Raw genomic sequence first — 57,671 nt, forward strand, 5'->3', positions numbered from 1 at the left:
GGTTCGCGCTTGCCGCCGGGCAGGTAGTAGCGGTCTTTGCCCCGGCTACGGGTGCTCAGTATGCGCCCCTCATGCAGGTGGAGCCAGGCGATTTTGTCAATCAGCGGCATGGGGGCGGGTTATTGGCACCGCACCACGAAGTACGCGGCAACGGCCACCAGTGCCACCGAGCCGAAACGCAGCGCCAGAAACACCCAGGCGGGCAGTTCAGGTTTTTTGGGAGGGTAGGGCATGGGGGTAGGGGAGGGGTGGGGAACTGATGTTACGTGGTTGTTGCACGCTGTAGGGGCGGGGCTTGTCCCCGCCCGCCGTTGAACGATGGTCGTTGAAACGGTGCGAACGGCGGGCGGGGACAACCGCAGGACAGCGAAGCTAAGCCCCGCCCCTACAGCGTGCGATAGAAGGTGTTACTTGTCAGCATGACGGCCTTTCTGGCTTATACCGCCGCCGCTGCGGGCATGGTTTGTAGCAGCCACTGGTAGAGCCGGTCCACGTCGGCTTTGCGGAAGAGCTCGGTGCCGGGGTTCATGGTGGCGGCCGTGCCGCAGGCCACGCCCAGGCGGGCAGTTTCGCGCAGATTGCGGCCCTCGCTCAGGCCGTGCACGAGGCCGGCCACCATGCTGTCGCCGGCACCCACGGTGCTGCGCTTTTTCACGGAGGGCGCGGGCACGTAGTCGGCGCCCGCGGCCGATACGATGCAGGCACCCTGCGGCCCCATCGACACGACGACGATTTCGCACTTGCCCTCGGTTACCAGCTGGCCGGCAGCCCCGGCTACGGCCTGGCTGTCGAGCTCCTCTACGCCCACCATTTTGCTTAGCTCACCCACGTTGGGCTTGGCCAGGTACACGCCCGCGTCGAGTAGCGCCAGCAGGGCCGGGCCCGAGGTGTCGGCCACCACTTTCACGCCCAGTTCGCGGGCGGCGTGGGCAATGCGGACCAGCAGCTCGGGCTCGACGCCGGGCGGCAGGCTGCCGCTGATGACCAAAAACTCGGGCGGCTCGGGAAACTCCTGCAGCGCCTGTAGCATCTGCTGCTGCTCCTCGGGCCGGAGCGGCGTGCCGGGCATGCCGAAGCGGTACTGCTGGCTGGTGGAGGCATCGACCACGATGAAGTTCTCGCGCGTCCAGCCCTCTACCTCAATGGGCCGCTGCTCGATGTGCTCCTCGCTCAGCAGCTGGCGCAGCAACTGGCCGCTGGGGCCGCCCACCGGAAACACGGCCACCGAGTCGGAGCCCAGCCGCCGTAGCGCCCGGCTCACGTTGATGCCGCCCCCGCCGGGCTCGAACTTAGGCGCTTCGCAGCGCAGCTTGTGGTCGGGGATGATGTGGTCGGCGGTGGTGCTTTTGTCAACGGTAGGGTTGAGCGTGAGCGTGACGATGCGAGGCATAAGCGAAGGAATGAAAGAAAATGAAGAACGACGTAGGGGCGGGGCTTAGCTTCGCTGTCCTGCGGTTGTCCCCGCCCGCCGTTGAATGACTACCGTTGGAGCGGTGCGAACGACGTAGGGGCGGGGCTTGTCCCCGCCCGCCGTTGAACAACCACCGTTGAACGATTACTATTGAAGTGGCACGACGTAGGGGCGGGGACAACCGCAGGACAGCGAAGCTAAGCCCCGCCCCTACGTCGTGCTTGAAATGCGTAACTCGTACCAACGGCTAAACATAGCACGGGTTTTCGCGTCTAGCATAGAGCCACCACGTTGGCCACCCCCAAACGGCGGCGGTATCATCCCTTTTCCCTCCTATCCTTATGATGCTGATGCGTCCACTACTCCTCCTAACGGGCCTGCTGCTGACCCTCGCGCCCCGGGCCCAGGCCCAACGAACCATTACCGGCTCTATCCGCTTCGAGGGCACCGTGCGCGACTACCGCCTCTACGTGCCCAGGACCTACGATGGTACCAAACCTGTGCCGCTGCTACTCAACCTGCACGGTTTCGGCTCCAACAACGTGGAGCAGGAGCAGTACGGCGACTTTCGCGCCATTGCCGATACGGCTAACTTTCTCGTTGTGCATCCCAACGGTACGGTTGGCCCCAACAACCAGCGCTTCTGGAACACCTTTCTGCCCTACGCCGCCGGCGGCCCCGACGATGTGGGTTTTCTGAGCGCCCTCATCGACTCGATTAGCGACAAATACCGCGTTAATCCGCAGCGCCTGTACAGCACCGGCATGAGCAACGGCGGCTTTATGAGCTACGAGCTGGCCTGCCGGCTCAACAGCCGCATTGCCGCCATTGCTTCGGTTACGGGCAGCATGATAGCCAGCCACCTTGATGCTTGCACCCCCGTACGGGCCGTACCCGTTCTGGAAATCCACGGCACCGCCGACGGCACCGTACCCTACGAGGGCAACGGCCTGTTCGTGCCCATTCCGGAGCTGGTGGCGGCTTGGGCCCGGCGCAACGGCTGCAACCCCACGCCCGTCATCACCCAGGTGCCCAACACCAACACCACCGACGGCAGCACGGCCGAGCGGCAGGTGTTCAGCGGCGGCCGCAATGGCAGCGTAGTCGAGCACTACCGTATTATCGGGGGCGGCCACACCTGGCCCGGCGCGCCCGTCAACATCGGCGTAACCAATCGGGATATCGACGCCAGCAAGGTGGCTTGGCAGTTTCTGCGCCGCTACCAGCTCAGTGGGCTGGTAACGTCCACGACAGCGGTGGCGGCCCGTACCAATTCGGCCGAGCTGCTGCTGGCTCCCAATCCGGCGCGCAGTCAGGTAAGCGTCCGCTCGACGCTGGGGCCGCTGGAGGTTGGTCAGATGCGCGTTTCCGACGCGGCGGGGCGCACAATACCCGCCAGCTTCCGGCGCGGCCCCAACGGTGAGTTGTTGCTTTCCACCGCTGGTTGGGCCGCCGGCAGCTACTGGCTGCAGGCCGAAGTAAAAGGTCGCACCCTGTACCAGCAGCTGCTGAAAACGGCAGAGTAAAGCCGGGTACCGGTGACTGGGATGGCATCAGAACGTCATACTGAGCTTGCCGAAGCATCTCTCCCGCTTTGTTGGACTACTATTGCAACGAAGCGGGAGAGATGCTTCGGCAAGCTCAGCATGACGTTCTTTGTAGCAGTAAAAGAGGATTATCGGAGCCTTGCGCCAGCTAGGGCCCCGTCCGCAACTTTCTGACTATTCCCTTCCCAATTACTTATGCCCGACTTGTCCCTGCGTACCGTGGAGGTGACGCGCTATGTGATTCCGCTGCGTGAAGGCGGCTCGCTGCCCGCGCTGGTAGAAGCCGACGATAATTTCATGTACGTGCTCAAGTTTCGGGGAGCGGGGCAGGGGCTGAAGGCGCTGATTGCCGAGCTGGTGGTGGGCGAGCTGGCCCGGCAGCTGGGGTTGCGCATGCCCGAGTTGGTATTTGTCGAACTGAACGAAGCCTTTGGCCGCACCGAGCCTGACGAGGAAATTCAGGATTTGCTGCGCTTCAGCACCGGCCTCAACCTGGGCTTGCACTTTCTGGCCGGCGCCGGTACCTTCGACCCGCTGCTGCTCGATGTGGAGGCCCGGCTGGCCTCGCTCATTGTGTGGCTCGACTGCCTGACGCTGAACGTGGACCGTACTGCCCGCAACACCAACCTGCTCATGTGGCACCGCGAGCTGTGGCTCATCGACCACGGCGCGGCCCTGTACGTGCACCATGCCGGCGCCGGCTGGGCGGCACCCAAGCCGCGCCCGTTTTCGCAGGTGAAAGACCACGTGCTGCTGCCCCAGGCCACCGAGCTGCCCTGGGCCGATGCCGAAGGCCGCGCCCGTCTCACGCCCGCCGTTATCGGGGCCATTGTAGCCCTGGTGCCCGACGACTGGCTGCAGGAGCCCGACCTGAGCCCCGAGGAGCAGCGCGCCCAATACGTACAGTTCCTGACGGCCCGCCTGGCCGATTCTGCCACCTTCGTTGCCGAAGCTGAAGCCGCCCGCCATGCACTTGTTTGAGTATGCCGTGCTGCGGGTGGTGCCCCGCGTAGAGCGCGAAGAATTTATGAATGTGGGCGTGATTCTGTACTGCGCGTCGCAGGGTTTCCTCGAAACCCGCTGCCAGCTACCCGAGGCGCGCCTGCAGGCCTTTGCCGGCCCGACTCACGAACTCGATTTCGACGACCTGCGAGCCCGCCTGCGCGCTTTCGAGCGAATTTGCGCCGGCCGGCGCGAGGGCGGGCCCATCGGGCAATTCGCCGTGGCCTCGCGCTTCCGCTGGCTCACGGCCACCCGCAGTACCGTCGTCCAAACCTCGCCCGTACACCCCGGCCTCTGCCACGACCCAGCCGCCACGCTCGAACAGCTCTACCGGCAATTGGTGGGTTGATTCTCCACTCTCAAAAATGCCCCGTCCCCGCTGCTACCTACTATGGATAACGGCGGGGACGGGGCATTTTGAGAACAAACGCGTTCTATAGCTAACTCGAGTTGCGGGATACGGCTGTCGGCACGGTGTAGGGGCGGGGCTTGCCCCCGCCCGCCGTTGAACGGCACGAAAAAAAGGCAACCAGAGATACAAAAGTGCTTCGTTCTAGCGGCGGGCGGGGGCAAGCCCCGCCCCTACACCGTTCCTGTATCCTACCCTGCAACCTGAGCTAGCTAGACCGAAGTTTGTGGGGCCAGCTGCTGGAGCATGCGTAGCAACAGCCCGTACAGCTCCCGTAGCTGTTCCGGCTCTATTACGGCCCGCTCCAGGTGGAAGCTGAGCAGCAGCGGCGCATCCGCCGCATCCGAGTCGGGGGCCAGCGTGAAACGGGCCGCCGGGTGGCGCAGCAGCGTCTGGTGCACGGCCGGGTCGGCCAGCAGCCGGCGCAGGGTGTTGGCGTCGTTGGTGGTGATAATGAACGTCTGGTCCAGCTCGGCATAGCCCAGCTCCACGTCCTCCAGGCCCAGCAGCTTGCCGATTTCGTGTACCCAGTCCTGCTCGTGCAGGGCGAAGCGCAGGGCCGACTGGCCGGGTACCACGGCCCGAAGAGTGGTCAGCTCGTAGCCGCCCTCGAAGCCGCCGCCCAAATCTATGTCCAGCTCCAGCCGCACGCGATAGGGTGGCTGGCAGAGGTCGGCGCGGTAATCGAACAAATCGGGCTGGCGGGCCATATCGGCCGCTACCTGCGCCCAAAGGGCCGGCTCGGAGTCGGCGGTAAACGTGCGAACGGTTTCCATAAGCAGAAGTCAGGCAGAGAGTGGAAGAGGCCCGTTCTTCCTACTCCGGAGCCAGCGCAAGGGTTGTGCCCGGCCGCTGGCTACAGGTGCAGTCCCAGCCGAAAGCCCACCGGCAGGTAAGCGCCCGCGTGGCCGTAGTCGCTGCTCGTAGTGGCAAACTGCGGGCTTGGCGTGGTGGTTCGGGAAGTGGCCTGCCGCAGCCCCAGGCCCAGAAAAACATCCAGGAAGAAGGGGGAGCCGGGCGCTTCCAGTTGGTGGCCGAGCACCAGCGTGGCCCCGTACCGGTCAACGGTTTCGGTTTGGTTGCGGAGGCCGTACTGGTAGTAGTAAAGGCCATCCGCAGCCAGCTCCGGTTGCCAGCTCGGGGACTGAAAATCTAGGCGGAAATGCTGGTAAGCCAATCCGTAGGCCAGGTAGATGCCCGCCAGTGGGGTAGGGTGGGCACCAAGGTAGAAGCGGTGTTGCGCCGCCAGCCCAAAGCCCCGCACCCGGTCGGTATTCCCCTGGTGTCGGTCCGAAGTCAGCTCGCCGACTGGCCCCCGGTAAAGTTGCGGCGTGAGCACCACCGTCTGCCGGCCGCCGGATCTGTCCAGGCTTCTTTCCAAGCTGAAGTGGTAGCCGCTGGCCAGCAGCGGCACCCAATCGACGGACAGCCCCCAGGTGCGCCGGGGGGCATCGGAAATCGGTAGGCCCGGCTGCTGAGCCGTACCCGATTGGCCCCGCGCCTGCGCCAGCAGCCCCAGGCTCAGCAGCCCCATCCCGAGCAGTCGTTTCATTTGCTGGTCGGGCTGACGGCCAGCTTGCTCAGGGGCGTAAGCTGGCCGTTGCGGTAGCGGTATTGGTACAGCCCATCGGGACCAATGGCCAGCAGCAGCCCGCGGTGCGGAATCACATCGGACACATTAACCGGGAAAACCTTGGGGGCCGACAGCATGGGCGTGTTGCTGGTATCGAACACCTTGAGCTCGTTTCTGTCGCACACGAATAACAGCGTGCTATCAATGCCCAGGCCCATGGGGTGCGTCATGGGGTAGATATTAGCCAGGCGCGGGGCAGCCAGATTGGTCAGGTCTACTACCTGCAGCTGGTTGGCCCCGCCGCCGCAGCTACGGCCGTCGCGCAGCGTTACGTAAGCATAGCGCTCATCTACCACCACGGGGTCGCAGCTGGCCACGTGCTCGTAATAGGCCACCTGTTTGGGCTGCGCGGGCACGCTGGCATCGAAGATGAACATGCCGCGCTGGGTGCCCAGAAACAGGTAAGGGGCCCTCGGGTAAATCGTTTCGATACCCAGCCCCAGCGGCACCACCTGCCCGCGGGCCGGAGCCGCCGGGTTGGCAAGGCTGAACAGGCGGAGACTCTGGTTATCCACCACGAAGAGCGTGTTGTTGAGCACCGTGAAGCGGGCCAGCGAGCCGCCCTTTCCGTTGTCGGAGGCCAGGTTGGGGCTGGCGTCGTTGCTGGCAGTGCAGGCCGAAAGCAGCAGGCTCAGCAGCCCGGCGGCCAGCCCGAAAGAATAGGAAACGTGTTTCATCGGACCCGGGAATTAGAGTTTCTGCCAGCCGATTACCACGGCATCGGCGGGACGGTTGGCTGCTTGGTATTGCTCGGGCACGGTGCCGGTTTCGGGCATGGGCAGCTCCGGCACCGCCTCCCGCAGCCGGTGCACCAGGTTTGGCTGCTGCATGTCGCGCATGTCAAACGTCAGCAGGTCGGAACCGCTGTCGGCGTAAAGCAAAGAGCCCTGCATGGCCACATCCACATTGCCCGGAATGCGCAGAAAGGCCACCGGCCGGGGCTTGGTCGGGTCCTGGTTGTCGATGATGTGTACCCCCTCGTACCGCTCGTTAATGAGCAGATAGAGGTCGCGAAGGTAGATTTTGCCGGTGTTGTGCAGCTCACGGGGCGGCAGTACGGCCACGGCCTGCTCCAGCTGGCTGCGGGCCATCAGCTGGGGGCGGTAACTGGGCAGCACAATCGGCTCGCCGGGATTTACCATGGGGCAGGCCGTCAGGCCCATCAGCAGGCTGATGCCCAGCAATAAGGAGTAGCGTTGACGCATAGCTTCTTGGCGTGAAGTGGTATGCGCAGGAGTGCAGCCAAGAGCGAAAAGGTTGCAAGCATAGGCCGCTGAATTACTGCCAAGAGTCAATCAGAACGTCATGCTGAGCCTGCCGAAGCATCTCTACCGCTTCGTTGCAGACGCAATCCAATGAAGCGGTAGAGATGCTTCGGCAGGCTCAGCATGACGTTCTGATTGACTTTCCGAACAGCTTCTTATACAGAACGGCATGTATTAGAGGGAAGATCTTCTAGTAGCCGCGACGCAGCGTTACTTCGTTTTCCAACGGTTCGCCCCGCTGCCAATGGCTCAGGTTGCGCAGAAACACCTTGATGCGGTCGGTCTCTTCCTCTGGGTAGCCGCCGCCGCTGTGCTGCGTGAGCAGTACCTGCGGCAGACCCCAGAGCGGGTTATCGGACGGTAGGGGCTCCTGGGCCGTTACGTCGAGCACGGCCCCGGCCAGGCGGCCGGCCTGCAGCGCCGCCAGCAGGGCAGGCTCATCGGTGGTCGAGCCTCGGCCCACGCTGGCATAGAGAGCATGTGGGGGCAGGGCCGCCAGAAAATCAGCCGATACGTAGCCGATGGCGCTGCCCGGCAGGCAGTTTACCACAATGTCGGTGGTGGGCAGGGCAGCCAGCACTTCGGCTTGCGTATGCAGCTGGGCTTGCGGGTCGGTGCGGGCCAGAAACTGCACCGTGCACCCAAAGCCGCCAAGCTGCTCGGCCACTGCCAGCCCAATGCTGCCGCGGCCCAGTACCAGCACCCGCCGGCCCCGCAGTAGCCCCAGCCGCTGCCGAAACGCGCTGCCTTCCCAATGTCGGCGGGTTTGCCATACGGCCAGTTGGGGCAGGCCGCGCAACAGCGCCAGCAGCCCGGCCACCATGGTTTCGGCGCAGGGCCAGGCAAACAGGTCACCCATGTTGGCCACCGCAAAGCCGGGCCGTAGCTGCTGGTACTGGTCAATACCAGCCGAATCTATCTGCCAGAACCGGAGTTGGGGCGGCAGCGGCGTGAGCCAGGCGGCGGGTGGGTTGCCCAGCAGCAGCCCGGCAGTTTGCAGCGCGGCCGGCGGCTGGGCACTGTGCCGGTCGGTGGCGAAATGAATGTCGAAACCGACGGGGAGCCCTTGGGTAAGCTCGGCGCGGGCGGCAGCCGAATAATCAGAATACACAAACAGAAGCATAGGCTCCTATACTACCCGTAACAGCTGCGGGGTTGCACCGACCAGGGTGGTGGACTCTAGTTTGACGAGGTGGGGAGTGGGGTGGCGGGTTGCGAGGCGGCGGCAGTAGGCTTGATGTAGGTGTCGAGCCAGGTATTCATCTGCGCCAGCAGCTGCATCAACGATTCGCGGGCCGTATAGCCATGGGTTTCGCCGGGTAACGTAGCGTAGTTCACGCTTGTGCCCCCCAGTCGCTGCAACTCAGCATACAGCTCTTCGGTGCGAGTGGCGAGGCCCGCCGGTAAGCCGTCGAAACCGGCGGGCATTACCAGTAGCGGCCGGCGCAGGGTGTCGGGCAGGCCAAAAGGAGCCAGCGGGACACTTGCGTAATCCAGTCTGAATTCGGTTGGTACGCCCTTTTGCTCCTCGCCAAGTAGCCTTACTTGCGCCGACTGGTTGTGCAGGCCGGGCAGCGCAATACCAGCCTTAAACAGGCGCGATTCGGCCAACAGGCTGGTAGCGAGAGAGGCCCCCGGACCCTGCCCCAGCACGACTACCCGGGCAGTATCAATGAAACCCATTCGGCGACCCTCCGCCAGCGCTGAGCTGGCTGCCTGCATAATTTTCTGGGCATAGGCAGCCGGAGTGGCGGCGTTGCTGGCCGATGGTGCCGGCAAGGGCACGCCCTGCAACACGGCGTATCCCTGGGCGGTCCAGTATAGGGGCGAGCCCCAGTTGTAGCGGGCAAACGCATGCTGAGAGCCACGCATCTGACTGATGCCGGTACTGTCGTAGAACATGGTAGTGCCTACTTCCATAAGCGTTGGCAACGGCCCATCGGCGGCTTGGTAGCCGGCCGGTAGATACAGCGTCGCCGTAACCGCCCGCCCATCGGGCCGCTGGTAGCGCAGCGGCTGCACGCGCGGCAGGCTGCCCAGGCCCGCGTAGGGGTCGGCAAATTGGGTGATGGCTACCAGCTTTGGGCCGGTACGCAGGTGGTAGTTGGGGGGCTGCTGATCCGATTCGCGCTTCGTGATGAAACTTCGCTTCACCGGGTCGAGAATGAGAACGGGCTGCTCGTAGTAAGGCGCTTCGGAGCGCCACCAGCGCTGGCTGGCGCGGGTGCGCACGCTCAACTCATCTATAAAAGGCCGGTCGCCTTCAGACGATGCCCCGGTCCCGAAAAGGTATATGCCTGTACCACTGCGGTCGGTGAGCAGCACGGGGCGGCCCTGCGCGTTAGGGTGCAGCACCGGGGTGCCCGGGTGGGCATAGGCATTCCGCTCCGGGTATTCCAGCAGTGGTTTCTGCAGGGTTTTGGTCAATATATCCAGGGGCCAGACAAACTGTCTGCGGTCCTTCAGGCGGGTGCCTTCTACCAGCACCAGCTGCTCGCTGCCCCAGTATATGCGCTGGAAGCGTGCCGGAAGCGCAACCAGCTCGCGGGCCGGCTCTTCGAAGGGAGCTGCCAACGTCAGGAGCTGGTCGCGGATCGGTGCGGCCTGGGCGGGGTTGCCGCCGTCGCGGGCTTCTACCCAGAACAGTGTATTCGGAACATCTTCGCGCCAGGCGAACTCACGCGGGCCGGTTGGTACGGCCCCCAGGCCCTCGGGCAGCGACTCGACGGCGGGCAAATCGGCCAGCTGCTTATCCAGCAGCCCGTCCATGGCCAGCACCTGCACCCGCTGCGGAAAACGGTCGAGCGACAAGGTGGTGGGGTAGGGGCGCCGGTAGCTGCGCACCAGCACAAAGCGCCCATCGGGCGAGGGCGAGGCCTGGGCAATCAGGCCCGGCTGGCCCAGCGGAGCCATGCGCCCATCGAGGCCCACCCGCACTACCTGGCTGAGGACATAATATCCCAACATCTGCTCTTCGAGCGGGGTTTTAACGGGGTATTCGTAGCGGCGTCCTGCCTCAGCGGGCGCCGCTATCGGGGCGGCTCCCCGTCCGCCTACTACGGCCCGTACTACCAGGGTTTTGCTGTCGGAAACCCACTCATAAGGAATCCCCAATGATCCGTTCAGGAAAATGTTGGGTACCAGCCGCGCCGAGGCCGAAACTACATCAACTACCCAGAGCTCCAGGTGGTCGCGGGTGCTGTGGGTGAAGGCTATTTTAGTGTTGTCGGGCGACCATTGCAGGTTGCTAATGCGGGCGTTGGCCGGTAGCCCCTGCACCAGTAGCTCCAGGCCTTTGGGCAGCTGCCGCAGCCGCAAGGCCCGCACATGGGCCATGCGGCTGCGGCCGGTAACGGTGGTGTTGATGCGTAGTCCGGCAAGGCGTAGTTCCGGCTGGCTTTGGTCGAACACTGTGGGGCGCTCCTGCATATCGAGCTGCAGCAGCCACTGGCCATTGGGCGAGAAGCTGGCCCGGGGCATGGGTGGCGCATCGGCCAGCGCAACAAGGGGGCGCGGCGGCAGCTGATAAGGCAGTGTCTGGGCCGAACTATGGCCTACCGTCAGGGCGCTCAGCGCCAGCGTTAAAATATGTACTCTCATCGAAAATGCCACTCACCAGGATACAACTGCAAAAAACGGCACATTTCACCAGATTTGCTAACGCATCTAATAAATAGCTATCAATCATGTTATTATAGAAGGATGAATACGCATTTGCTAAAACCAAAAAGCCCCGTCAGGATGACGGAGCTTTCAGGGGTAAGATAACAAGTAGGATTTATCTGCTATTTCGTTGGTCTGCGAAATGGGCGGGCCATCAGTTGGGCAACTGGCCCTGAAAGGCAAATGCGGTAACCGGGCGCCGCTGCCGTGGCGCCTGCTCACGGCTCAGGAAGGGCTCCTCCAGCTGTTCGGCCTGGCCCAGGTAGCCCAGGGCCAGCATTACTACCGGCTGCAGATCATCGGGCAGGCCAAACGCTGCCCTGGCTTTATCGGCCTCGAAACCGCCCATAAAGTGGCCATGCAGGCCCAGGGCCGTGGCCTCCAGAATTAGGTGGCTGTTGGCCATGCCCAAATCGTGGAGGGCAGCGGCATTGGCTTGCCCATTTGAGAAGGCAGTTTTGGTGAGAGCCAACATAAGCACCGGCGCTTGGCGGGCCCAGGCTTGGTTGCCAGGTACCAGGCAGTCGAACAGCTGCCGGAAGGCTGTCTCATCGGCGCGGTGGGCATAAATGTAGCGCCAGGGCTGCTCGTTCATGGCGCTGGGCGCCCAGGCGGCTGCTTCGAACAGCTGCTGGACAGCCTGCTCGGGCACGGGCCGGTTGGCAAAGGCGCGGGGGCTCCAGCGCTGCCGGATAACATCGAGAACGGGGGCGCTGGTGGCGGCCAACCGGCTTGCAGCAGTTTGGTTGCTCATGGATTTGTAAAAAACGATATGCTTGATTTCGTTGCTGAAGTCCTGGTGCAGACTTCTTCGCTTCCTGGTACCAACTAAAGGATTCCAGGAAAAACAGCGCAATAACAGTTATTTAAGCGGTTTTACGAAGAATATACGGCAGCGTAGAAACGAAGGAGCTGAAGTATTGTCGTGGCTGATGCCGCTTATGCAGCACCGTCTCTCAACAACGATATTCCAGCTGTTGCTGCTCTATAACGCAACGGGTAAGCTGTTTGCGAAATTGCTGGTAGCGCGTATCGTCGCTTACTGCATCGGCACCTCCAGCAGCAGCAACTGAGCGGCCGAGTCGGCCCTGATGGACACCGATTCGGTTTCCCACAACCCCAACCCGTCGCGGCGTTGCAGGGGGTGGCCGCCGACGGTGACGGTACCTTCGAGCACAAATACGTACAGGCCGTTGCCCGCCTTTTTCAGCTGATAGTCGGCCGCGTAGGCCGCGTCAAAATCAGCTAGGTGAAACCAGGCATCTTGCTGAATCCAGATGCCCGAATCGTCGGGTGAGGGCGAAACTACCTGCTGAAACTGGTTGTGGCGGTCCTCCGTCCGAAAGCTTTGCTGGTCGTAGCGGGGCGCTACATTGCGCTGGTTCGGAATAACCCAGATTTGGAGGAATTTCACTTCCTCGGAGTGGCTGTGGTTTTTCTCGCTGTGGGCAATGCCCGTGCCGGCACTCATCATCTGCACGTCGCCGCTCCGGATAATGCCATGGCTGCCGGCATTGTCGCGGTGCTCCAGCGTACCACCGAGCGGGATGCTGATGATTTCCATGTTGTCGTGGGGGTGGGTGCCGAAGCCCATACCGCCAGCCACAGTGTCATCGTTTAGTACGCGCAAAGCCCCGAAATTCATTCGTTGAGGGTTGTGGTAGCCACCAAAGCTGAAGCTGTGGTAGGAGTTGAGCCAGCCATGGTTGGCGTGGCCCCGCGAGTCGGCCGGATGCAGAACGGTTTTCATAAGACAGAATTCAGAAGGTTATTGATGTAAATATATGTACATACATCTATTATTCCTAAATAGTTTTCCTGACCCACGCACTGCCGGCTACAACTCGCCAATCATCAAAGCTCCTGTATCGTACAGCGGGGAAGCTACGCCGCGGGGCCTCGGCTGCTATCGTCAACATGCACTACTCATTGTGAACAAGGCAGCCGGTTTGCGTACTTTGCCCGAGCCGTTTTCTCTGCCCGATGCTTCAGTTTCCGTCTGTGCCCGTTGTTTCGCGGCTTGCACCCACGCCCAGCGGGTTTCTGCACCTGGGCAACGCGGTCAACTTCACCCTCACGTGGCTGCTCACGCGCCGGGCCGGCGGCACGCTGCACCTGCGCATCGACGATCTGGACCGCGCCCGGTTCCGGCCTGCTTACCTCGATAACATCTTTCGAACCTTGGAATGGCTGGGCCTCGACTACGACCAAGGCCCCAGCGGCCCCGCCGAGTTCGAGCGCTACTACTCGCAGCAGCAGCGCCTGGCCGAGTACGAAGCGGCGTTGCAGGCTGCCCGCACCGCCCACCCGACCCTGTTCTACGCCTGCCGCTGCTCGCGCACTGAACTGGCGCGCGCTGCCGCGCCCGGGGGCCATTACTCCGGCACCTGCCAAACGCTGGGGCTGCCTTTCGAGGCGTCGGGCCTTGCCTGGCGGGCCCGCGTGCCGCCCACCACCGCCATAATATGGCCTGATCTGGCGCAGGGCCCGCAACTAGTGGCGCTGGCCGAGGAGTTGGGTGATTTCGTGGTGCGCAAAAAGGATGGCATGGCAGCTTACCAGGTGGCTTCGGTGCTGGACGACCAGCGGCTGGGTGTAAACTTCATCGTGCGCGGCCAGGATTTGCGTGCCAGCACGGCGGCCCAACTGTGGCTGGCCGAAGTATTGCCGGGTCAGGCGGGCTTCACGCGCACCCAATTTCTGCACCACAACCTGCTACTCGACGCTGCCGGTCAGAAGCTCTCCAAATCAACCCAAACCAGCCAGCAGCGCGGTATTCTGGCTGAAGGTGCGGCGCCCCAGGTGGTATACCGCGCCGTAGCTACACTGCTGGGGCTGCCGGTCGGGGCAGGCGAGTCGTTGGCAACACTGCGGGCGGCTCTACCAGAGCAGAATTCGCTTTAGGATACCAGCCGTTCTTACAAAGAAAAAGGCCTTTCCCGATTGGAAAGGCCTTTTTCTTACGGCAACCGTAACTGCGAAACAGCTTATGAGACTAAGCGCTTAGTTGCGGGTCATGAGTAGGTTGCTGCCCAGTTCCGAACTGGGGATGGGCCAGATGTAGGCCATGGCCGATGGCAGCACGGCCGGTACCACGCTTTTGGCCGGAATGGGCTGCAACAGGCGCATAATGTCGTTGTTGCGCAGACCTTCGCCAAGGAATTCCAGCCGGCGCTCCAGCAGAATGGCATCAACCAATGAGAAAGTACCTGTAAAAGTTGCGGCCGTGTACGCATCGGAGCCGGCGCGCGTGTGTACGGCGTTCAGCAGCTCCAAGGCCCGAGCACTCGTAAGTCCTTCGGTGCGGGCCAGCGCTTCTGCCAGATTCAGCAATACTTCCGAGTAGCGGATAACCGGGGCATTATCGGTGTAAGGAGCGGCCGAGGTGCCGCCGTTGCGATACTTGGTGAGGTAGGTGGTAGTGCCTACCCAGGTGGTGAAGCTCGTCAGGCGGGCATCGGTGGCTTTGAAACGCGTGTTGGCAATAACCCCGGCCGTATTGAGGTTGTACTCGCCGTTGCCGCCCTGGGTGGGGGGCAAGTAATAGAAAGCCAACTGATTCTGCGTGCCTGGCTGGTCCTGGGCCGTGAACGGAGACGATAAAATGCTTTCTACGCCGTTCTGCTCCGAGGTGAACACCGCCGCAATAGAAGAATTCAGGGCGTGCGCAACTCCGCTGCTAGCCCTTTTCCGGGAAGGATTGGTGGCTGATTAATCAAGAAATCTATAAGAGGCGACTTACCTCAGTTCCTTCTTGAACTCTTCGGCCCAATGGTCGGCGAGGCGGGTGGGCTCGGGCAGCTTATAGCCGCGCAGGCAGGCCAGCGTGAGGCGGGTGGCAGTGGCCTGGTCGCAGCGGTGGCCGGGGCTCACGAACAGCGGCTTCACCTTGTCTTTGCTACGGATGACCTGGCCCAGTAGCTCGCCGTTTTTGTCGGTGAGCGGCGTGATGCTGCCTTTGGTGAGGGCTGGCTCTTCATAAACGCCGGTGAGTCGCTGCTTGGCTACCCCAAATGTGGGTACATCGAGCTCTACGCCCAGGTGGGCCGCAATACCCATGCGGCGCGGGTGGGCAATGCCGTGGCCGTCGACCATGATGATATCGGGCTGGCGGCGCAGCTTTTCGTAGGCTTGCAGCAGGTTGGGCGCTTCGCGGAACGAGAGCAGCCCAGGAATGTAGGGCAGCGGCACGGGCCCGACGTGGTACACTTTTTCAATGAATCCCAACGACGGCAGCTCCAGCACCACGAACACCGACAGCACCGTGTCGGGCGTCGGAAACGAGGAGTCGCAGCCGGCAATGTAGCGCAGCTCCCCAGTAGGCGGCTCCAGGCGGACCTGGTTGCGCAACTGGTCCTGTAATTGGGTGAATTCGCGCACCAGTTGTGGGTCGGGGGCGGGGCCGGGAGGGCGGAAGTAGGCCATGCAAGGAAGGAGTCGGGGTGAACCGGGTGTACTGCCGGGGCGGGTGCGGGGTTGTGTGCGCAGCCGCGGTTGAGCAACGGCCCGATAACCTGCTCCGGCGTAGTCCGTTTATGCAATGGAAAAACAGCCTTCTGATTGCCATGCCTAAGCCCGAACAACCCGCCAGCACCGGCAGTGGCCCGCATTTCGAGCGGCGCTACTGGGTAGACGTGCAGCACCCACGCCAGCCGGCCGACGCACTGCTCCGCCATATCGAGTGCCATCTGCCCGATTTCTCCTCCGATTTGCTGGCCGACTTCGAGAAGTCGAGAGGCACGGAAGATTGCCTAGCGGTGGGCGACGAGTACCGCATTAAAATTCTGGGCCCCTGGAATGGTGAGGTGCGCGTAACCGAGGTGGGCGCGGATTTTTTTGAACTGGCTACGCTGGAAAACCACCCCGAAGCCGGCCGCATCCGCTTCTCGCTGCGGCCCCACGCCACGCTGCCCGATACGGTGCGCTTCGAAATCCACTCCTGGGCCCGCTCGCGCGACGGGCTGGTAGCCTTCGCCTACGACACGCTGGGCCTGGGCAAACGCGTACAGCAACAAACCTGGGAAGTTTTCTGCCAGCGGGTAGCCGATTTCAGCGGTGGTCTTTTGCTGGGGCCGGTGCAGGTGGAAACGATTAAAGAGGGGGAGGGACAAGTGGACTGAGTGCGTGCAAAACGGGTCATGCTGAGCGTAGTCGAAGCATGACCCGTTTTGCACGTTTCTCACGTTCATCCACACTCCTTACATTACAGCCATGACCACTCGCACTGCCCTTACTGCCCGCCAGCAGGCCCGCCTGGCTGCTTACACCGATACGGGCTATAATTTCGACCCCGAGCGGCTGGCTGATTACACTGTCGCCACGGGCTGGCGCGTGGACGACTACGAAACCGAGCTGCCAGCCGAAGCGCCCGGCCCACCGGCATCGCATGGCTCCTGGGCTGCTGCCCGCGAAGTGCTGCGCCGCTACTCGTTTCCTCCGCCCGGCCTCATCAGTGGTATTTTTCTGCCCGACCAGCCCCTGGAGCAGCGCGTGATGGTGCTGCAGGCCCGGTTTCTGGGCTTCTCGTTTTGGTTTGGTGTGCGCATCGGAGGGGTAACCGACGAAGTGCGGCTGCTGCCAGACGAAAGCCAGGAGCAGGTGTGGGGCTACAACTACCGCACCCTCGAAGGCCATTTCGAGCGGGGGCAGATTGAGTTCATGGTGCACAAAAACCTGCGTACCGGCCGCGTATGGTGCCACATCCATGCCGTGTCGCAAACCGGCCGCATCCGCAACCCCTTCTACTGGCTGGGCTTCCGGCTGTTTGGACGGCCGTTGCAGGTGCGCTTCTCCCGCCAGTCGCTGCAGCGGCTGAAGGCGCAGGTGGAGCAGATGCTGCAGGAAGGCTGGAACGCGCCGGACGCGGCCGGGCCGGTAATCAAACCGATTTCAGCCAACAACGAGGCGCAGGAGCAGTTGGACAAGAATGGGTAGGGTGCGGGGCTTGTCCCCGCCCGCCGTCAGAACAATAGACTGAACGGCTGGTCTGGCGGCGGGCCGGGACAAGCCCCGCACCCTACCTGTTCACACTAAATGTTCTCTGCTGGCTCGCCGCCGTTTATCATGGCCGATACTACGCCGGGCTCATCGGTTACCTCAGACCGGAAAACGCCCACGATATGGGCTGCCACGAAGGCAATAACGGCGTACATGGTGTACTCGTGAATGGTTTCGGATACCTCTTTAATGGGTTCCAGGTAATCTTCGAACACCAGTGCCAGGCCCGTAACCACCATCACGGCTAGAATAATGTAGAACGCGCGGTAGCTGTAGCGTACCCAGCGCGCCTTGGTGGCCCCGGCCTCGCCCCGTGCCTCGCGGGCCCTGATGGCCGCCAGTTTGGCCGCCGTGCGCTGGCTGCCGCGCTGCCGGAAGCTCACAACCACCCGGAACGCCAGCAGGCAGGAAATGGCAATGCCCACCCAGATGTGCCAGTCCCAGATGCGGTGGGATATAATGCGGGTGAGGCCGCGCAACTCCGTGGCCGGCAGGTTTACGCCTTTCTCGGCCAGCACCTGGCTGAACTCGGGTGCCAGCGTCTTCACCTTCACAATGACGAACATAAACAGAATCGTCATCAGCTGAAACAGCACCAGGCCCGAGTTGGACCAATGCCAGATGCGCAGACCCAGCGAGTTATGCCTGGGGCCGGCATTGGTGGTTGAAGTAGTAGAAGCAGACTGAACAGAGGCCATAATGTGCGCAGAAGAAGGAAGTAACTATTTGATCGGGGAAGGTACGTCAGGGCCGGCATATTTTTGGGCGCAGGCTTCCCAAACCTGCCGCCGCATAACAATTAACAGCTGGCTGTGGTTATACACCCTACGCCCGGGGCCCACTGTCCCGGCTGCTTATTCCTTTTGATATGACCTCAGCCCAAGGCTACGCCGCCCCCGCCGCCAACGAACCCCTCGCTCCCTTCAGCTTCGAGCGCCGCGACGTGGGCCCCCACGATGTACGCATGGACATTCTGTTCTGCGGCGTCTGCCACTCCGATATTCATCAGGCCCGCAACGAGTGGGGCAGTTCGATGTTCCCCATGGTGCCCGGCCACGAAATCGTAGGCCGTGTAACCGAAGTCGGTGCCCATGTAAAGCACTTTAAAGTAGGCGACCTGGCCGGCGTCGGCTGCATGGTGGATTCGTGCCAGCACTGCGCCGAGTGCAACGAGGGCCTAGAGCAGTACTGCGACAACGGCTTCGTGGGCACCTACAGCGCCAAGGACAAGGACGGCTCCATCACCCAGGGCGGCTACTCGAACAACATCGTGGTGACCGAGAAATTCGTGCTGCGCGTGTCCGATAAGCTTGATTTGTCGCGCGTGGCGCCGCTGCTCTGTGCTGGCATCACCACTTGGTCGCCGCTGCGCCAGTGGAACGCCAAAAAGGGCGACCGGGTAGCCGTAATCGGCCTCGGCGGTTTGGGCCACATGGCCGTGAAATTCGCCGCCGCTATGGGCTGCGAAGTAACGGTGCTCAGCACCTCGCCCGATAAGGAGGCCGACGCCAAAGCCCTCGGCGCCCACAAGTTTGTGGTAACCAAGAACGAAGGCGCGATGAAAGACATCAGCAACTACTTCGATCTGATTATCAATACCGTATCGGCCCCCATCGACCTGATGCCCTACGTGGCCAGCCTGCGCCTCGACGGCACCATGGTGCTGCTCGGCGTACCGCCCGAGCCGGCCCAGCTTCACGCGTTCAATCTCATCAGCAAGCGCCGCCGTATTGCCGGCTCGCTCATCGGTGGCATCCAGGAAACTCAGGAAATGCTGGACTTCTGCGCCGAGCACAATGTCATGAGCGACGTGGAGGTTATCAACATCGACTACATCAACGAGGCCTATGAGCGCATGATGAAGTCCGACGTGAAGTACCGCTTCGTAATTGACATGGAGAGCCTGAAAGGATAACGTAATTGGTTGATGGGCCTACGAAACCGCCTGTCATCCTGAGCAAAGCGAAGGACCTTATTACGCCAGAACGAGCCGTTGTTACGGTTAATCGGGCATGATAAGGTCCTTCGCTTTGCTCAGGATGACAGGCGGTTTCGTGTTTCTCTGCCTTCTAAGTCCTTACAACTTCCCGAACACGTACGAATCGGCTTCCACGTAGTCGTTAGCGCGCATCTCTAAAGATTTTACGCGGCCGTTTTCTACCACAAACTTGGCCGGCAGTACGCCGAACACGAGGTCGGAGTAGGTGGCGCGGAATTCCTGGCCGTCCATGTAGTCGAGGGTGGCGGTGAGGCCGGGGTGGGTGGGCAGCGTCACGAGCAGCTGCTTGCCTTTCTGAGTGACTTGGATGCGGCCGAACAGCGCGTTGTCGAACTCACCCACGTAGGCTTTGAGCGGCAGCGGAGCCTTGGCTTTTTTGGCCACGCGGGCAGCCAGGGCCAGCGTGGGGTCGGGACCGGCGGCTAATTCGCCGGCGCGGCGGCGGGCCAGCAGTTGGGCGCTTCTATCAATGTAGGGCACGCCCAGGTAGGCGTCGAGTAGCTGGTAGCGCAACGCCTCAAAGAAGCTCTGGTTGTCGTTGTTGGTGAGCACGGCCAGGCCGAGGCCCGCCTCGGGTACGAAGCACACGTTGCTCACCTGCCCCGACGCGCCGCCCGTGTGCCAGTACACCTGCCGGCCGTTGTAGTCGGCCGACTCGACGCCCAGCGCGTAGGTCACGAAATGGGTTGGAAACAGCGGCGACTTGCGGCTGCTGATGATGGTGTTGGCGTCGCGGGTTTTGCGTAGCGCCGCCCAGGGCAGCACCTGCCGGCCCTCGTAACGGCCACTATCAAGCTGGAAACGCAGCCAATGGCTCAGGTCGCTCACGTTGGAAGCCATGCTGGCGCAGGGGCCCATATTGTCCCAATTGTCAAACTGCACCCTGGCCAGCGGCCCGAAGGTGTTGGAGTAGGCCGTGGCAATGTTGGGCTGCTTGGCAAACTCCAGCGACGAAACGAACGTGCTTTTCATGCCCAGCGGCTGGAGCAGATTCTGGCGCACGTAGTCCTCCCAGCTCGTACCGGTAACGGCCGGAATCACCTCGCCGGCCGCCACGAAGCCCGAGTTGCAGTAGCCGTAATCCTTGCGGAACTCGCGGGTGGGCTGCATCAGGCGCATCCGGCGCACAATGTCGGCCCGCTCCAGGTTGGATTTGAAGAAGCTGAAGTCGCCCTGAAACGTCTTGAAGCCCAGGTGGTGGCTCAGCAGGTCGCGCACCGTTACGAGTTGGGTACTGGTGGAATCGTAGAGCCGGAAATTGGGCAGGTACTTGGTTACGCGGTCATCGAGGCTGATCTTCTTTTCGCCATCTAGCTTGGCCAGCGCCGTGCCGGTAAACAGCTTGGTGTTGGAGGCAATCATAAACAGCGTCTGGTCGTCTACGAGAGCCGGTTTGCCCACTTCGCGCACGCCGTAGCCCTTCTGCACCACTGTCTGCCCGTCCTTTACCACCACCACGGCCAGCCCCGGAATGTTCCACTGGCGCATCCCGCGCCGCACGTAGCTGTCGAGGCTGTCGGTGAGGAAGCGGTTGGGCGTTGTCGGCGGCGTTGTCTGCGCTTGGGTTGCGGTAGCCGCGCCCAGCAGCAGGGCAGCGGCAGTCAGTCGGAGGAAAGTAGGGGTAGGCATTGAGGGGCTGGTGGGATTTAGGTCTGAAAGAACGTCATGCTTCATCTGGCGTCCGCGAAGCCGAAGCTTCTCTACCGCTTCGTTGTAAAAGTAACGTCTGATGCTGGGGTTAAGATAGAACGACGTAGGAGCGGGGCTTGCCCCCGCCCGCCGTCCGAACGTTTATCGTTGAAGCGGCACGAATGGCGGGCGGGGACAAGCCCCGCCCCTACGTCGTTCTATCTTAACCCCAGCTACTCTTTCTCCACCGGAAACTCAAACTCGCCCTCCAACGTGAAGCGCCGGGCGCCTCGGCCCACTTCGCACACCTGGCAGCGGAAGGTGCCGCGTAGCCAGTGTCGCTCGGCATTGACACCCGTAATCACTACCTGGCCGGGGTTGTCGGAGCACGATTTGGAGTAGGCCGATATAGCCCCGTAGCGGTAGGAGGCGTCGCGGTTGCGGCCACTCAGAATTTCCTGGAACTTGTAGGTGTCGACTTTGATGGGAAACCGGTCGATGATGATATTGAGGCCCTGGCCGTCGGGGTCATCGGCCCGCACAATGTTGAGGCGCAACGCCCGGTCTTCGCTGAGGAAAAAGCGCGAACTAAGTGTATCAGCGGGTACATTTTTGCCGTCGATGCGCAGCGTGAGGTGGCGGATGGGTGCTGCCGGGGGCGCGGGAGGCGTAGCGGGGGCGGCTCCCAATAACGGCAATAACAACAGTGGAAGAAAGCGTTTCATGAAAGCGGGCAAAACAAGAATCAGCCCAGAAGCTACGGAAAAAGCAGCTGTTGCCTGCTGAACGATGTAGAGACGCAATGGTTGGAGTCTCGTCGTTAGCTTCGCTGAACTACGCTTGCCGACCGTTCTGTGCTGCCGTTCAACGACGAGACTCCAACTATTGCGTCTCTACAACCGCACGCCGAACTTCTGGCCCAGGCTTTCCAGGTCGCGCAACACCGGGTCCAGCAACGGAATACCGTCCAGCAGGCGTATGGCGGCGGTTTCGCGCTCCGGGTCGCCGGGGATGAGCACGCGCTGGCCGGGCGTGGCGCGGGCGGCCCGGAAGGTGGTAATCCAGTTGTCCATATCGGCCTTGAACTCGGCGGCGGGCCGGAAGGCATCGACCCGCATGGCCCCGAAAAAGTGGCCCAGACCCTGTCCCACGGGGTTGGCGGCCGGCTGCAGAAAGGCCACGAACGGCGGCACCCAAGGCCCGTAATTGGCCCCGCTCAGCACGGCCGAGAAAATATCGACCACCGCGCCCAGCCCGTAGCCCTTGTGCGAGCCGGTGGCCCCACCCAATGGCAGCAGCGCACCGCCGTTTTTCACGGCGTTGGGGTCGGTCGAGCCCGCACCGGCCGCGTCCTGGGCCCAGCCTTCGGGGATGGGCTGCTGCTTGCGCTGGGCAATTTCGAGCTTGCCGTTGGCGGCGGTGGTGGTGGCCATATCGAGCACGAAATCGGGCTGCTGGTCGGCGGGCACGGCCACGGCAATGGGGTTGGTGCCCAGCAGCCGCTCCAGCGAATGGGTGGGCGCCACCAGGGGCGAGGCGTTGGTCATGGCCACGCCAATCATGTCGTGGGCCAGCGGCAGCATGGCGTGGTAGCCGGCAATGCCGAAGTGGTTGGAATTCTTCACCGAAACCCAACCGGTGCCCACCTGCCGGGCCTTCTCCATGGCCACGCGCATGGCCCGCGGCCCCACCACCAGCCCCAGGCCCCCGTCGCCATCCACCACGGCCGTGCTGGGCGTTTCATACGTGACGCCCACCCGGGGCGTGGCGTTGATGCGGCCGGCTTCCCAGAGGCGCACGTAGCCGATCAGCCGGGCCACGCCGTGCGAATCCACCCCCCGCAAATCAGCCGACAGCAGCGTTTCGGTGGCCAACGTGGCGTCCTCCTCTGGACAGCCTATGGCCCGGAATACAGATTCAGCAAAGGCGAAAAGCTGCTGGTAGGGGAAGGTAGTGGTGGTCATGGGTAGGGAGGATGAAAGAACGATGTAGGGGCGGGGCTTGCCCCCGCCCGCCGTTTGCACCGTTTCAACAATTCTGTTCAATGGCGCGAATGGCGGGCGGGGGCAAGCCCCGCCCCTACGTCGTCCAGAGGTTATAACATTTCGGCCAGTAGGCCTTCCTTCAGAGCGTAAGCCGAGGTGCGGATGCGGGTCAGGCCGGTTAAGTTGAGCACGTAGTCAATCAGCACCGAGGCCACCACCAGCATATCGGCGCGCATGGGCAGGATGCCGGGCAGGGCTTGGCGCTGGGCGTGGTTGAGGCTGAGGAGCTGGTTGTAGCTGTGACGGAAGCTGCTGAGGGTTAATTCGGTGCTCGGCGGCAGCTCGGCCTCGGCGCGTAGCTGGCCCAGCTGCATGTCGGCCAGACTGTCAAAACTGCCCGAAGCACCAATCAGGCTCACCGGCGGGAACTCGGCCAGAGCGGCCGTTAGCGGGGCCAGCGCCTCGGCCAGATACTGCTGCTCGGCGGCAATGGCTTCGGCGGGCATAATGCCGCTGGGCTCCGGAAAAAATCGGTCGAGCAGGCGCTGAGCCCCGATTTCAAAGCTTTGCTTCCAAAAAATAGTGGTGTCGTTGGCCAGGATGAACTCCACCGAGCCGCCGCCGATATCCATAATGAGGTGGCGCTCGGACCCCAGCGGCACGGCTTGCCGCACGCCACCGCAAATCAGCTCTGCCTCCCGGTCGCCGCCAATCACCTCCACCTGAATACCCGTCTGCTCGAAGATATCCTTGACCAGCTCGGGGCCGTTTTCGGTCACGCGCATGGCGCTGGTGGCCGTAGCCCGCACGTCGGTTACCTGGTGCAACTCGATTTCCTCGCGGAAGCCCAGCAGCGCGTGCAACGCCCGCTCGTAGGCCGGCTCGGCAATGCGGCCCGCGCTGATGCCGCCTTCGCCCAGCCGCACGCCTACCTTGGTGCGCAACAACGGGCGCGGCGCCGTCCGGCCGTCATCGGCCAGCTCCACAATCAGCAGATGAAACGTGTTGGTGCCCATGTCAATCAGGGCAAGGCGGCGGTGGCTCATGGCTGGACTGTGTTTTTAGGATGCTTAATGGACGGTGTAGGGGCGGGGCTTGTCCCCGCCCGCCGTTCACTTTACCGAACGACTAACTTTGAAAAGTCACGCATGGCGGGTGGGGACAAGCCCCGCCCCTACATCGACCCGATTACGTGCCAAAAACCAATCAGGTGGTAAACCGGCAGAAGGTGCCCAGCGGGAGCTTGCGGGCTCCGGCATCGTGGAGGTAAATTTCCCCGATTTCGCGTTTGTCGCGCATGGTGGGGAAGATTTCGCTGACCAAGTTGTCCAGAATCAGGGCCGAGAAACCGAGCGAATAGAGGTTGACGAGGAAGAAGTGGTCTTCGGGGTCGAGCAACTGCTGGCAGAGCTTGAGCATCTCGTTGAGCTCGTCTTCGAGCTGCCACTTCTCGCCGTTGGGACCGCGGCCGTAGGCGGGCGGGTCGAGGATGAGGCCCTGGTACTTGCTGCCGCGCTTCACCTCACGCTTTACGTACTTCATGGCATCTTCCACCAGCCAGCGCACCCCGTCAATGCCCGAGGCCTCCATGTTGTCGCGGGCCCAGAAGTTGACCTGCTTCACCGAATCGAGGTGCGTTACGTCGGCGCCGGCGGCGCGGGCGGCCAGGGTGGCCGCGCCGGTGTAGGCAAACAGGTTGAGCACGCGCGGCTGGGCCGCCTTGCGGCGCCGCGTTTCGTTATAGATGAACTGCCAGTTGGGGTCCTGCTCCGGAAACAGCCCCACGTGCTTAAACGACGACATGCCCAGCCGAAAGCGCAGCTTCAGGCCGTCGGGTCGCTCGTAGTTGATGTGCCATTGCTCGGGCGTACCAGGCTTTATTTTCCACTGGCCGCGCTCCTGGCTGCCTTTTTCGCGGGTGAAAATGGCATTGGCGCGCTGCCATTCCGAGGCCGGCAGGTGCGGGTCCCAGATAGCCTGCGGCTCGGGGCGGGCCAGAATGTGCTGGCCGAAACGCTCCAGCTTCTCGAAGTTGCCCGCATCGAGCAGCTCGTAATCGGCCCAGGGGCTCGTGGTAAGGAAAGTATACATGCTGGGGCAAAGGTAAAGAACCGTGGATAGTGAACAGGGAGAGAAGGTCATTCTGATCTTGTCGAAGAATCTCTACCGCTTCGTTGTAGTAGTAGCCCTCCGAACCGGTAGAGAATCTTCGACTACGCTCCGACACTGGCTCTGTGCGCCACATGTTCAGAATGACGTTCTTTTTCGCTCACCCGCCCCGCCGCCGTATCTTTGCCCCATGAGCACCACGCTGCACTTCTGTAAGTACCAAGGCACAGGCAACGACTTCGTAATGGTCGATGACCGCGCCAACCAGTTCGACGCCGCCGACCACCAGCGCGTGCGCCACCTCTGCGACCGGCGCCGTGGAATCGGGGCCGACGGGCTGATTCTGCTGCGCGAGCACCCGGAGTACGATTTCGAGATGGTGTATTTCAACGCCGACGGCCATCTGGGCTCGATGTGCGGCAACGGTGGCCGCTGCACAGTAGCCTTCGCCCGGCAGCTGGGTGTCATTGAGTCTGAAACCCGTTTCCTGGCCATCGACGGCCCCCATGAGGCCCGCGTGGCGGCCGACGGCACCGTACACCTGCGCATGCAGGACGTGCGCGGCCAGCAGGAAATCGACGACTATGGCGTGTTTCTCGACACCGGCTCGCCCCACCTCGTACGCTTCCAGCCGGCCGGCAGCCTGAACGGGCTGGACGTGGTAACCGAAGGCCGCACCTTGCGCAACGGCGACTTATTCCGCGAAAAAGGCACCAACGTAAACTTCGTGGAAGTGCCCGCCACACCCGATCAGCCCTGGCCGGTGCGCACCTACGAGCGCGGCGTAGAAGACGAAACGCTAAGCTGTGGCACCGGCGTGACGGCCGTGGCGCTGGCCGCCTCGCGGCACGGCGCGGCCAGCCCCGTACAACTGCGCACGCCCGGCGGCGAGCTGAGCGTAGCCTTCGAAACCCAACCTGATGGCTCGTTCACCAACATCTACCTCAGCGGCCCCGCCACCTTCGTGTTCGAAGGCACTATATAGCCTGAGCAGCGGAGGTCGATGTAGGGGCGGGGCTTGCCCCCGCCCGCCGTTAAAGCTATAGAACGAAATTGCTGAAGCGGAGCATACGGCGGGCGGGGACAAGCCCCGCCCCTACATCGACCTCCCTGGGGGGCATATATTTTAGAGGCTTGGTTGCTAGCGCTCTGAAAGACGTTCGTTTCCTCGCCCCAGCTACTACGGCCTAATCCATGTCTGAAACCGACTTTCTCACCGTCCACGACATCCACCTCGAAGAGCACGGCCAGCCAATACTACATGGCATCAGCTTCGAGCTGATGGCTGGCCGTAAGCTGGCTTTGGCGGGCGAATCGGGGGCGGGGAAGAGCACGTTGCTGCAGGTGATTGCGGGATTGGTACAGCCCACGGCGGGGGAAGTACGGTTTGCAGGCCGCCGGGTGCGCGGGCCCCAGGAGGTGCTGGTGCCAGGCCATCCGGGCATCGTGTATCTGTCGCAAAAGTCCGATTTGCCCAAGTCGCTGCGGGTGGAGCAGGTGCTGCGCTATGCCAGCAAGCGGCCCGCCGCCGAGGCTCAGGCCGTGTACGAGGTCTGCCGCATCAGCCCGCTGATGGCCCGGCGCACCGACCAGCTTTCGGGCGGCGAGCAGCAGCGGGTGGCCCTGGCGCGGCTGCTGCTCTCGGCCCCGCGCCTGCTGCTGCTCGACGAGCCTTTCTCCAACCTCGACCGCACCCACAAGCAGCAGCTCCAGCAAGTCATTCGCGAAGTGGGAGAGGAGTTGGACATCACCTGCCTGCTCGTCTCGCACGACCCCACCGACACGCTGCCCTGGGCCGATGAGCTGCTGGTGCTGCACCGGGGCCAGCTGGTGCAGCAGGGCGCGCCCGAACAGGTGTACCGCCAGCCCGTGAACGAGTACACCGCCGCCCTGTTCGGCGACTACAACCGCCTCGAAGGCCCCGACCTGCGCGCCCTGCTGGCCTTTTCCCCGCGCCGCCGCTTGCCTGGCCCGGTACTGCTCGTGCGCCCCGAAAACCTGCAGCTGGCCTCCGCTGGCAGCCCCGGCGCGGCTGGCACCGTGCGGGTCGTGCGCTTCATGGGCAGCTATTACGAGGTCGAAGTGCAGCTACCCGCCACGCTGCTACGAGTGCGTCTGCCGGCCGCAGCGGTAGTAGCGGGAGAAGCGGTAGTGGTACAGTTAGCGGAGGGCGCGCCGGTTTCGTTTATAAGTGGCTAAGCACAACGCACTATCAACCAAGCACTGAAAGATGTTGCAATCCGACCTCATCCGCCTGCGCCCGCTCGAAGCCGACGACTTGGAGTTTCTATATCAACTGGAAAACGACCCGGCCGTGTGGGGCGTGTCGGATACGCTGGCGCCTGTGTCGCGGCACGTGCTGCGGCAGTACCTGGACAGCGCGGCGGCCGATTTTTTTGAGGTGCGGCAGCTGCGGCTGGTACTCGAAGATTCGGCCAGCGGGGCGGCGGTGGGCACGTTGGATTTGTATGGCTTCGAGCCGCTGCACCAGCGGGCGGGCGTGGGCATTACGGTGCTGGCCAGCCACCGGCGCCGCGGCTACGCCCAGGCCGCGCTGGTGTTACTGCTGCCCTATGCCCGGCAGGTGCTGCGCCTGCACCAGCTGTACTGCACTATCGGGGTCGATAATGAGGCCAGCCAGCGGCTGTTTGCGGCGGTGGGCTTTGCGCGGGTGGGCCTGCGGCGCGAGTGGCTGCGCACCGCCGGCGGCTGGCAGGATGCCGTGGAGATGCAGTGCCTGCTGTAACGGACGGTACTCTGGGGCGGGTTTTCGCACCATTCGCCGCGCTTAACCGGCCCGCTGATAATAAGTTTACAGCATCTTCAGGCTACTATATCCAGCTTCTGCCAGCCAGAAAAAATAGTAGTAGCTCAACAATATCCTTTTAAAAAGGCGGGCGTATAGGCGAAGGGAGCCGGGCAGAAAGGCCCGTGTAGTTACCCGGTTTTCTTCATTCGTTTATACTGCTTTCTATGCCATCTGCCCCGCTGGCGGAGGTGCCCGCGCGCTCCGCTGCCGCCAACTACGTTGGCCAAACCACTACCTATTCTCTGCCCGACGTAGTGTGCTTTGCACACCTGCACTGGGATTTCGTGTGGCAGCGTCCCCAGCACCTAATGTCGCGCTTTGCCCAGCAGGGGCGCGTGTTTTACGTGGAGGACGCCTTTTATCATGACAACGATGAGGTGCAGCCTCATATCGAAATAAAGGAGCGCCCCCACGGCCTGAAAGTAGTGGTAGCCCACCTGCCCGACCGCCTGCGCCACGATGCCCCGGCCGCCGACGCAGCCCAGCAGGCGCTGCTACAGCAGTTTTTCCAAGAGCAGAACCTGACTAATTACCTGTTCTGGTACTACACGCCCATGGCCCTGGGCAAGTCGGGTGGCTTTGCGCCGTCCCTCACGGTGTACGACTGCATGGACGAGCTGGCCAACTTCAAGTTCGCGCCGCCCGAGTTGCGCGAGCGGGAGCAGGAGCTGTTCCGAAAGGCCGACCTCGTGTTTACCGGCGGCCATACGCTCTACGAAGCCAAACGCCAGCAGCACCCCGACGCGCACCCCTTCCCCAGCAGCATCGATAAAGACCATTTCGGCCAGGCCCGCCAGCCGCTACCCGACCCCGCCGACCAGGCCGGTATTGCGCACCCGCGCATCGGCTTCTTCGGAGTAGTAGATGAGCGGCTTGATATTGAACTGCTGGGCCAGTTGGCCGAAGCGCATGCCGAGTGGCAGTTCGTCATCATCGGGCCGATAGTCAAAATCGACCCCGCCACGCTGCCGCAGTCGAGCAATATTCATTACCTCGGCGGCAAAGATTACCAGGAACTCCCCACCTATCTGGCGGGCTGGGATGTAGCCACACTGCTGTTCGCCGACAATGAAAGCACCAGGTTCATCTCGCCCACCAAAACGCCCGAGTATCTGGCCGCTGGCCGCCCGGTAGTCAGCACGCCCATCCGCGACGTGGTGCGGCCCTACGGCGAGTTGAACTTGGTGCAGATTGCCGCTACCGCCGACGAGTTCGGCCAAGCCATTGCAACAGCCCTTACCCAAACCCAGGACGCCGACTGGCGCCAGCGCACCGACAGGTATCTGGCCACCATCAGCTGGGACCAGACCTGGCAGCAGATGGTAGACCTGATGCAGCAGCGGATTGAAGCAAAGTGACTGGCAACCCGAAAGTAGCAGTAATAGTTTCGCTGAAATAGCCAATTATTTTGGCTGAATTTGCTAAAAAACAGCATCAAAATGCAGCTTGTTTTGTTCAGGTAAACAGAGCTTGCTTCTCCGGTAACGAATACCTCATATGTATGCCCGTCGGTTAGGCGGCAGGCTCTCCAACCCATTTCCCAAACACCGATTTATGTTCGATTATTTGATAGTAGGTGCCGGGTTTGCCGGCAGCGTGCTTGCTGAGCGGCTGGCTACTCGCTCCAACAAAAAAGTATTAGTAGTTGACAAGCGCAACCATATTGCCGGCAACGCCTACGACCACTATAATGAGGATGGCATACTGGTGCACAAATACGGCCCGCACATCTTCCACACCAACTCCAAAGACGTATTCGAGTACCTGTCCGACTTCACCGACTGGCGCCCCTACGAGCACCGGGTACTGGCGTCTGTGGATGGCCAGCTGGTGCCGATGCCCATCAACCTCGATACCATCAACAAGCTTTATGGCCTGAAGCTGAATAGCTTCGAGGTGGAAGAGTTCTTCGAGTCGGTGGCGGAGAAGGTGCCGGTCGTCAAAACGTCGGAAGATGTGGTGGTGAGCAAGGTGGGCCGGGAGTTGTATGAGAAGTTCTTCCGCAACTACACCCGCAAACAGTGGGGTATGGACCCTTCGGAGCTCGATAAATCGGTGACCAGCCGCGTGCCCACCCGCACCAACCGCGACGACCGCTACTTCACCGATACCTACCAGGCCATGCCGCTGCACGGCTACACCCGCATGTTCGAGCGGTTGCTGGACCACCCCAACATCAAGGTAATGCTCAACACCGACTACCACGACATCATCGATTTTATTCCCTTCAAGGAGATGATTTTCACGGGTCCGGTCGATGAGTTCTTCGATTTCAAGTACGGCAAGCTGCCCTACCGCTCGCTCGAATTCAAGCACGAAACGCTGAATACCGAGAACTACCTGGCCGCGCCGGTCGTCAACTACCCCAACGACAACCTCTACACGCGCATCACCGAGTTCAAGGCCCTTACCGGCCAGCAGCACCCCAAAACGGCCATCGTGTACGAGTACCCCAAGGCCGAGGGCGACCCGTATTACCCCGTGCCGCGCCTCGAAAACGCCGAGCTCTACAACCAGTATAAGAAGCTGGCCGATGAAACCCCGAACGTGCATTTCGTGGGCCGCCTGGCTACTTACAAGTACTACAATATGGACCAAGTGGTAGCCCAGGCCCTCACGCTCTATAAGAAGCTTACCGAGAAGTCGGACGAGAAGCCACGTAAGCCCGCCATTGCCGGCTCAACCGCCTTAGTCAACAAGATGGTAGCCCGCGACCCGGCTAAATCGTAGGTTTTCAGGCTATTATCGTCTAGCCGCAAAACGTCATCCTGAGCGCAGCAAAGGACCTTATTCACTCCTGACGGCCATATAAACGGCACGTTTTGGGGTGATAAGGTCCTTTGCTGCGTTCAGGATGACGTTTTGCGCCTAACTGCCAGCTAACCTGACAAGCCGGCCGGCCAAACCGAATGTGCACAATGTTTGAGGATGGGCCGCTTGTCGTTTCGGAACCGGAGTGGCGTGGCGGCTTGAAAAGAGCCGGGTGATTCCCGAAAAACGCCGTAAATTTGAACTGCGCCCCGGCGTTTCAATTAAGGTAACCGCAACATGCTTGATTTTTTAGGGAAGACCGTCGCCAAATTGTTCGGGTCCAAAGCCGACAAGGACCTGAAGGAGATTGTCCCATACGTGGCGCTTATTAACGCCGAATATGCCAAACTGGCACCCATCAGCGACGACGAGCTCCGCGCCCGCACCGACGAGGTCCGCGCCCGCATCAATGCCCACCTGAAAACGACCGACGACCAGATTGCAGCCCTGCATGTACGGGTGAATGCCGATGGCCTCGACGCGGTGCAGAAAGAGGAGCTGTTCGACCAGATTGACGCCCTCGAAAAGCAGCGCAACAAGGACCTGGAGGTGGTGCTCATGGAAGTGCTGCCCGTCTCCTTTGCCATCACAAAGGAAACCGCCCGCCGCTACGCCCAAAACGGCCAGCTGACGGTAACGGCCACCGACTACGACCGCGAGTACGCCAGCCGCAAAGGCAACGTCACCATCGTCGGCGACCAGGCCATCTGGAGCAACAAATGGCTGGCAGCTGGTGCCGAAATCGTCTGGGACATGGTGCACTACGATGTGCAGCTGATTGGCGGCGTGGTGCTGCACCAGGGCAAAATTTCGGAAATGGCTACCGGCGAAGGCAAAACGCTGGTTTCGACCCTGCCGTCGTTCCTGAACGCGCTGGCCAAGCGCGGCGTGCACCTAGTTACGGTGAACGACTACCTGGCCAAGCGCGACTCGGAGTGGAACGCGCCGCTGTTCGAATTCCACGGCATTACCGTGGACTGCATCGACAAGCACCAGCCCAACACCGACGCCCGCCGCAAGGCCTACCTGGCCGACATCACCTACGGCACCAACAACGAGTTCGGCTTCGACTACCTGCGCGACAACATGGCCCGCGACCCGCAGGAGCTGGTGCAGCGCAAGCACCACTACGCCATGATTGACGAAGTGGACTCGGTGCTCATTGATGACGCCCGGACCCCGCTCATCATCTCCGGCCCCATCCCGCGCGGCGACGTGCATGAGTTCCACCAGCTCAAGCCTCGGATTCAGAAAGTAGTGGAAGCCCAGAAAAAGCTGGTGCAGAACTACCTCGTGGAGGCCCGCAAGGCCATCAAGGAAGGTAACTTCGGCCCCAAGGAGGGCGAAGGCGGCCTGGCGCTGTTCCGCGCCTACCGCGGCCTGCCCAAGAGCAAGCCGCTCATCAAGTTCCTGAGCGAAACCGGTATGCGCGCCGCGCTGCAGAAAGTGGAGAACTTCTACCTGCAGGACAACTCGCGCCAGATGCCCCAGGCCGACCAGCCGCTGTACTTCACCATTGACGAGAAGAACAACCAGATTGAGCTGACCGAAAAGGGCCTCGACCTGATTACCGGCGAAGGTGAAGACCCGCGCCTGTTCATCATGCCCGATATCGGTTCGGAAATAGCCGATATTGAGAAGAACGCCGCCCTGAGTGGGGAGGAGAAACTGCACGCCAAGGAGCAGCTGATGGACAACTTCCAGCAGCAGTCGGAGCGCGTGCACACCATCAGCCAGCTGCTGAAGGCCTACACGCTGTTCGAGCGCGACGACCAGTACATCCTCACCGAGGATGGCAAGGTGAAGATTGTGGATGAGCAGACCGGCCGCGTGATGGAAGGCCGCCGCTACTCCGACGGCCTGCACCAGGCGTTGGAGGCCAAGGAAAACGTACGCGTCGAGGAGCTCACCCAGACCTACGCTACCGTAACGCTGCAGAACTTCTTCCGCATGTACCACAAGCTGGGCGGCATGACGGGTACGGCCGAAACCGAGGCCGGTGAGTTCTGGGAAATCTACAAGCTCGACGTGGTCGTGATTCCGACCAACCGCGGCATCGCCCGCAAGGACGACGACGATAAGGTGTACAAAACGGTGCGCGAGAAGTACAACGCTGTAGCCGACGAAATTCAGGAACTGGTGCAGGCCGGCCGGCCCGTGCTGGTAGGTACCACGAGCGTCGAAATCTCGGAGCTGGTGAGCCGCATGCTCAAGTTCAAGGGCATTCCGCACCAGGTGCTCAACGCCAAGCAAAACCAGCGCGAGGCCGAAATTGTGGCCGGCGCAGGCTTCCCCGGCACCGTTACTATTGCCACCAACATGGCTGGTCGGGGTACCGACATCAAGCTGCGCGAAACGAGCAAGGAGTCGGGCGGCTTGGCCATCATCGGTACCGAGCGCCACGAAAGCCGCCGCGTCGACCGCCAGCTGCGGGGCCGCGCCGGCCGCCAGGGTGACCCGGGCTCCTCGCAGTTCTTCGTGAGCTTGGAAGACAACCTGATGCGCCTGTTCGGCTCCGACCGCATTGCCAAGCTCATGGACCGGATGGGTCTGGAGGAAGGCGAAGTGATTCAGCACTCGATGATTACCAGCTCGATTGAGCGGGCCCAGAAGAAAGTGGAAGAGAACAACTTCGGCATCCGTAAGCGCCTGCTGGAGTACGACGACGTGATGAACGCACAGCGCGAGGTGGTGTACAAGCGCCGCCGCAACGCCCTGCACGGCGAACGGCTGGAGCTCGATATCTGGAACATGATTTACGACGTCTGCGAAGACATCGTGGTGGGCCATAAGGGCAGCAACGACTTCGGCGACTTCCAGCTGGCCATCATCCGCATCTTCGGCTACGACACCCACCTGACGGCCCAGCAGCTTACGGGCATGACGGCCGGCCAGCTCACGCAGTTGCTGTATGATGAGGCCTTGGGCTATTACCACAGCAAGAACGAGTTCATCGGCAACAACGCCATGCCGCTCATCAACGACCTGCTGAGCCAGAACGCACCCTACGAAAACATTGCCGTACCGTTCACCGACGGCCGCAAGCAGATTCAGGCCGTGGCCAACCTGCGCCGCGCCCAGGCCACCCAGGGCCAGGAGGTGATTCGGGGCATGGAAAAGGTAGTGGTACTGTCGGTTATCGACGAGGCCTGGACCAAGCACCTGCGCGCCATGGACGACCTCAAGCAGGTGGTGCAGAACGCGGTGTACGAGCAGAAGGACCCGCTGCTGGTGTACAAGTTCGAGTCGTTCGAGCTGTTCAAGCAGATGATCAGCAAGGTGAACGAGGACACCATCCAGTTCCTGTTCCGCGCCGACGTGCCGATGCAGGCCGGCCAGGATGGCGAGGACGAGTTCGAGTATTTCACCGAGGACGAGCTGCCCGTAGCCCCGCCGCAGCCCAAGCTCACGATGGAGAAGGAAACTTCGTCTGTGTCGCTCGGCGCGGGCCCCGAGGACCTGGAGCAGGACGGCGCCATGACGCAGGTGTTGGAAAAGCAGCAGCCCATGAAGTCGCAGAAAGTGGCCAACCGCAACGAAAAGGTGAGCGTACAGTATATGGACGGCCGCATCGTGCGCGACGTGAAGTTCAAGCAGGTGGAAGACGACCTGCTGAACGACCGGGCCGTACTGATTGACTAGCTGGTGCTCTGGGGTCAGGTTCTGACTTCAGACAGCCGCCTGTCATCCTGACGAAGGAAGGACCTTATTGCGCTTGAACGGCCGTAGCAACGACTCGTTTCAGTGCGATAAGGTCCTTCCTTCGTCAGGATGACGGACGTTGAATTACCTCCGGAACATAAGTAATAAATCCCCCGCCAATGAACCTCGCGCCCTACATCGACCACACGCTGCTGAAGCCCGACGCCACGCCGGACCAGATTGCGCGGCTTTGCGCCGAGGCGGCGGCCCACCACTTCGCTACCGTGTGCGTGCCGCCCTGCTACGTGCGCCAGGCCGCCGAAGCGCTGCAGGGTTCGGGCGTGGCCGTGTGCACGGTTATTGGGTTTCCGCTGGGTTACTCACTGGCCAAGGTGAAGTTTTTTGAAGGCCACCTGGCCCTGACCGATGGGGCCACGGAGCTGGATATGGTGCTGAACGTAGGTGCCCTGAAAGCCGGCCGACATACCGAAGTAGAGGACGAAATCGGACAGTTGGCCGAATTGTGCCGCCTGCGTGGGGCCTTGCTCAAGGTTATCATCGAAACGGCCTTGCTTACGGAGGCCGAAATCGTGACGGCTTGCCAGCTCTGCGCCGAGGCCGGGGCCAACTTCGTGAAAACCAGCACCGGCTTTGCCAGCCGTGGCGCGTCGGTGGCCGATATCGAGCTGATGCGCGCTTCGCTGCCCACCCACATCCGCCTGAAAGCCTCCGGCGGCATCCGCACCCGCGAAGCCGCCCTAGCCCTGGTAGCAGCCGGTGCAGACCGCCTGGGTGCCTCCGATGGCGTAGCTTTGCTGGCCCAACCCGCCTCTGAAACCGCCACTTATGATTCTGACCACGACTCTTCCGCTGCTTCGTAACGTGCTGCTGTTGTGTGGCCTACTTTCGTTGGGCGCCTGTGCCGCCACAGGGCCCGTGGCACCGGCTGCCGATACTACCCGCCGTGCCCCGCAGGTGCCGCCCGAAGACCTGAGCCGTTTCCGGCCGGTATTTCCGGCACCTAAAGCACCGGTTGCGGCAACCGCGCCGCGGGTGCGGCCGGTGCCACCTGCCAACCAGGTAAACGACCAGATAGAGCAGCGCCTGCGCGATTTGGCCTATACCAACCGCAACGTTAAGTACGCCCAGGGCTACCGGGTGCTGGCGTATGTGGGGCTGGAAAAGGATAAAGCCATGAGCATCCGCCGCGCCATCATCAGCCGCTACCCCGAAGAAACCGACTATCTGACCTACAAGAACCCCATTTTCCGGCTGCAGGTTGGCGACTACCTCACCCGCCTCGAAGCCGCCCAAGCCCTGTTGCGCCTGCGCCCGTTGGCCCCCCGCGCCGAGCTGGAATCCATGCAGGTAATCATCAACAAAACGGGGTATTGAAATTGAGCTGCTAGCTGAGAGCTATTAGCTGTTAGCTTTCGTTCTCCTGTTCGCAATGCTGTAGATGACGTTTTTTTAGCTAACAGCCTTAATCTATGAATCATCTTCTCTCCCGTGTAAAGCAGCTGGCGGCCGAAACGGCAGCTGATACCGTAGCGCTTCGCCAACACCTGCACGCCCACCCCGAGCTGTCGTTTGAGGAGCACGAGACGGCGGCATTTGTGACGGAGCAGCTACAGAAACTGGGGCTGCAGCCACAACCCATTGCCGACACGGGCGTGGTAGCCATTATCGAGGGGCGCAACCCCGGTAGCCGTACCGTGGCGCTGCGGGCCGATATGGACGCGCTGCCCATTACCGAGCAGAACGAGGTGCCCTACAAGTCGCAGAAGCCCGGCGTGATGCACGCCTGCGGCCACGATGTGCATATGGCCTCGCTGCTGGGCGCGGCCCGAATTCTGGTGGCGTTGAAAGACGAGTTTGAAGGCAGCGTGAAGCTCATGTTTCAGCCCGGCGAGGAGCGCCTGCCCGGCGGTGCTTCGCTGATGATTGCCGAGGGCGTGCTCGAAAACCCGAAGCCGGCCAGCGTGCTGGGTCAGCACGTGTTCCCGATGCTGCCGGCCGGCAAAGTAGGCCTGCGTCCCGGCCGCTACATGGCCAGCACCGACGAGTTGTACCTGACCGTGCGCGGCAAGGGCGGCCACGGCGCCATGCCCGAGCAGAACGTAGACCCGGTGTTGGTGGCGGCCCACATCATTGTGGCGGCCCAGCAGATTGTGAGCCGCCGCGCCAACCCCAAGCTGCCCTCGGTGCTGAGCTTCGGGAAAGTTCTTGCCCAGGGCGCCACCAATGTTATTCCCAACGAGGTCTATATGGAAGGCACCTTCCGGACGCTGAACGAGGAGTGGCGCAACGAGGCCCACACGCACCTGCGCCGCCTTTGCGAGGGCTTGGCCGAGAGCATGGGAGCGAGCTGCGAGCTGGAAATCCGCCGTGGCTACCCCTACCTCGAAAACGAGCCCGCCCTCACGGCCCGCACCGAGCAGGCCGCCGTGGAATACCTGGGCTCCGAAAACGTAGTGGAACTTGACCAGTGGATGGCCGCCGAAGACTTCGCCTACTTCAGCCAGGCGGCCAGCGCCTGCTTCTACCGCCTCGGCACCGCCGCTGCCGATGGCAGCGGCCGCCTCACCTCCAGCGTCCATACACCTACCTTCGACGTCGATCCGCACGCGCTGGAAGTGGGCCCCGGCCTGATGGCGTGGCTGACACTACGCGAGCTGGCAGAAAAATAGCCCGGCTAGCCAACGGCATACCGGTGGCGTTCTTAGCTTTTTCCTGATACTATTGTGGTGTCGGCTTCGGCCCATCATCTATCCGCTCCCTATTTATGCGCCTTTCTCCGCTTGCCGCCATTGCGGCCACCTCCCTGCTGGCGCTGTCTGCTATGCCTGCGGCTGCTCAGCGCCGCTTCACTACTGAATGGACCGTGTTGCCCGAGCTGCAAGCCGAGTTTGCGCTGCGCGGCAACGACTACCTGCTGGTCGGGTTTAATCTGGCGCGGCCGGTCGAGGTTGATAATGCCTACAATGTAGACCCGGGCTTCCAGTTCCGCTTGGGCTACGAGCGTTTCTGGAACCCCAATTGGAGCTGGGGAGCGACTTTTCGCGTAGGCAGAAACGCTTATGGCGGGAATGGCGACTTCCTGAATATGCCCGGCAGCATCGTGCCAGGCCTGCTGCTACGCCACAGCTCTAAAATAGGGCCATTGCGCTTCAGCCAGCGGCTGGCGGCCGAATATGCAACCAGCTTCGTTATTCTGGGCGACTCGCCACCCAACCGCGCCCTGGCCCGCCTGCGCCTGGGCCTTGACCACGAGTTTGGCTTGGGTTCTACGTTGAAATTGCGTCCTCGCCTGTCGTATGAAGTTCTCACCTACCTGCGCTTCCAGCGCGATGAGGACCAGGCCAAAGAACAGTTCGTTGATTTAGGCGGCCTGCGCGGTGAGTTGGGTGTGCGTCTCTCGCCCCGCTTCGACCTGACACCCTGGGTGGCCTCGCAAACCAGTTACATGAAGGCCCTGGACCAATTCGATGTTAACGGTAACCGTGTATCAGGCGGCAATTTCAGGTTTGTAACTCCGGTTGTAGGGCTCGACCTGCGCGTAACGCTGGGCCGCGCCGCCCTCGATGCCGACCGCCAGCCGCTGCCCACGCAGCATTAGCAGGCTATAGTGTCAACCTGGCATTATGAATAAATCGACATGCAGTGTCTATAGGCGTTTCGATTGGCAGTAGGAGAGAAGGTGAGTTGAATAAAATGTCAATGTGGCATTTGAGCTCGATTGGTACAGCTTTTATGATGTAGGGGTGTTGCTGGTTGACAAACCGGCTGTTCAACTTCAACCTTACGCTCTGTACAACTATGCCAACGCTGCTGTATAACAACCGTCTGGCCCGCCCTTCCTTTCATTCGGCGCTCAACGAAATGCTGCGTGATACGCTGCCGGCCCAGACCAAACCCACCGAATCGTTCAACCCTGCCGCCGACGTGCTCGAAAGCCCCGAAGGCTTCCAGCTGCAGCTCGTGCTGCCCGGCGTAGCGAAGGAGGATGTAAAAATCGACTTTCAGGAAGGCCGGCTCACCGTCAGCGGTGAACGGAAAGCCCCGGAAGCCGCCGAAAATGCCCCGAAATTCCGCCGCGTCGAGTCGGGCTACGGTACGTTTTCGCGCACCTTCCGTCTGCCCGATACCGTGGCCGTAACGGCCATCAGCGCCGAACTCACTGACGGAATTCTGCACCTGACCCTGCCTTTCGACAGCAAAAAGGTGGGCAAGCTGCAGATAGAGGTACGCTAATCGTTTCTCAAAAAGGACGCTCAACGAGAGCGTCCTTTTTGCTTATCAGGAGTGGTTAATGCGCTCAGCGTCTGCTGCTCGCTTAAAACAATCTACCAACGGGCTGTTTTAAACCCTGAACGCCCATGCAACCGGGCACCATAGATCAGGTATCCGGCGTTGTAGAAGCACTCAGAGAAGTGCTGGCTGCGCCGTTTGATTGTCTGCTCCGCTTTTTCATTGTAAATTCAATTTTCGCTATTTACCCCTAACTTTTCAATACCCATGCAAGCAAAACAACTGATGCTCGGCCTGCTGGGCTCCGCCATTCTGGGCGGAGGCGTGGCCGTGGGCGGCTATAAGCTGCTCGAACCCGAGCGCGACAACTCGCCCCAAGCCCTGGCCGCCGACCCTAATGTGCGCTACACCAGCGCCCTCAAAAGCAGCTCCTACGCCGTTTCCGACGGTCTGAACTTCACGGCTGCCGCCGCCACCGTAACGCCCGCTGTAGTACACGTAATGACGGAGTACTCGCCCCAGGCCGGCCAGAACGATGCCGCCATGCGCATGGACCCCTTCCTGCGCCAGTTTTTCGGCGACGATTTTGACCAGTACCGCGGCCGCGGCCGGCAGCAGCAGCCCCAGCAGGGCTCGGGCTCGGGCGTTATCATTGCCGCCAACGGCTATATTGTTACCAACAACCACGTTATCGACAAAGCCAGTAAAATTGAGGTGGTAATGGACGATAAGCGCAAGTTCGAGGCCGAGCTGGTGGGCAAAGATCCCAACACCGACCTGGCCTTGCTCAAGGTGAAGGCCGATAACCTGCCTTTCATCCGTTACGGCAACTCCGACGATGTGAAAGTAGGCGAGTGGGTGCTGGCCGTGGGCAACCCTTTCAACCTGAACTCAACGGTTACGGCCGGTATTATTTCGGCCAAGGGTCGCAACATCAACATCCTGCGCCGCGAAGATGGCATGGGTATCGAGTCGTTTCTGCAGACCGACGCCGTAGTGAACCCCGGCAACTCGGGCGGCGCGCTGGTCAACCTCAACGGCGACCTTATTGGCATCAACTCGGCCATTGCCTCGCAAACCGGCTCGTTTGTGGGCTACTCGTTTGCCGTGCCTAGCTCCATCGTGAGCAAGGTGATTGATGACCTACTCAAGTACAAAGTGGTGCAGCGTGCTCTGTTGGGCGTGCAGATCCGGGAAATAGATGCCACGCTGGCTGCTGAAAAGAAGCTCAACACGCTTAGTGGCGTGTACGTGATGGGGGCTGGCAAAGGCAGCAGTGCTGCCGAAGCTGGGTTGCGCGAAGGCGACGTGATTACGTCCATCAACGGCGCAAAGGTGAACACCTCCTCGCAGCTGCAGGAGCAGGTTGCCCGCTTCCGCCCTGGCGACAAGATAAAGGTGGCCTACCTGCGTGAGGGCAATGACCGTGTGGCTACCGCCACGCTCCGTAACTCCACTGGCACTACCGATGTAGTTCGGGAAACGGCTGCTACCACCATCAAGTATGAAGGGGCCAGCCTGAGCCCGGTAACGCGGCAGGAGCAGGGCAAGCTGGGCATTGAGGGCGGCGCTAAAATCAGCAACATCCGCAACTCCAACTTCCGCGAAACCGGCATTGCCGACGGGTTCATCATCACCCGCATCGACAAAAACCGCGTCGAGAAGCCCCAGGACGTGCAGCGCCTGCTCGAAGCCGCCAAAGAAACCGATGGCGCGCTGGTAGAAGGCGTGTACCCCGACGGCCGCAAAGCCTACTACCCCATCGGGCAGGGCCAGTAGAGGTGGCTAAGTAAACAACTACAGCAAAAAGCCTCCGTTACGCGCGTAACGGAGGCTTTTTGCTGTAGTTGTATCGGCCCTAACTTGTTACCTTTGAATAATAGCCGCCTGACTTATGGAAAACGCCATCAACACCCTGCGCATTCAGAATTTCAAGTCCATCAAAGACGTGACGTTAAACCCACGCCGAGTCAACCTGATTATAGGGATGCCTAATGTAGGGAAGTCGAATATTCTAGAGGCAATGAGCCTATTGGGCGGAAAGTTCCCGCAATCAAACTTTGCAAGTCGTCCAGATGAGTCAGGTAGGCATTATGGGAGCATTGTACGTTATCACGAAGTCCGTCAATTATTTCATGATAATATGACTAAAGATCCCATTGTTATTAAAACCGATAACGATATTTGTGTGATTGGCAGAGACTATTCAACTGGCAATGGGTTCAGGTACGTTCTTGCTGAATTAGATACTTGGAATAGAATGAAGAGTGAATACGCTAGCAAGTATTCTGCTATGCCAGAAGATAAGCCTGAAAACAGAATGCTGAATTTCTTCATCGAATGGAAGGATTCCAGCGTAAACCCATTTCCTCAATATATTCATTCTCAAATATTGCCTGTAGGGCAAAAAAATGATGGAGTAAGTTCGCAAGGTAATGGACCATATGCAGGAAATAGATACGTAAGGCCATATATTTTTAAACAGCCTAAATCAGTGATGAATGAGAATTATATGCCATACCTCTTGCCACCCTATGGTGATAATTTAGTTCAAATAGTGGAAGCTTATCCTTCGTTGAGAAAAGAAGTGTCGCAGTTGTTCAGTAAATATGGATTAAAGCTTTTAATACGGATTGATGAGAGAAGGATGGAAGTTATAAAAGACCTCGATGGAGTTATATATTCGTATCCTTATTCAAGTATCGCTGATACATTACAGAGGATGATATTTTATATGTCTGTTATAGAGAGCAATAATGATGCAGTTATCTTGCTTGAAGAGCCGGAAGCACATTCATTTCCTGTATATGTTTCTGACTTAGGTAGAAGAATTGCTGAAAGCCGGAATAATCAATTTTTTATTGCTACTCACAGTCCATATTTAGTGACGGAAATAATGGAGCAGTTGCTACCGCAGGAAGGTCAGGAGAAAGAATTAGCTATTTTCCTTGCGTATTATGAGGATTATCAAACCAAAGTAAAGCAGCTCAGCGACGAAGAAATTCGGGAAATTAGAAACGATAGTATCGACGTGTTTTATAATCTGAGTCGCTTTACGCCCAGTAATAATTCGTATGCCTAATTCTATTCTGTTTCTGCCCGAATGTCATGTGGACACAGCTTTGATGCGGGCGTTGCTCTACGATCGGCAGAAGCTTATTATCCACATAAAAGGAGCCCCCAAAGTGGGCGACGCTTTGTACCAGCAGGCCGAGCGCTACGGTACTTCGCGACTAGTGGTCGCGATGGTCGATAATGACAAGCACCTGTTCTCGATTCCCAAACTTCAGCCCTTCGACCAAGTAGTGCTGCGGTGAGAGGAGCCGGGGTGCCTGTTCGCGGTGTATCGCCACCGGGCGCTGTCCAGCCAATATCTAGTTGTGCTCGATCCAGCCTGTGATGGTTGGTTGTATGGGAACATGAGGGCTGCAGGCCTCCAACCCCAGACGTATCAGTTGCCGGAGTTGCTGAGTGATTTTCTGGGCTTTACTAAGAAGACTTGTTCCTCAATAAGAAATCAGTGGTTTTCCAGGCGGTATTTGAAGCCAGAAACCACGGCTCCTCAGAGAACCAGCAGATACCGGTTTCGCTAGGTAAAAAAGCCGGTTCGATTGACAACAGCAGCAGAAGTTTTCCGCCGTTTCTTATTCGGGAACAAGTCTAGAGTGTTCGGGCTGAGGAACAACCGGAAATTGTGAGTCTGCTGAAAGCGCTGCGAACCAGTGCGCCACCGGCCTACGCCCGCTTGGCAGCCTTCGTGTCAGAGCGGTTAAAAGAGGCTGGGGAGGCCGTTTGGTAAATCTGGCCCCAATCTAATTTGTTAGCTTTGTAAGAGGCCGCCGCGGCTACCTCGTTCTCTTGTAATCCCACCCAATTCATATTCCGCATCCCATGAAGCAAGCACTCGAAGAAGCAGTTGCCACCGGCACCGACGTTCAGGACCACGACCACCACGGCATCCGGCAGGTACTGCGCGAGTTGGGCGTACAGGCCCATAACGCCGCCTGGAGCACCGGCCTGGAGTGGGGCGGCACCGATAACCAGAATACCCGCACCATCCACTCGCCCGCCGACGGCCAGGTAATTGGCACCGTGGCTATGGCTACGGCCGAAGACTATGAGCACGTGGTAGCCAAGGCCCAGGAGGCCTTTAAAACCTGGCGGCTGGTGCCGGCGCCCAAGCGCGGCGAAATCGTGCGCCAGATTGGCAACAAGCTCCGCGACCACAAGGACGACCTGGGCAAGCTGGTGAGCTACGAGATGGGCAAAATCCTGCAGGAGGGCCTCGGCGAAGTGCAGGAAATGATTGACATCTGCGACTTTGCCGTGGGCCTTTCGCGCCAACTGCACGGCCTGACCATGCACTCGGAGCGGCCTGCTCACCGCATGTACGAGCAGTACCACCCGCTGGGCGTTGTCGGCATCATCTCGGCCTTCAACTTCCCGGTGGCCGTGTGGAGCTGGAACGCCATGCTGGCGGCCGTCTGCGGCGACACCTGCATCTGGAAACCGTCCGAGAAAACCCCACTCACCGGCGTGGCCATTCAGCACATCATCAAGAGTGTGTTGGAAGAAAACGAGCTGCCCGAGGGCATCTTCAACCTGATAATTGGCGACGCTGAAATCGGGGCCAAAATGGCATCCGATGGGCGCGTGCCGTTGGTATCGGCCACTGGCAGCACCCGCATGGGTAAGAAAGTAGGGGAGGCCGTGGGCGCCCGCCTGGGTAAGTCGCTGCTGGAGCTGGGTGGCAACAACGCCATCATCCTCACCGAGCACGCCGACCTGAGCATTGCTATGCCGGGCATCGTGTTTGGGGCCGTGGGCACCTGCGGACAGCGCTGCACCAGCACCCGCCGCCTTATTATCCACGACTCGATTTACGACGACGTGAAGGCCCGCCTGCTCAAAATCTACCCCAACCTGCCCATCGGCCACCCGCTGCAGGAGGGCACGCTGGTCGGCCCGCTGATTGACAAGGATTCGGTAGATGGCTTTCAGAAGGCCCTGAAGGCCGTGCAAAGTGAAGGCGGCAAGCTGCTCATCGGCGGCGAGCTGCTCGAAGGGGAAGGCTACGAAACCGGCACCTACGTAACGCCAGCCATTGTAGAGGCGAAGAACGAGTACGCCACGGTGCAGGACGAAACCTTCGCGCCCATTCTGTACCTGATCAAGTACAGCGGCGACGTAACCAACGCCATCGACCTGCAGAACGGCGTGCGCCAGGGCCTGTCATCGAGCATCTTCACGCTCAACATGCGCGAGGCCGAAACCTTCCTCAGCCAGGGCGGCTCCGACTGCGGCATTGCCAACGTGAACATCGGCACGAGCGGGGCCGAAATCGGCGGCGCGTTCGGTGGCGAGAAGGAAACCGGCGGTGGCCGCGAGTCCGGTTCCGACGCTTGGAAGGTGTACATGCGCCGCCAGACCAACACCATCAACTACAGCACCACGCTGCCGCTGGCCCAGGGCATCAAGTTCGACGTGTAGCCTTAGCGCTTCGAGAGTACGCAAACGGCCCGCTCGGTTTTACCGGGCGGGCCGTTTGGCGTGCTAGCGGGCTTATTATTAACTACGGCTTGTTAGCCATTCTAATGTCGCCGTGGCCCTTTTCGATAAGTGTATTGCCGGAGTAGAAAACGTAGTACAATCGATAGGTCTCCTCCTTTTTGAGTCTGCCCAGATCAAACGTGTAGCCATTGGCGGCAACGTTAATTACCAGTGTCCGCACCACTTGGTATTCTTGGTTCACAAGTATATGTGCGAATTGGGTGGCATTTCCCGGATGCTCGATATAAAGTTGGGTGGCATTCGTTGCCGGATTTGGATATAGCTCGATTCCCTTTACTCCACCTTCCTGATTCCCGTTTAAATTGAGGCTTAAGCTTTTAAACAAATCCTGCTCCTGCTTATTCCAGATGCCTTGCATCCTCCAATCGGTTGGGTCGGCAGGGCTTTGAAGGTTGCCATTGGCATCACGCGCCGTAATGCCGCCGTTGGGCCCGAAGTCAATGGTTGGGGCAGCATCCTTTTTGTGGCAGGCGGTTAGGCTGATGCCCGTAATAAGTAAGGTCGGAAGAAACTTCATGGGGCAGGAAAGGCTTTAAGGAGCAGCAAAGTAAGCAGCGGCTTTTTGCAGCTTCGTTGAATCCTTGACAGGCGACAGGTGCAACTACCGGCCCGGCTGCTGGTCTTTATGCTACTTAACTGCCGGCGCGTGTCGGTTCGCCCGGAAAGTGGGATATTTACCTTTCCCACTCTTTTGTTTCGTTACTGCTACCACACCCTATGGAAGCCTTTGCTTACACCGACATCAATGCGCCGCTGGTCGAGCGGTGCCGCTTAGGCGACCGGCGCGCCCAGGCCGAAATCTACAAGCGCTACGCTAAGGCCATGTTTAACGCCTCGTTGCGCATCACCGGCGACTATGCCGAGGCCGAGGACGTGCTGCAGGAAGCGTTTCTGAGTGCGTTTAGGGAGCTGCACAGCTACAAGGGCGACTCGTCGTTCGGCTCGTGGCTTAAGCGCATCGTCATCAACAAAAGCATCAACTGCCTGCGCAACCGGCGCCTGAGCCTGGTGCCGCTGGGCGAGCAGCACGATGCCGCCGCCGAAGCTACCGACTACGGCCCCGATCCGGAAATTACCAGCTGGCGGGCCGATGTGGTGCGCCGCTGCGTACAGGACCTGCCCGACGGTTACCGCGTGGTGCTCACGCTGTACCTGCTCGAAGGGTACGACCACGCCGAAATTGCCGGCATTCTCAACATCAGCGAATCCACTTCTAAATCACAATACAGCCGGGCCCGTAAGAAGCTCCTCGAACTAGCCCGGCAACACGGACTTTGATATGCGGAGAATGGAGTAGCCTCCTGGAAATATGCAAACCGGCTGGTGCGCCACCCGCCCTGAAGCCTGGTAGCTTTTTCCGGTTTACTGGTGGCTAAGTAGCCACGCGGCGCTTCTGCCGCATGTTGTTCGCCATTTCACTAGTCTGTTCATCTCCCGCACTCCCACTACCCAGCACATACAGCATCGTGCGGCGCTGGCCCACCCCTCGCCCGACCAGCCGCTCGATTCCGCCACTTACTTTGCCATGCATATCAATAACCCCGGACTGGAAACCTTCGTGGACCATAATCGCGCCGATTTCGACGCGTTTGAGCCGCGCCCGGACCTATGGGAATCCATTGCCCAGGACCTGGACGCGGCTCCCTCCGCCCCCGAGCCGCAGCCTGAACTGGTACCTGCCCGGGTGCTGGCCCTGTTCCCGCAACAGGCTGCCCCGACTGCAGCAATACCTGCCGCTACTGCTACTTCTGCTGCCGTGCGCTCGGCCCGGCCTTACGGTATTGCCGCCGCTGTAGCCACTCTGCTACTATTGGGTACCTGGGCCTGGCAGCAGCCCCAGGCCAGCCGCTGGACCAGCACGCCAGCTACGGCTGTGCTGCCCGCCGGGCCAGCGGCCGAGCTGCAGCCCTACACGGTGCCCGGGCTGGCCTCTCCGGCTTCGGCGGGCCCCGAGCAGCGCCTGGCCAGTGCCGTGCAGCGTATGGAAACGTATTATGCCACCCAGCTGACCGAGCGTCAGCAGGAGTTGCGCCTGACCGATGAGGAGTTTGGCGCGGAAGCTCCGCAGGCCGACTGGCAGCAGGAGCTGGACGCCCTCGACGTGGCCTACCAACAGCTTAAAACGGAGCTCTACCAGAACCCCGAACCTGAGATGGTGCTGGAGGCCATGAACAGCAACATGCAGATTCGGCTCGATTTGCTGGGCCAGCAGTTGCGTACCCGCGAGCAGATTCGCGAGTACCACTCCCAACCCTATATGGTGGCCGACAGCCGCCGTTTGCCTTAACTAGATGCATTGGTTCCGGATGATGAACGACAGGGCCAGCCAGTTCGGACTGGCGTTGACGGCGTTGCTGAGCCTTAACCTGAGCACTGCTCAGGCGCAGGTGGTGGCTCCGTCCGGTCCCGCCGATGCTCACTTCTGCGAGCCGGCCCCCGCGGCGCTGGCTGGCCAGTCGGGCCCGTTGGTGCCTCGTGCGAGTACCGCCCAGGGCCCCGATCAGGGGCCCTCGCAAAACGATGGTGTTGCCGTGCCGGCCGTTGAGAAAGTCCGCACCCTGAGCCGTACGTTTCCTACCAGCCCCACCAAGCTCTACACCCTCGACACCCGCTACGGCCGGGTGGAGATTAATGTGTGGAACCGTCCCGAAATCCGCACCGATGTCACCATCATCACCCGGGCCGAAACCGATGCCAAGGCGCAGGAGCTACAGGCTATGATTGAGGTGGAGCTGCTGGCCCGCGACCCCAAAACGGGCGGCATTTCGGCCCGCTCCCGCTTCGGTGAGCTGCCCCGCGAGTGCCGCAGCCAAGTGAAGCTCTACGAGGTGAACTACACCGTATGGGTGCCTGCTAACAACCCGCTGGCCCTGCACAATGCCTTCGGCCAAATCAGCGTGACTGGCGACCTGACCGGGGCCACCGAGTTGGCTGTGGAGTACGGCCGCCTGCGTACGGCGCGGCTGGAAGGGCCGCGCAACAGCTTGAAACTGACAAATGCCCGCGCTTCCGTGCCCTTCGTTCGGCGGGCTGTCATCGACGCCTCGTATGCCAAGCTACGCCTCACCGAAGGCGGCAGCGTGGAGCTGAACAGTAACTACTCCGATATTGATGTTGGGCTGGTAAGCGACCTGACCATGCACAGCAAGTACGGCGACATAGCCCTGGGCACCGTTCAGAACCTGCGTGGTACTTCGGGCTACTCGCGCTTCAGCGTCGATAAGCTCAACAGCGCGCTTGATATGAAGGTGCAGTACAGCCCCAGCTTCGAGGTGCGCAATACCGGTCCCAATTTCCGCCAGATTACCCTCGACGGCGGCTACAGTACCATTCTGCTCAACTTCCCCGACGGCGCTGCCTTCGGGTTTGAGGTAAACACCGAGCACGGCCAGTTGCTGGTCGATAAGCGCCTGGTAAAAGTAGCGTCGGAAGAATTCAGCCCTACTTCCAGCGACACGCAGGGTACGTTCGGTGTCGCTTCGGCCCGTAAGGCTGGCAACGTCAATATCAAGGTCCGCTACGGCAACGTCAGCTTCAACCGATAAGCCAGCACCAGAATTGCAGTCTGGCCGCATGCATCCCGCGAAGCTGCCACCGTCTGAAAGGGGCTGCTGCTGCTTCGATTGCCTCAAATGCGTGTCCGATGCCCGCCTGGCCCGCATCGGGCAGGTTTGGCGACAGATGGGTGGAGACGGGCCGGGGGGCGAAATAAATAGGATTACCAGCAGGCAGTTTGCTTTTTCAAACCAGCCAAATCCGGTATACTTGTAGAACTATCAGGGGCACACCGCAGGAGCGGCTGGGCCAGTGAGGTATTCTATCAAGTATAACTGATGCGCATTTCTACGTACGGCCTGTGTCTGGGCCTCTGGACCGGCAGCGCCGGTATGGCCCTGGCCCAAAAGCCGGCCACCTCTACCACCGCTAACCGGCCCGCCACCACCCTGCCCACTGCTGCCCGCGCCACCGAGCTGGCTGGTCCATTGCTTGAGAAGGGCGACTATGCCGGCGCTATCCGTGAGTTTCTGCGGGTGCCGTCCTCCGATTCGGCCTACGTGAGCACGCTGGGCGACCTGTCGGTGGCGTATTTGCGCAACAAGCAGTTTGCGGAGGCCGCCGCCACCAGCCGGCGCGCCATTGAGCTGCGCCAGCACAGTGCCCAGCCCTATCTGGTGCTGGCCGATGCCGAGGAAAGCCTGAAGAACGAGGCCGCCACGCTGCAGGCCTACGCCGATGGCCTCCAGCGTTTCCCCTACAACCAGCTGCTGTACTTCGACCGGGGCGTGAGCCTGGATCTGCTTAAGCGCCGGCCCGAGGCATTGCTAAACTGGCAGCGTAGCCTGGAGCTAAACCCGCTGCACGAAGCCACGCACTACCAGTTGGCCTGGCTGGCCCTGGAGCAGGGCCAGACGGCCCGCGCCCTCATCAGCCTGTTGACCTACCTGGCGCTGGAGCCCGGTGCCGAAAGCAGTCTGCAGGTGCTGTCGCTGGCCGAAGAAATTGCCGCTGGCGTGATGGAAGTCGAGGAGAAGGACCGCGAAAAGCCCTTCGTACCGAACCAGGCGTTCCAGGAGCTCGATCTGTTGCTGACTTCCCGTGTAGCCCTGCGCAAGGAATACACCTCCAAGGTGAAATTCGATGCCAGCATCGTGAAGCAGACGCAGCTGTTGGTGGAGAAGTTTCCGGCGGCCGGCCCCAACGAGACCGACCTCTGGCTGCGCACCTATGGTCCCATTGTGGAGGCCCTGCGTCGCGACGATAACCTGACGGCCTTCACCTACCTGATCCTGTATTCGGCCGATGACAAGCGGGCGGCCAAGTGGGTGGATGCCAACAAGAAAAAGGTGACGCAAATGAGCGAAGCCGTCGGTAGTGCGCTGCTGAGCCTGCGCACCCGGCAGCAGGTGGCCGGGCAGCCTGCCGGCACCTACCGCCCAGGCTGGTTTTCCGATGGCCATCTGGTGGCCATCGGTGAGGCCGACAACCAAAGCGGCACGCTGGCCAACCGCCGCGGCCCCTGGCTGACGATTGACAGAGCGGGCTGCGTAACGGAAGAAGGCGCCTACGCGGCCAATAAGCCGGTGGGCCCCTGGCGCGAGTACCACGCCAACAGCCGCCTGCAGAAAGAGGTGAACTACAACGCCGAGGGGAAGTTCGACGGCCGTTACGTGGAGTATTTCAACAACGGCGCGCGCACAGTGGAAGGCACTTACCAGGCCGGCACCATTGTGGGTAAGGTGAACAAGTACCACTACTGCGGCGCGCTGAGCGGCGTGGAGCCCTACGAAAATGGCGACATCAACGGCGAGGCGCTGTACTACTACCCCGATGGCAAGCTGCAGCGCCGGGCCATATACCGCTCCGATAAGCTGGAAGGCCCCTCGATATTCTATTATCCTGATGGCACGGTAGAAACCAAGTTTGGCTACGCGGCCGACCAGCGCCAGGGGCCGTTCGAGGTGTTTTCGGCCACCGGCCAGCTGGAGCGCAAGGGCAGCTACGAGCAGGGCGAGCTGCACGGCGACTACCAGGATTTCCACCCCAACGGCAAGCCCGCCAACGTGGGCCGCTACGACAAAGGCCGGCAGGTGGGCCGTTGGCAGGCCTTTTACGTCTCCGGCAAACCCAGCGAAGAACAAAACTTCGACCCCGCTACCGGCGAGCTACAGGGCACCTACAAAGACTACGATGCCCAGGGCCGCCTCAGCGCGGAGCTCGATTATGTACAGGGCCGGGTGGTTCGGGTGGCGTACTTCGATGCGGCCGGCAAGCCGCTGAGCCAGACCAAGGTGGCTGCCAAGGGCTCCACGAGCTTCAAGGGCCAGTACCCCGATGGCAAGGTGTCGGTAACGGGCGCTTACCTCGACGGCAAAATGCACGGGGAGTGGCGTCTGTTCCGGCGCGACGGCAGCCTGCGCGTGGTGCGCAATTACCGGCAGGGCCAGCGCGAAGGGGCCGAGGAGCTGTACACCAGTACCGGCCGCCTGCAACAGCGCTCTGCCTACCAGGCGGGGGCGCTTGAGGGGTTGTACGAGCAGTTTTTTGACCACGGCCAACTCAAGCGCACCGGCTTTTACCAGGGCGGTGAGCAGCGCGGTACCTGGCAGGATTACTACCCTACGGGCCAGCTCAGCCAGGAATATAACCTGGATGGTGAAAATCAGCACGGCTACACCCGCGACTATACCCCCGGCGGCAAGCTTACCCAGGAACGGTGGCTGCAGTACGACCGGACCCGGAGCATCGTGTCCTTCGACTCGACGGGCCAGGTAATCGACCGCCTCAGCATCGAGCCCGACACCAAGGCACTGACGCTGCGCTACCCCGGCGGCCAGCCCCGCATTGCCAGCGGCTGGCTATGCTACGAGTATCAGGGCGACGAAAAGTGGCTGCTGCCCAACGGCAAAACCGGAATCAGCACGGCCTTGTACCAGGGGAAACGGGAGGGGCCTTACCGGCGCTATCACCCCTTCACGGGCCAGCTGATTGACCAGGGCCAGTACCGCAATGGCCAGCCCGAGGGCGAATGGATTACTTACTTTCCTTCGGGCAAAGTGAACATCAAGGCTACTTACCGCGCCGGCCAGCGTGAGGGGGATTTGCAGGTTTTCTTTGAAAACGGCCAGCCCGAACGCGTGGCTCAGTACGCCAACAACGAGCTTGACGGTGCGCTGCGCGTGTATAACATGTCCGGCGAATTGGTGCTGGAGAAAATGTACGAGAATGGCGAACTGGTCGGGTACCGTGGCCCCGGCGCTACGGCCGACGGCGTGCTCCAGCCCGCGGCTGCCATCAGTACCAGTTTCGCCAACAGTAAGCCCGCCGCCACCGAAACCTACCAGAAAGGGCAGCTGACTGGGCCACGTACTTACTATTACAGCTCGGGCCAGGTGTACCGCCGTCTCGAAAACAACGCCGACGGCCAGCTGCACGGCACCACGTTCACTTACTACCCCAACGGCAAGGTGCAGGAGGAAGAGCCCTACCGTTTCGATGAGCTGCACGGCCGCGCCCGCTACTTCCGGCCCGATGGCACCCTGGAGCGCGAAGAAACCTACCGCTGCGGCGAGAAGGCCGGCCCCACCGTGTATTACGATGCCCAGGGCAAAAAGCCCCTGCGCACCGACCACTACTGGAACACCTACCTCTATGGAAGCCGCTAAAACGAGCCGCCGCATTCCGGCCTTCTGGCTGCTGCTGGCGCTGGGACTGGTATTGAGCCGGCCGGTGCGGGCCCAGAACCCGGGGGCGCAGCTGGCCCAGCTCCGGCTACAGTACCCCACCGAAAAAGCCGTGTTTCTCGACTACCGCCAGGAGCTGACGGTGGAGGTGAAGGGCGACTCGGTGCAGGTGCTGACCCGCCACCACTACGACATGCTGCACCTGGGGCCGCAGTCGGCCATGTACGCGCCCGATCAGGTGTACAGCTCCCACTTCAACCGCCTCCAAAGCATCGAGGCCCGCACGCTTGTGCCCGCCGGCAACGGCTACAAAGCCATCAAGGTCACCGAGTTCAAGGACAAGTTCGACATCCGGCCGGGCATTTTCTTTGACGATGTGCGGGTGGTGAAGTTCGGCTACCCGGCGGTGGTGCCCGGCGTGCGCACCGTGTCCGACTACACCGTGCGCCACTCCGACGCCCGGTTTCTGCTGCCCTTCCAGTTTGCCAGCCACGTGCCCATGCTGCACGCCGAGCTGGTAATAACGGCTCCGCGCACGGTGCGCCTCAACACCAAGCAGTTCAACATCCCGGCCGGTAAAGTCACCTATACCCGCCAGGAGAAGGGGGCCAACGTAATTCACCGCTGGGCAGCCGACAACCTACCGGCCATGCCCAACGAAACCGATGGGCCGGAGCTGCTTTATTACCTGCCCCACCTGGTGTATTTCGTGGAGGAAGCGCAGGTGAACGGGCAGCCGCGCCGGTTGCTGGGCGGCGTGCCCGAGCTGTACAGCCTGTACGCGGGCTTCGTGAAAAACCTCGACAAGCAGGAGAGCCCGGCCCTGCGCCAGGTTGTGGATTCGCTCACGGCCGGCGTGCGCACCGAGCCCGAAAAGGTGGCCCGCATCTACTACTGGGTGCAGGACCACGTGCGCTATATTGCCTTCGAAAACGGCCTGCGCGGCTTCGTGCCGAACGATGCCGGCCGGGTGTACGCCAACCGCTACGGCGACTGCAAGGACATGGCCAACCTGCTACACGAGATGCTGCGGCTGGCCGGTGTGAAATCGTACCGCACTTGGATTGGCACCCGCGACCTGCCTTACCGCTACGCCGAGCTGGCCACGCCCGGCGTCGATAACCACATGATAACCACCTACGAGCCCCGCCCGGGCCAGTACGTGTTCCTCGATGCCACCAGCAAGTACACGCCCTACGGCATGCCCTCGTCCATGATTCAGGGCAAGGATGCGCTGCTGGCCCTCGATGGGCAGAACAGCCGGGTGGTACCAGTGCCCGTGATGGCGCGGCAGCGCAGCCGCACCGTCGATAGCTCGGTGGTGGTGCTCGATGGCGCGGCCGGTCTGCGCGGCCGGGGCCAGCTGGCCCTCAGCGGCTACGCCAAAGTAAACCAGAGCTATGCCCTCGATGGCCTGAACCCGACCGAAGAAGCCAAAGCCGTGAAGAGCCTGCTGGAGCGTGGCAACAACAAGTTCTTCGTCGATCAGTACGCCGTGCAGCACCTCGATGCCCGCGACCAGGCTCTGACCGTGGACTACGACTACCGCCTGCAGGATTACGTGCAGCGGCTCGACGATGAAGTGTACGTCAACCTCAACCTCGACCAGCGCTACAGTGCCGACCGCCTCGACCCCGCCAAGCGCACCCTGGCCCGCGTCAACGACTACCACCAGACCAACCTGTTCCGCACCGAGTTTGAGGTGCCCGCCGGCTACGAGGTAACCTACCTGCCGCCCAACACCGAGGGCCGCGCCGACATGCTGGGCTTCTCCATCCGCTACTCGCGGCAGGGCAACAAAATCATTCAGCAAAAGGAAATCTACGTGGATTACCTGCTGCTGGAGCCCGCCCGGTTCGGCCAGTGGAACACCGTCGTCGACCAGCTCAACGCCGCCTACCGCGACGCCATCATCCTCAAGCGCAAAAAGGCCTGAAGTTGAGTCGCGGCATAGGGGCGGGGCTTGTCCCCGCCCGCCATTCGTGTCGCTTCAGCAGTACTCGTTCAACGGCGGGCGGGGACAAGCCCCGCCCCTACATCAGGTAGTATACGCCTTTATCTCCCCCTCCGAATTTTCTCTTCGTGATTAATTACCCAACCTCCCTTTCCGCAAGCCGCTTGCTGGCACTGGCGCTGCTCCTATTGCCCGCGCTGCTGCACGCCCAGGCCCTGCCCGCCAACCTCACCCACGCCCGCTACGATTGGGAAGCCAAGCGCAAACCCGCCACCCTTACGGCTGCCGAGGCCCAGCAGCCCGCCGTGGTGCTGCGCGACTTCCGGGCCGAAGAGCTGGCCCCCGACGCCCGGCAGGAGATGCGCCTGTACTCGGTCGACCACCGCATTGTGCGCGTGAATTCTTCCGACGGCATCGAGCGGTTCAATAAAATTTACCTGCCGGTGCAGGAGGGCGGGCGCATTGTGCAGCTCAAGGCCCGCACCATCAGCCCCAGGGGCGTGATTGTAGACGTGGCCGAGAGCAACATGAAGGAGCTCAAGGACGAGGATGGCGGCCGCGGCTTCAAGGTGTTTGCCGTGGAAGGCGTGGAGAAAGGCAGCGAAATCGAGTACCTGTTCACCCGCGAGCGGCCCGTGCAGTCGTTTGGCCGGGTATACCTGCAGAGTGAGGTACCCGTGCGCAACCTGCGGGTGGAGCTTATCACGCCCGAAAACCTGACGTTTGAGATGTACCGCTACCCCGGCGGTCTGCTGCCCGATTCCGTGCGGGCGGGCAAGCGCATCATCGGCCTTTCGCTGCGCGATGTGCCGGCCCTGCGCGAGGAGGGCTTTGCCCATGCCGCTGCCCAGCGTCAGCGCCTCGAATACAAGCTGGCCTACAACGCCAACCAGGACCGCCGCCGGGCTTACACCTGGGCCGATGCCGCCAGCTACCTCCACGAGCGGATGTACCAGTGGAACAAAGACGAGCTGAAGGCCGTCGACAAGCTGATCAAGCAGCTCAAACTGCCCGCCGACCAGCCCCTGCCGGCTCTGGAGAACTACCTCAAAACCAACTTCCAGCTGGGCACGGCCGGCGGCCCCGAAAAGCTGACCGACGTGCTGGCCGCCCGCGCTGCCTCCGATATGGGCGCCGCCCGGCTGTTTGCCGCGCTGTTCAGCCGCCTGAACATTGCCAACGAGCTGGTGATGACTACCGACCGCACCGAAACGGCCTTCGACGACGCCTTCGATACCTGGAACTACCTGGACAATCCGGCGTTCTACCTGCCCGCCACCAAGCAGTGGCTGGCCCCCGGCCGCGCCGATTACCGCCTGCCCCTGATTCCGGCTGAGTGGACAGCCAACAAGGGCCTGTTTGTGCGCCGCGTGCAGTTGGGCAGCACCGAAACAGCCGTGGGTACCCTCGGCGACATTCCTACTACCACCGCCGACCAGAGCCCGAACGACCTCGCCATTCAGGTGCAGTTTGCTCCCAACCTCGACAAAAGCACGGTTACCATCAAACAGACGCTGGGCGGCTACTCAGCCCAGCCCATCCAGCCGTTTTTGGCCTTTGTGCCCGACGATAAGCGCCAGGAAGTGCTGGAAAGCATCATTAAACCCAACGTGCCCGATGCCGTTTTCCAGAAGGTAACCGTAACGAACGGGGAAAGTGGCCTGAATCCGCTGGAAAAGCCGTTCATCGTGGATGCGACGCTGGAGTCGGTGGCGCTGCTCGACCGGGCCGGCCCGAAGTACCTGTTCAAAGTCGGGACGCTGCTCGGCCCGCAGTCGGAGCTGTACCAGAGCGAAGAGCGGCAATTTGACGTGGAAAACGAATTCAACCGCCGCTACAACCGCACCATCACGTTCACGCTGCCGCCCGGCTACCAGGTGCGTAACCTGAACGATTTAAACATGGACGTGCAGGCTGGCCCCACCGCCGCCGGCCCCGAGTTTCTGTTCAAATCCGGCTACGAGCAGCAGGGCCAGCAGGTCACGGTCACCATCCGCGAGTACTACCGCCAGATACGCTGGCCCAAAGCCGATTTTCAGGCCTTCCGCAGCGTGGTGAATGCGGCCGCCAACTTCAACAAAGTGGTGTTGGTGCTGGAGAAGAAGTAGCGTTTCTTCTCAAAAGGACATCCCCTGCCCCCATACCTCAATTGCCCATGCCCCGACTGTTGCTTGCGGCGCTGCTGCTGATAACTGCTCCGGCCGCTGCCCAAACTGTCCCTGCTATGCCCGCTACCGATGCCGCCGTTGCCTCGCCTTTGCGCACGTATGCCCTGCGGCTGAAGCCGGGGCAGGACTTGCGGCGCGAGCTGCTGGCCTTTGCGCAAGCCCATAGTCTGCGGGCGGCCTGCATCCTCACCGGCGTGGGCAGCCTGACTACGGCCACGCTCCGGCTGGCCAATCAGGAGGGCCCCACGGTGTACCAGGGCCATTTCGAAATCGTGTCGCTGGTCGGCACGTTGTCGGTCAATGGCAGCCACCTGCACCTCTCGGTGGCCGACTCGACGGGCCGCACGCTGGGCGGCCACCTGCTCGGTGGTAACATCATTTATACCACCGCCGAGCTGGTTATCGGCGAGCTGCCGGCCCTGGATTTCCGGCGCGAAACTGACCCCACTTTTGGCTACCAGGAGTTGGTGGTGCGGCCCGCCACGGCAGCTGCGGCCACGACTTCCAAGCCAGCTACCGTTCCGGTCAGGAAAAAAAACCTGCCGCCCCGCGACCGGAATTGAGGAAGTATAATCCCTGACTATAGGCAATAACCCCAGCAGCGCGACATGTGGGTGACGACGACCCACCGCAAGCGTAGTTGCAAACGGGTGGTCTTGGCTTATTTAGTCGGCATGACGAGCAAATTCCGTTTCTTGTGGAAAACCCGCCCGCCATGTCCAACCAACCCGCTTCTGTTGCCGCACCCGATACCGCCCGCCTGGAGAAGTTCTGCCGCGATATCAGCAACCCGCTCAAGCTGAAGCTGTTTATGCTGCGCAAGCTGCCCATGGCCTACCTGGCCGGCCTGCGCCTGGCCGAGGTGCAGGCGGAACGTTGCGTCGTTACGGTGCCCTATAAATACCTTACCCAGAATCCGTTCCGGAGCATCTACTTCGCTTGCCTAAGCATGGCAGCCGAAATGGCCAGCGGCCTGCTGGCCATGATGCACGTGCAGAGCGGCGGGCCAGTCTCCATGCTCGTAGTGAGTCTGGAAGCCGATTTCACCAAGAAAGCCGTGGGCCTCATCCGTTTTACCTGCCCCGACGGGGCCGCCATCGGCCAGGCCATTGCCGAGAGCCGCGCCACCGGCGAAGGCCGCACCGTGGTGGCCACGAGCACCGGCACCGACGAAGCCGGCGATACGGTGGCCGTCTTTCGGGTTACGTGGTCGTTCCGGGCGAAACGGTGATTTTCAGGGCTTAGGGGCGAACAAAACCGCCTGTCATCCTGAGCGCAGCGAAGGACCTTGTTGAGAAGAACGGCCGTAACAACGACTCTTTCTGGCAGAACAAGATCCTTCGCTGCGCTCAGGATGACAGGCGGTTTTGTTCGCCCCTAAGCCCTATTCATCCAGCGCACTGTCCTTGGTAATTACGTCCATCAGGCCGTCTTCGCTCACTACAATGGCAATGCAGGGGTAGGGGCTGCTTTCGACGTAGCGGATGGCCGAATTGTAGCGGGCTCCGCGGGTGCTGGTGCCGCGGCCGGTAGCCTTACCGTCCAGAATGACGCCGATGGAGTAGCAGAAAGCATCCGGGTCGAGCAACACGGCGCCATCGATGGCCGTGACCAAGCGGGTGATGAGCGGGGTGAGCGGTACGGGTTCGATGAGGGTACATTGCAGCTTGAGGCGGTCGGCTTCGGCCAGGGCCTCGGTGGTGATGACGAGCAGCGTGCCGTGCTTCTGGCGGCTGGCTTCGAGCACCACATCCCAGAGCTTTTCTACTTTGGCCGAATCGGTGAGCTCAAACGTGCGGCGCAGGTCGCGGCGGAACTTGGTGCGGTTGAGGCGGGCGCGGGGCAGGCTGGGGTGGCCGTAGTGGGCGCGCATGAGCACTTGGCCGCCATGCTGAAACTCCCAGGCGTAGTGGGTGATAAAGCTGATGACGAATAAATCCTCCCGGGCGGCATCATACTGGCCGACTTGCCGGCCCAGCGCATACACGTTCTCACCGTCGGCCAGCAGGCTTACATCGGAGGTTGTCATTTCGAGCAGCTTGCGCACGGCCCGGTAATCGGTGAGCGGGGTAGGGCAGGTGAGGGCGAATACCTCCGAGAGGTTGGGGTGGCCGCGGCGGGCCAGCAGCAGCTTGCCCACCCCTTCGGCCCCCTCGTAGCGCAACGACGAGATGGTGTTGCAGGTGGCGAACAGCTTGGTAGCCGCGGGGTTCATGCCCATATCCTGGGCCGGCGTGTCCATAAACAGCTTGCCCGCCGAGCGGATAATCTCGTCGGCGTCGCGGGGGCGGATGAGCAGGCCCGACCCCGGCTCCGGCTCGGTCAGCGACTTGATGCAGTCTTCGTTGAAGCGCAGAATGGCCGCCTGAATAAGCGAGTGGGGCAGTTGGCGGCCGTCGGTATAGAAGCGGTTGGGCTGCAGCGAAGGGTAGCTGTTGTACACTTTGCGGTTGAGCCGGAGCACGGGCATCACCGCGAAATGGCCAATCTGGGCCGGCCAACCGGCAAACGACAGGCGTTTGTCGGCGGCGTCGAGCTCGTCGAGCACCTCCTGCACGGCCAGGCGCACACCCCGGCCAAACTGCTTGCGGCGCTGCATATCCTCACTCTCCACATCGGGGTCGGTGGTAAACTG

Annotated in this window: 50 protein-coding genes (2 of these 50 cut by a window edge); 30 read left to right on the forward strand and 20 right to left on the reverse strand. The window is 61.3% G+C overall.

The window, feature by feature from the left end:
• Positions 1 to 110: the beginning of an NUDIX hydrolase gene (locus HW554_RS09030; protein ID WP_176908257.1), read on the reverse strand. The gene continues 292 nt to the left of window position 1, outside the view; 110 of the gene's 402 nt are visible here — the first part of the coding sequence; the start codon lies at positions 108 to 110; its stop codon lies off the left edge, out of view.
• A 326-nt stretch (positions 111 to 436) separates the two neighbouring features.
• Entirely contained in the window at positions 437 to 1,390 is a 954-nt protein-coding gene (locus HW554_RS09035; RefSeq protein WP_176908258.1) for a 1-phosphofructokinase family hexose kinase, read from the reverse strand.
• A 371-nt stretch (positions 1,391 to 1,761) separates the two neighbouring features.
• Here HW554_RS09035 and HW554_RS09040 point away from each other — a divergent pair, with 371 nt between their 5' ends.
• The 3 genes from HW554_RS09040 (at position 1,762) to HW554_RS09050 (ending at position 4,309) form a co-directional block, all read left to right on the forward strand.
• Positions 1,762 to 2,937 (forward strand): extracellular catalytic domain type 1 short-chain-length polyhydroxyalkanoate depolymerase, encoded by a 1,176-nt coding sequence (locus HW554_RS09040; RefSeq protein ID WP_176908259.1) that lies wholly within the window; start codon positions 1,762 to 1,764, stop codon positions 2,935 to 2,937.
• Positions 2,938 to 3,153: 216 nt separating this feature from the next.
• Positions 3,154 to 3,939, forward strand: coding sequence for a HipA family kinase (locus tag HW554_RS09045; RefSeq protein ID WP_176908260.1), 786 nt, complete (start codon positions 3,154 to 3,156; stop codon positions 3,937 to 3,939).
• Positions 3,926 to 4,309, forward strand: a complete 384-nt coding sequence (locus HW554_RS09050) for a DUF3037 domain-containing protein (RefSeq protein ID WP_176908261.1) — start codon at positions 3,926 to 3,928, stop codon at positions 4,307 to 4,309. Before HW554_RS09045 ends, HW554_RS09050 begins: the two co-directional genes overlap by 14 nt.
• A 272-nt stretch (positions 4,310 to 4,581) precedes the next feature.
• Here HW554_RS09050 and HW554_RS09055 read toward each other — a convergent pair whose 3' ends face one another.
• From HW554_RS09055 to HW554_RS09090, 8 genes are all read right to left on the reverse strand, one after another.
• On the reverse strand, positions 4,582 to 5,145 hold the full coding sequence (locus tag HW554_RS09055; RefSeq protein ID WP_176908262.1) for a hypothetical protein: 564 nt from the start codon (positions 5,143 to 5,145) through the stop codon (positions 4,582 to 4,584).
• 80 nt (positions 5,146 to 5,225) lie between these two features.
• Positions 5,226 to 5,921 carry a hypothetical protein gene (locus HW554_RS09060; RefSeq protein WP_176908263.1) on the reverse strand — a complete coding sequence of 232 codons (696 nt, stop codon included), beginning with the start codon at positions 5,919 to 5,921 and terminating at the stop codon, positions 5,226 to 5,228.
• On the reverse strand, positions 5,918 to 6,679 hold the full coding sequence (locus tag HW554_RS09065) for an LVIVD repeat-containing protein (protein WP_176908264.1): 762 nt from the start codon (positions 6,677 to 6,679) through the stop codon (positions 5,918 to 5,920). Before HW554_RS09065 ends, HW554_RS09060 begins: the two co-directional genes overlap by 4 nt.
• Positions 6,680 to 6,691: 12 nt before the next feature.
• Positions 6,692 to 7,207 carry an LVIVD repeat-containing protein gene (locus tag HW554_RS09070; protein ID WP_176908265.1) on the reverse strand — a complete coding sequence of 172 codons (516 nt, stop codon included), beginning with the start codon at positions 7,205 to 7,207 and terminating at the stop codon, positions 6,692 to 6,694.
• A gap of 250 nt (positions 7,208 to 7,457) precedes the next feature.
• Positions 7,458 to 8,378 carry an NAD(P)-dependent oxidoreductase gene (locus HW554_RS09075; protein WP_317170859.1) on the reverse strand — a complete coding sequence of 307 codons (921 nt, stop codon included), beginning with the start codon at positions 8,376 to 8,378 and terminating at the stop codon, positions 7,458 to 7,460.
• 68 nt (positions 8,379 to 8,446) lie between these two features.
• On the reverse strand, positions 8,447 to 10,867 hold the full coding sequence (locus HW554_RS09080) for a S9 family peptidase (protein WP_176908267.1): 2,421 nt from the start codon (positions 10,865 to 10,867) through the stop codon (positions 8,447 to 8,449).
• 217 nt (positions 10,868 to 11,084) lie between these two features.
• On the reverse strand, positions 11,085 to 11,684 hold the full coding sequence (locus tag HW554_RS09085; RefSeq protein ID WP_176908268.1) for a nitroreductase family protein: 600 nt from the start codon (positions 11,682 to 11,684) through the stop codon (positions 11,085 to 11,087).
• A 285-nt stretch (positions 11,685 to 11,969) separates the two neighbouring features.
• A complete protein-coding gene (locus HW554_RS09090) occupies positions 11,970 to 12,680 on the reverse strand; it encodes a pirin family protein (protein WP_176908269.1) in 711 nt (236 codons plus the stop codon).
• A gap of 251 nt (positions 12,681 to 12,931) precedes the next feature.
• Between HW554_RS09090 and HW554_RS09095 the strand changes: the two genes are divergently transcribed.
• A complete protein-coding gene (locus tag HW554_RS09095; RefSeq protein WP_218134666.1) occupies positions 12,932 to 13,834 on the forward strand; it encodes a glutamate--tRNA ligase family protein in 903 nt (300 codons plus the stop codon).
• 99 nt (positions 13,835 to 13,933) lie between these two features.
• Here the strand turns inward: HW554_RS09095 and HW554_RS09100 are convergent, their stop codons facing one another.
• Together HW554_RS09100 and nfi are read right to left on the reverse strand one after the other, a co-directional pair.
• Entirely contained in the window at positions 13,934 to 14,569 is a 636-nt protein-coding gene (locus tag HW554_RS09100) for a RagB/SusD family nutrient uptake outer membrane protein (RefSeq protein WP_176908271.1), read from the reverse strand.
• A gap of 99 nt (positions 14,570 to 14,668) precedes the next feature.
• Positions 14,669 to 15,355, reverse strand: a complete 687-nt coding sequence (gene nfi, locus HW554_RS09105) for a deoxyribonuclease V (RefSeq protein ID WP_176908272.1) — start codon at positions 15,353 to 15,355, stop codon at positions 14,669 to 14,671.
• A gap of 140 nt (positions 15,356 to 15,495) precedes the next feature.
• Between nfi and HW554_RS09110 the strand changes: the two genes are divergently transcribed.
• Both HW554_RS09110 and HW554_RS09115 read left to right on the forward strand, forming a co-directional pair.
• Complete coding sequence (locus HW554_RS09110; protein ID WP_246285164.1) at positions 15,496 to 16,050, forward strand: DUF1990 family protein; 555 nt, start codon at positions 15,496 to 15,498, stop codon at positions 16,048 to 16,050.
• Positions 16,051 to 16,141: 91 nt separating this feature from the next.
• Complete coding sequence (locus HW554_RS09115) at positions 16,142 to 16,864, forward strand: DUF1990 domain-containing protein (RefSeq protein WP_176908273.1); 723 nt, start codon at positions 16,142 to 16,144, stop codon at positions 16,862 to 16,864.
• Between the two features lie 95 nt (positions 16,865 to 16,959).
• On the opposite strand, the gene HW554_RS09120 is transcribed toward HW554_RS09115, so the two are convergent.
• Positions 16,960 to 17,625 (reverse strand): cytochrome b/b6 domain-containing protein, encoded by a 666-nt coding sequence (locus tag HW554_RS09120; protein ID WP_176908274.1) that lies wholly within the window; start codon positions 17,623 to 17,625, stop codon positions 16,960 to 16,962.
• Between the two features lie 170 nt (positions 17,626 to 17,795).
• Between HW554_RS09120 and HW554_RS09125 the strand changes: the two genes are divergently transcribed.
• Positions 17,796 to 18,842, forward strand: coding sequence for an NAD(P)-dependent alcohol dehydrogenase (locus HW554_RS09125; RefSeq protein ID WP_176908275.1), 1,047 nt, complete (start codon positions 17,796 to 17,798; stop codon positions 18,840 to 18,842).
• 162 nt (positions 18,843 to 19,004) lie between these two features.
• Here the strand turns inward: HW554_RS09125 and HW554_RS09130 are convergent, their stop codons facing one another.
• From HW554_RS09130 to HW554_RS09150, 5 genes are all read right to left on the reverse strand, one after another.
• A complete protein-coding gene (locus HW554_RS09130; protein WP_176908276.1) occupies positions 19,005 to 20,555 on the reverse strand; it encodes a serine hydrolase in 1,551 nt (516 codons plus the stop codon).
• Positions 20,556 to 20,788: 233 nt separating this feature from the next.
• Complete coding sequence (locus HW554_RS09135; protein WP_176908277.1) at positions 20,789 to 21,280, reverse strand: hypothetical protein; 492 nt, start codon at positions 21,278 to 21,280, stop codon at positions 20,789 to 20,791.
• 168 nt (positions 21,281 to 21,448) lie between these two features.
• A complete protein-coding gene (locus HW554_RS09140; RefSeq protein WP_176908278.1) occupies positions 21,449 to 22,519 on the reverse strand; it encodes an Ldh family oxidoreductase in 1,071 nt (356 codons plus the stop codon).
• A gap of 131 nt (positions 22,520 to 22,650) precedes the next feature.
• Positions 22,651 to 23,586 carry a Ppx/GppA phosphatase family protein gene (locus tag HW554_RS09145; RefSeq protein WP_176908279.1) on the reverse strand — a complete coding sequence of 312 codons (936 nt, stop codon included), beginning with the start codon at positions 23,584 to 23,586 and terminating at the stop codon, positions 22,651 to 22,653.
• Positions 23,587 to 23,746: 160 nt separating this feature from the next.
• Complete coding sequence (locus tag HW554_RS09150) at positions 23,747 to 24,631, reverse strand: class I SAM-dependent methyltransferase (protein ID WP_176908280.1); 885 nt, start codon at positions 24,629 to 24,631, stop codon at positions 23,747 to 23,749.
• 208 nt (positions 24,632 to 24,839) lie between these two features.
• On the opposite strand from HW554_RS09150, the gene dapF reads away from it, so the two are divergent.
• From dapF to amaB, 15 genes are all read left to right on the forward strand, one after another.
• On the forward strand, positions 24,840 to 25,634 hold the full coding sequence (gene dapF, locus HW554_RS09155; protein ID WP_176908281.1) for a diaminopimelate epimerase: 795 nt from the start codon (positions 24,840 to 24,842) through the stop codon (positions 25,632 to 25,634).
• 209 nt (positions 25,635 to 25,843) lie between these two features.
• A complete protein-coding gene (locus HW554_RS09160; protein ID WP_176908282.1) occupies positions 25,844 to 26,848 on the forward strand; it encodes an ABC transporter ATP-binding protein in 1,005 nt (334 codons plus the stop codon).
• 31 nt (positions 26,849 to 26,879) lie between these two features.
• Positions 26,880 to 27,395 (forward strand): GNAT family N-acetyltransferase, encoded by a 516-nt coding sequence (locus tag HW554_RS09165; RefSeq protein WP_176908283.1) that lies wholly within the window; start codon positions 26,880 to 26,882, stop codon positions 27,393 to 27,395.
• Positions 27,396 to 27,622: 227 nt separating this feature from the next.
• Positions 27,623 to 28,816 (forward strand): glycosyltransferase family 1 protein, encoded by a 1,194-nt coding sequence (locus HW554_RS09170; RefSeq protein ID WP_246285165.1) that lies wholly within the window; start codon positions 27,623 to 27,625, stop codon positions 28,814 to 28,816.
• 196 nt (positions 28,817 to 29,012) lie between these two features.
• Positions 29,013 to 30,188 (forward strand): UDP-galactopyranose mutase, encoded by a 1,176-nt coding sequence (gene glf, locus HW554_RS09175; RefSeq protein WP_176908284.1) that lies wholly within the window; start codon positions 29,013 to 29,015, stop codon positions 30,186 to 30,188.
• Between the two features lie 318 nt (positions 30,189 to 30,506).
• Entirely contained in the window at positions 30,507 to 33,911 is a 3,405-nt protein-coding gene (gene secA, locus HW554_RS09180; protein WP_176908285.1) for a preprotein translocase subunit SecA, read from the forward strand.
• 179 nt (positions 33,912 to 34,090) lie between these two features.
• Positions 34,091 to 34,792, forward strand: coding sequence for a deoxyribose-phosphate aldolase (gene deoC, locus HW554_RS09185; protein ID WP_176908286.1), 702 nt, complete (start codon positions 34,091 to 34,093; stop codon positions 34,790 to 34,792).
• The gene (locus HW554_RS09190; RefSeq protein ID WP_176908287.1) at positions 34,758 to 35,306 is read left to right on the forward strand and encodes a sporulation protein; all 549 of its coding nucleotides are present in this window, start codon (positions 34,758 to 34,760) and stop codon (positions 35,304 to 35,306) included. The genes deoC and HW554_RS09190 overlap by 35 nt, the downstream gene beginning before the upstream one ends.
• 95 nt (positions 35,307 to 35,401) lie before the next feature.
• Positions 35,402 to 36,601: a M20 metallopeptidase family protein gene (locus HW554_RS09195; protein WP_176908288.1), complete on the forward strand. Its 1,200-nt coding sequence runs from the start codon at positions 35,402 to 35,404 to the stop codon at positions 36,599 to 36,601.
• A 95-nt stretch (positions 36,602 to 36,696) separates the two neighbouring features.
• On the forward strand, positions 36,697 to 37,530 hold the full coding sequence (locus HW554_RS09200; protein WP_176908289.1) for a hypothetical protein: 834 nt from the start codon (positions 36,697 to 36,699) through the stop codon (positions 37,528 to 37,530).
• Positions 37,531 to 37,730: 200 nt separating this feature from the next.
• Positions 37,731 to 38,165, forward strand: coding sequence for an Hsp20/alpha crystallin family protein (locus HW554_RS09205; RefSeq protein ID WP_176908290.1), 435 nt, complete (start codon positions 37,731 to 37,733; stop codon positions 38,163 to 38,165).
• Positions 38,166 to 38,429: 264 nt separating this feature from the next.
• Positions 38,430 to 39,941, forward strand: coding sequence for a Do family serine endopeptidase (locus HW554_RS09210; protein ID WP_246285166.1), 1,512 nt, complete (start codon positions 38,430 to 38,432; stop codon positions 39,939 to 39,941).
• 115 nt (positions 39,942 to 40,056) lie between these two features.
• Positions 40,057 to 41,244, forward strand: a complete 1,188-nt coding sequence (locus HW554_RS09215; protein ID WP_176908291.1) for an AAA family ATPase — start codon at positions 40,057 to 40,059, stop codon at positions 41,242 to 41,244.
• On the forward strand, positions 41,237 to 41,479 hold the full coding sequence (locus tag HW554_RS09220; RefSeq protein ID WP_176908292.1) for a hypothetical protein: 243 nt from the start codon (positions 41,237 to 41,239) through the stop codon (positions 41,477 to 41,479). The genes HW554_RS09215 and HW554_RS09220 overlap by 8 nt, the downstream gene beginning before the upstream one ends.
• Positions 41,480 to 42,053: 574 nt before the next feature.
• On the forward strand, positions 42,054 to 43,652 hold the full coding sequence (amaB, locus tag HW554_RS09225; protein ID WP_218134670.1) for an L-piperidine-6-carboxylate dehydrogenase: 1,599 nt from the start codon (positions 42,054 to 42,056) through the stop codon (positions 43,650 to 43,652).
• 82 nt (positions 43,653 to 43,734) lie between these two features.
• Here the strand turns inward: amaB and HW554_RS09230 are convergent, their stop codons facing one another.
• A complete protein-coding gene (locus tag HW554_RS09230; RefSeq protein WP_176908293.1) occupies positions 43,735 to 44,250 on the reverse strand; it encodes a hypothetical protein in 516 nt (171 codons plus the stop codon).
• 200 nt (positions 44,251 to 44,450) lie between these two features.
• On the opposite strand from HW554_RS09230, the gene HW554_RS09235 reads away from it, so the two are divergent.
• From HW554_RS09235 to HW554_RS09270, 8 genes are all read left to right on the forward strand, one after another.
• Positions 44,451 to 45,011, forward strand: a complete 561-nt coding sequence (locus tag HW554_RS09235; protein WP_176908294.1) for an RNA polymerase sigma factor — start codon at positions 44,451 to 44,453, stop codon at positions 45,009 to 45,011.
• Between the two features lie 247 nt (positions 45,012 to 45,258).
• Positions 45,259 to 46,020, forward strand: coding sequence for a hypothetical protein (locus HW554_RS09240; protein WP_176908295.1), 762 nt, complete (start codon positions 45,259 to 45,261; stop codon positions 46,018 to 46,020).
• A 4-nt stretch (positions 46,021 to 46,024) separates the two neighbouring features.
• A complete protein-coding gene (locus HW554_RS09245; protein WP_176908296.1) occupies positions 46,025 to 47,278 on the forward strand; it encodes a hypothetical protein in 1,254 nt (417 codons plus the stop codon).
• 288 nt (positions 47,279 to 47,566) lie between these two features.
• Positions 47,567 to 50,896 carry a hypothetical protein gene (locus tag HW554_RS09250; RefSeq protein WP_176908297.1) on the forward strand — a complete coding sequence of 1,110 codons (3,330 nt, stop codon included), beginning with the start codon at positions 47,567 to 47,569 and terminating at the stop codon, positions 50,894 to 50,896.
• Positions 50,883 to 52,850, forward strand: coding sequence for a transglutaminase-like domain-containing protein (locus HW554_RS09255; RefSeq protein WP_176908298.1), 1,968 nt, complete (start codon positions 50,883 to 50,885; stop codon positions 52,848 to 52,850). The genes HW554_RS09250 and HW554_RS09255 overlap by 14 nt, the downstream gene beginning before the upstream one ends.
• Before the next feature lie 146 nt (positions 52,851 to 52,996).
• Positions 52,997 to 54,976, forward strand: a complete 1,980-nt coding sequence (locus tag HW554_RS09260; RefSeq protein ID WP_176908299.1) for a DUF3857 domain-containing protein — start codon at positions 52,997 to 52,999, stop codon at positions 54,974 to 54,976.
• Positions 54,977 to 55,023: 47 nt separating this feature from the next.
• Positions 55,024 to 55,599 carry a PPC domain-containing DNA-binding protein gene (locus HW554_RS09265; RefSeq protein WP_246285167.1) on the forward strand — a complete coding sequence of 192 codons (576 nt, stop codon included), beginning with the start codon at positions 55,024 to 55,026 and terminating at the stop codon, positions 55,597 to 55,599.
• Positions 55,600 to 55,751: 152 nt separating this feature from the next.
• Entirely contained in the window at positions 55,752 to 56,267 is a 516-nt protein-coding gene (locus HW554_RS09270) for a PaaI family thioesterase (RefSeq protein WP_176908300.1), read from the forward strand.
• Between the two features lie 153 nt (positions 56,268 to 56,420).
• Here HW554_RS09270 and HW554_RS09275 read toward each other — a convergent pair whose 3' ends face one another.
• A protein-coding gene (locus HW554_RS09275) for a DNA integrity scanning protein DisA nucleotide-binding domain protein (RefSeq protein WP_176908301.1) crosses the window boundary here: on the reverse strand, positions 56,421 to 57,671 show its 3' portion. Its footprint extends 324 nt past the window's final position; 1,251 of the gene's 1,575 nt are visible here — the last part of the coding sequence; its start codon lies beyond the right edge, outside the window; its stop codon occupies positions 56,421 to 56,423.

Origin of the sequence: Hymenobacter lapidiphilus (assembly GCF_013377885.1) — a bacterium.
GTDB classification, from domain to species: domain Bacteria; phylum Bacteroidota; class Bacteroidia; order Cytophagales; family Hymenobacteraceae; genus Hymenobacter; species Hymenobacter lapidiphilus.

Coding starts and splice junctions, on each gene's coding strand:
- HW554_RS09035 (WP_176908258.1), bottom strand. CDS start 1,390: ATGCCTCGCATCGTCACGCTCACGCTCAACCCTACCGTTGACAAAAGC.
- HW554_RS09040 (WP_176908259.1), top strand. CDS start 1,762: ATGCGTCCACTACTCCTCCTAACGGGCCTGCTGCTGACCCTCGCGCCC.
- HW554_RS09045 (WP_176908260.1), top strand. CDS start 3,154: ATGCCCGACTTGTCCCTGCGTACCGTGGAGGTGACGCGCTATGTGATT.
- HW554_RS09050 (WP_176908261.1), top strand. CDS start 3,926: ATGCACTTGTTTGAGTATGCCGTGCTGCGGGTGGTGCCCCGCGTAGAG.
- HW554_RS09055 (WP_176908262.1), bottom strand. CDS start 5,145: ATGGAAACCGTTCGCACGTTTACCGCCGACTCCGAGCCGGCCCTTTGG.
- HW554_RS09060 (WP_176908263.1), bottom strand. CDS start 5,921: ATGAAACGACTGCTCGGGATGGGGCTGCTGAGCCTGGGGCTGCTGGCG.
- HW554_RS09065 (WP_176908264.1), bottom strand. CDS start 6,679: ATGAAACACGTTTCCTATTCTTTCGGGCTGGCCGCCGGGCTGCTGAGC.
- HW554_RS09070 (WP_176908265.1), bottom strand. CDS start 7,207: ATGCGTCAACGCTACTCCTTATTGCTGGGCATCAGCCTGCTGATGGGC.
- HW554_RS09080 (WP_176908267.1), bottom strand. CDS start 10,867: ATGAGAGTACATATTTTAACGCTGGCGCTGAGCGCCCTGACGGTAGGC.
- HW554_RS09085 (WP_176908268.1), bottom strand. CDS start 11,684: ATGAGCAACCAAACTGCTGCAAGCCGGTTGGCCGCCACCAGCGCCCCC.
- HW554_RS09090 (WP_176908269.1), bottom strand. CDS start 12,680: ATGAAAACCGTTCTGCATCCGGCCGACTCGCGGGGCCACGCCAACCAT.
- nfi (WP_176908272.1), bottom strand. CDS start 15,355: ATGGCCTACTTCCGCCCTCCCGGCCCCGCCCCCGACCCACAACTGGTG.
- HW554_RS09110 (WP_246285164.1), top strand. CDS start 15,496: ATGCCTAAGCCCGAACAACCCGCCAGCACCGGCAGTGGCCCGCATTTC.
- HW554_RS09115 (WP_176908273.1), top strand. CDS start 16,142: ATGACCACTCGCACTGCCCTTACTGCCCGCCAGCAGGCCCGCCTGGCT.
- HW554_RS09120 (WP_176908274.1), bottom strand. CDS start 17,625: ATGGCCTCTGTTCAGTCTGCTTCTACTACTTCAACCACCAATGCCGGC.
- HW554_RS09125 (WP_176908275.1), top strand. CDS start 17,796: ATGACCTCAGCCCAAGGCTACGCCGCCCCCGCCGCCAACGAACCCCTC.
- HW554_RS09130 (WP_176908276.1), bottom strand. CDS start 20,555: ATGCCTACCCCTACTTTCCTCCGACTGACTGCCGCTGCCCTGCTGCTG.
- HW554_RS09135 (WP_176908277.1), bottom strand. CDS start 21,280: ATGAAACGCTTTCTTCCACTGTTGTTATTGCCGTTATTGGGAGCCGCC.
- HW554_RS09140 (WP_176908278.1), bottom strand. CDS start 22,519: ATGACCACCACTACCTTCCCCTACCAGCAGCTTTTCGCCTTTGCTGAA.
- HW554_RS09145 (WP_176908279.1), bottom strand. CDS start 23,586: ATGAGCCACCGCCGCCTTGCCCTGATTGACATGGGCACCAACACGTTT.
- HW554_RS09150 (WP_176908280.1), bottom strand. CDS start 24,631: ATGTATACTTTCCTTACCACGAGCCCCTGGGCCGATTACGAGCTGCTC.
- dapF (WP_176908281.1), top strand. CDS start 24,840: ATGAGCACCACGCTGCACTTCTGTAAGTACCAAGGCACAGGCAACGAC.
- HW554_RS09160 (WP_176908282.1), top strand. CDS start 25,844: ATGTCTGAAACCGACTTTCTCACCGTCCACGACATCCACCTCGAAGAG.
- HW554_RS09165 (WP_176908283.1), top strand. CDS start 26,880: ATGTTGCAATCCGACCTCATCCGCCTGCGCCCGCTCGAAGCCGACGAC.
- HW554_RS09170 (WP_246285165.1), top strand. CDS start 27,623: ATGCCATCTGCCCCGCTGGCGGAGGTGCCCGCGCGCTCCGCTGCCGCC.
- glf (WP_176908284.1), top strand. CDS start 29,013: ATGTTCGATTATTTGATAGTAGGTGCCGGGTTTGCCGGCAGCGTGCTT.
- secA (WP_176908285.1), top strand. CDS start 30,507: ATGCTTGATTTTTTAGGGAAGACCGTCGCCAAATTGTTCGGGTCCAAA.
- deoC (WP_176908286.1), top strand. CDS start 34,091: ATGAACCTCGCGCCCTACATCGACCACACGCTGCTGAAGCCCGACGCC.
- HW554_RS09190 (WP_176908287.1), top strand. CDS start 34,758: ATGATTCTGACCACGACTCTTCCGCTGCTTCGTAACGTGCTGCTGTTG.
- HW554_RS09195 (WP_176908288.1), top strand. CDS start 35,402: ATGAATCATCTTCTCTCCCGTGTAAAGCAGCTGGCGGCCGAAACGGCA.
- HW554_RS09200 (WP_176908289.1), top strand. CDS start 36,697: ATGCGCCTTTCTCCGCTTGCCGCCATTGCGGCCACCTCCCTGCTGGCG.
- HW554_RS09205 (WP_176908290.1), top strand. CDS start 37,731: ATGCCAACGCTGCTGTATAACAACCGTCTGGCCCGCCCTTCCTTTCAT.
- HW554_RS09210 (WP_246285166.1), top strand. CDS start 38,430: ATGCAAGCAAAACAACTGATGCTCGGCCTGCTGGGCTCCGCCATTCTG.
- HW554_RS09215 (WP_176908291.1), top strand. CDS start 40,057: ATGGAAAACGCCATCAACACCCTGCGCATTCAGAATTTCAAGTCCATC.
- HW554_RS09220 (WP_176908292.1), top strand. CDS start 41,237: ATGCCTAATTCTATTCTGTTTCTGCCCGAATGTCATGTGGACACAGCT.
- amaB (WP_218134670.1), top strand. CDS start 42,054: ATGAAGCAAGCACTCGAAGAAGCAGTTGCCACCGGCACCGACGTTCAG.
- HW554_RS09230 (WP_176908293.1), bottom strand. CDS start 44,250: ATGAAGTTTCTTCCGACCTTACTTATTACGGGCATCAGCCTAACCGCC.
- HW554_RS09235 (WP_176908294.1), top strand. CDS start 44,451: ATGGAAGCCTTTGCTTACACCGACATCAATGCGCCGCTGGTCGAGCGG.
- HW554_RS09240 (WP_176908295.1), top strand. CDS start 45,259: ATGCATATCAATAACCCCGGACTGGAAACCTTCGTGGACCATAATCGC.
- HW554_RS09245 (WP_176908296.1), top strand. CDS start 46,025: ATGCATTGGTTCCGGATGATGAACGACAGGGCCAGCCAGTTCGGACTG.
- HW554_RS09250 (WP_176908297.1), top strand. CDS start 47,567: ATGCGCATTTCTACGTACGGCCTGTGTCTGGGCCTCTGGACCGGCAGC.
- HW554_RS09255 (WP_176908298.1), top strand. CDS start 50,883: ATGGAAGCCGCTAAAACGAGCCGCCGCATTCCGGCCTTCTGGCTGCTG.
- HW554_RS09265 (WP_246285167.1), top strand. CDS start 55,024: ATGCCCCGACTGTTGCTTGCGGCGCTGCTGCTGATAACTGCTCCGGCC.
- HW554_RS09270 (WP_176908300.1), top strand. CDS start 55,752: ATGTCCAACCAACCCGCTTCTGTTGCCGCACCCGATACCGCCCGCCTG.